We start from the raw sequence: 57671 nt of genomic DNA on the forward strand, positions 1-57671 counted from the left end.
AAATGCACTACCCACGCATGCACACCCGCCCTGCCCGCACCGTTCCCATACGCATCCCGCAACACCGACGCTTCGCGACCTGAAATCGGGAATCCCGTCCCCCGCAGCTCCGGCCCCTGCATCAAAGGCATCGCCAAAACCGCCCCGAACGGCACCCCCTCAACCATCAAATCAGCCGGGCTCACCGAGCCCGGGAACCCGATCCGATCCGCCGGATCCAGCGTCACCGGCCGGAAGAACTCGTTGTCGACCGCGAGCTCGCCGGCCGACGACGACATGACCTCCCTTGGTGCGGCGTGGACCGGCCCCGGTCGCAGCAACCGTTCCCAGGTCAGCTTGAACATGTACGCCGACGACCTGCCGGTGCGCGGGTCCGGGGCGTCGCCGAAGCAATGGATCAGCAGATTCTGCGTCTGCGGCCCCGGAGCGGCGTCCAGGAAGATGTCGCTGAGGAACACCGCCATCGCCAACTGGCCCCCGCTCGGACGGACGACGTCGCCGAGCAGGTAGGGCACGCCGGTTTCCATGGCTGCGAAGAAGTGCCCCGGAACGCCGTGGCCGGCGAGCAGCCACGGGTCCCGGCCCCAGCTCGCCGGGACCTGCCCGAGGTGTGTGACAACCAGGTTGCCGTTCGCGTCCCGGTCGGTGACGTACCGCCCATACCGGTCCTGTGCCGAGCCGGCAAACATCCGGCCGAACTGGTAGTTCCGGATTGTCTGCAACAGGTCAACCGGGAAGATCTGACCGACGACGCGGCCCTGCCGCTCGATCGGGCAGGAGACGAGTGCGGTGGCGTCCGGGGCGGGAACCGTGTCGAATCCGGTCGCACCCAGCGCGCCGTTGGGCAGCAGCACCGTGCCGCGCGTCGCGTGGACGGTGCGGGAGTAGCCGCCGGAAGCCAGTTGCTGCGCGAAATCACCCAGCTCCTGGACCGATGTGTCCCCGCCGAGCATGAGCACGAGCAGCCCGATGTTCCCGGAACTTCCCGCCATCCGCCGCAAGTTCTTGTCCTGCCGCAGCACCCCGGCCAGCAATCCCGAAAGCGACCCGACTGCCTGGCTGTTGTCACGGCGGAGGGCGAGATAGTTCCTGCGCGGGTCCCGCCAGATCGCCAGGACAACCGGCAGCGGCCCGGCTCCGAACGGAGTCGGGGCGACCGTCCCGTCCGGCGTCGTATACCGGCGGAGCGACGCCGGTGTCACCGACGAAAACCATGCGTGGAAAATCGCTCCGGGCACCGCGGCGCCCGGGCCCGGGTCGACCAGCATCCCCTTCACCGATGGGTGTCCGCCGACCAGGTTCCCCACGGCCAGCGACCCGGACTGCATCCCCGGCAGCCGGACGAACGCCGACCCCTGCGCCAGCGACGGCACCCCACCTGCCGTCTCCCACCCGCGGTCCATCCACCACCCGCGGGTCATCGCGAACACCTCCGGGAAATGTCCGGATCGCTGCAGTTGCCCGACGAGGTCCTGTCCGAGCTGGCCCGGCTTCGGCCGCGCCGCCGCCTCGGCCGACCACAGCACCAGCGGACGCCCCAGACGGATCGCCGCCTGCACGTCCGGCGACGCCAGCAGCAGATTCGCGACCTCCGCCCCGCTCAGCTCCGCGTGCCGGCCAGCCGGGACCTGCGATCCCGGCACCAGCTCCGCCTTGGCATGGGTCGCCGCGCCGTCCAGCACCACCACGAACGGATCCGCAGCACCCGCCAAACCTGCCCGCTCGAACCCGCCCCTCCGGACCGCGTCCCCGATCGCCTGGACATCCGCCGCCGACAACGCCGTCGACACCAATCCGAACACGTCCCGCGACACGGACGCGACAACGTCCTTCGGCCGCAGCCCGATCTCCCGGAACTCCTCCGACGGAGCATGCCCGATCAGCCCGAGGTCCTCCCAGAACAACGCTGCTCCGTAGAACAGGTGCACCTGCCACCCCCCGGTCAGGGCCTCCAGCTCCGCCAGGAACTCCTCGGACCGGTCGGGCGGGTTCCCGGCGGTGGACGCCGTGCTCAGCACCACGATCAGCGGCCCCCGCACATCCGCGGCCGCCGCGCGCCGCATCACGTCGGTGTCCGCGACGCCCCGGGCCATCTCGACCGGCTCGACCGTCGCCGGCGCGCCCGCAGTCTCGTCGAATACGCTGAACGACCCGTCGTCGGCCAGGTACAGCAGCAGATGCACCGGCTGCGCCCGCTCGTCCTCCGTCCACGCCGCCCATCCCGCGGCCTCCAGGTCACGCCGGTCCAAACGGCCGACCCGCGGCGGCCCCAGCGTCAGGTCGTACCGGGCGACCAACCGCCGCGAGAACTTGACGGAATTCTCCGCCATCCTCTTTGCATTTGCGCTTACCTCCGGCGCGGCCCCCGGCGGAACGCACAGCCCGTAGTCCCGGCCGTCCGCGGTCAGTTCCTCGTAGCGCTTGCCCGCCAAGGCCGAGCCCAGCACAATGCTGCCGGGGCTGGTGGTGTCTCCGTGGGAGATCTCGCGGATCGTCCCGTCGCTCCGCACCTCGACCCACGGCGTGTCCGGGTGGGTGACCGGCCCGCGATAGCCGAGCAGCTTCACGATCGCGGGCAGCCGCCGCATCCGCCGTTTCGCGGCGGCCGTCCACAGCGGGCAGGTCAGCAGCACGAGCCCGCCTGGCCGCTGCCACGCCGGATCCGAGAACAACCCCAGCGCGACGAACAGCCGGGCCTTGTCGTACTCGCCCAGCGTCAGGACCCATCCCTTGGCCTTGACCAGGAACCCGTCCCGGGAATGCTCGAACAGGGTGTAATAGGCATCGCGCCGCGGTGGAACGAACCGCCTCATCACCGAATCCTGCGCAGCGTTCACCGGGAACGCCGTCGCATAAGGCCCAGAGGCATCGGCCAGCACGATCCGGTCCACGTCGCCGAACCGGATGCCGTCGATCAGGATGTCGGACAAGGCGATCGCACCCGGGACCGCCGGCCGGTCGGCAGGGTCGAGCTTCACCTCCGCGAACGACCCGCGCGCGGCCACTCCTCGGCGACCGAGGGACGCAAGTGTGGCCCTCGTGTCAGCTCCGTAGACCCGGCCTCTGCTGACGTGCTTCTCCCACGCCTCCAACAGGCGGTATCCGGCCGAAACGCTGCCCGGCTTGGCGGCGTTGCCGAAGCACTGGCCTAGTACGAGGCCAATCCTGGGATCTGGCTGCGCGGACAGGAACAGATCGCTGAGGAAGATCGCTTTCGCCGCCGCCGCACCGCCGTGCGGAACGTAGTCTCCGTACGTGTAAGGATCACCCGTGCGCATCGTGAAATAGAGCTCGCCGGGCCGGCCGTGCCCGTCGACCAGCCATGCGTCAGGGTCCCACGGCACAGGCACGTCGATCTCCACCGGATTCCCGGCGGCGTCGAGACGCCCCGTGGGCTGGGAGTAGTACGCGTCCCCGGATTCCAGGGCCGTCCGCACAGCCGTCGAGTCCATCGCGGCCATCAGCGGGTACTTCGGGAAGAACTGACCCCGGCTGATGCCGTTCTTGTCGACGTGCGCGTGGCTGATAAGTGCGTCGGGCAACGGCATGGCCGGGTATGCAGTCGAGAAACCCTCAGCGATCAGCAGCCCGGGCTTGCTCAAGTCGAGCCCCATCGCCGTATACACGACTCGTGCGTACCCGCCCGCCGTCAGGCCCCGAGTCACTGCGGAGGGGTCGATCGGCATCCGGCCCGGGCTGAGCACCAGCAGCGGCTTCCAGACCTCGGTTCCCGCGATCGTCCGCAGCGGGCGGTCGTCCCGGAGCACGCTCAGTACCGCTTCCAGCGGCCCCGCGACCGCCTCGCCGTCGCTGCGCATGGCGAGGAAGTTGCCGTCGGCCGCGTTCTGGAGCGCAATGATCACCGGTGTGTCGCCGAACGGAGTGTGCTCCGTGCTTCCATCCGGTCGACGGAAACGCTTCAGCGACCGGCGAGTCGCCTTGGCCATCCACTTCGTGAAAACCGCGGCGAACTGAGCGTCGCCGCTGGCACGCACCAGGAGAGCCCGCACGATCTGATTCGGGTCTTGGTGGGGAGGACCCTCCAGCTTCGAGACCGTCAGGTCGCCGGCCCGCAGGCGCGACACCTGTTCGAGTGCCGAGTCCCGTCCCAGCAGCAGCCCACGCGCGTCTGCCCGGAACCCGCCGGTCGGCGCGTAGGCGTCCGGGAAATACCCTTCCGCGTGCAACGCACCCACCAGGTCGAATGCGAAGCCGCCGAAGTCGACCCGTTCCGCGCTGCCGGGGGACAGCACGAGCAACGGCCGGTACGACCGCACTGCCGCGACCACCGCCGCGACGAAAGCCGGATCCTCCAGCATCGGCTTGATGATGTGCCGTCCGCTGAGCTCGGCGACTTGGCCGGTGCGCCGCACCTCCGCGACCGCATGCGTGCTCGAACCGTCCAGCAGCAGGACCACCGGCGAACCACCCCCCGGCAGGTCGAATTTCCCGGCCGCCGATGCCTTCGCCACCTCGTGGAACGCGGCTGGCGTAACCGATCCGCCGGCGAAGCCGAACACCAGGTCCTGTGACAGGTATTCCAAGTCGGCCAACCGGTACGGGTGCTCGACCAGCTCCGTCCCGGGTTTGACACCGAGCACTCCGTCGTGCCATCGCAGCACCGCCGGTCCGAAATAGGGGACGTACAGCCACGGGCCGGTGAGCCGGAACAGTTCGGCCAGGAAAGCCGGAGTCGGGTCGATCGCGGAACCCGGATCCATCGGTGTGGTAAGCACGACGAGCGGCCGACGCACCGGGCCGAGCAGCGCACGCCGGATCATCGCGGTCCCGGCTACCAGGCGTGCCAGCACCTTGGGTGCGACCGAGCAATAGCCAGGGCCGTACTTGTTCCCGATCACGTAACGGCCGTCGGCAGTTGCCGCCAAGAACAAGTGCAATGGGCGCGCCCGCCCGTCCTCGGTTGTGGCTGCCCAATCAGCAAAACGCCCAGCGCTGTGGTCCAGCAGGTCGGTGGGGACAGCCGGCTCGAACTCGGCGATCACGCGCTGCGAATACTGTGTAGACCGCGCCGCCGCCTTGACAGCCATTGCACGGACGGTCTTTTCGGCGACGAGGATGAGCCCGAAATCGGCACCATCGGCATCGGTCAGGTCGTCGAACTCCATGTCCTCCAGCCGAGGAACGACGACCCGCTTGAACCCGGACGGCACCCCGGGCGGTGTTTGCGGAATGCCTGTCACCGCGACTTCTTGATAGGGGCCGGCACCCCGCAGCGCGGCGATGAATTCCCCAACAGCCTCGTTGATCTCCTCAGTGATCACGGAGCCGACTACGACAAGAGCCACCGGCAGATCAGGACGCGCGGCGATCTCCGACCGATAGCTCCGCATCCGCCACACACGTTCAGCCAGATCCCTGCCATCCACGGCGAGACCGCTTGCGTCCGCTTTGACGAAGACGACGTACGGGTTCTCGATCAGACCCGGAATCAGTTTTGGCGCCATCGCCGTGCGCACCGCTCGCCAGCCGACGAAGTCCGCCAGGTCCGGAGTGACCGCTGCGCCCAGTGGACCAGGCCCGAAGTCCAGGTTCAGCACCTGGTTCTCGGCATGGGCGAAGTTTTGCGCGGCCGGGAGCGACCTCGGCGAAGGCGCCAGCATCGCGCTCGCCTGGCTGGGCGGTCCGAGCACGACACTCCCCTTCGCCGGTGTCGCCCCGTCCGGCAGATCGCGCAGGGTGCCGTCGGGAAGCAGTTCAAGCCGCGGCGATTTCGGCGGTTCGAGGAGTCGGTCGTAGCCGCGCGCACGAAGGATCGCCGGCAACCTCCACATCCGCCGCGCGGCCGCCGGGCTCCACCACGGACAGGTCAGCAGGGCGACCCCTCGTGACCGCCGCGAAGCCTGGTTCGTGAACACGCCGAGCCCAATGAACAGCTTCGCGGTCGCGAATTCGTCGAGGGCTACCACCCGGCCCTTCGCCTTTACCAGCAAGCCGTCCCGTCCGTGCTCCAGCATCAGCGAATAGGCGTCCTTGGAAAGCGGATGCGAATCGGGATCAAAGGCGGCCATCACGGACTTCGCGTAGTCGTTCAGCGGGAAAGCCATCCCGAATTCTCCGCTCGGGCGGGTCAGCGGAATCCACTCGACATCGGAAATCCGGATGTCGCCGACGAGGAGGTCGGACGGTGCCACGACGCCCGGCACGGCGACCTTGACTTCCGGTTTCAGCTGCGCCTTTTCGTACCGCCCGCCGTCCTCGACAGTGCGTTCGCCGGTGTAGGTCTGAGAGACCTCCGCGGTGGCACCGTACACATCATCCGGACGAATGCTCTGCCAAGCACCGGCGAACTGGTATGCGACCGACAGCTGACCGGGTTTGGCGACATTGGCGAAACACTGCCCCAGCAGAATTCCGACGCCAGGGCGGGGTGCCGCCCGCAGGAACGGGTCGCTCAGGAAGACGGCCTTCGCTGCCGCACCGCCCCCGTGCGGAACGTAGTCTCCGTAGACGTATCGATCGCCGGTGCGCATGGAGAAATGCAGCTCCCCCGGCAATCCGTGTCCGTCGATCTGCCACACATCAGGGTGCCAGGGGATGACAATGTCGTCCGCGGCCGGATTGCCGTCCGTGTCAAAGGCGCCATTGCTCCGGAGATAATGCCGCAACCCGGAATTCAGCGCGATCCGCACCGACAGGTAGTCCGTGACGGCCATCAGCGGATTCTGCGGGAACATCTGGCCCGCTGCCCTGCCGTTGTGCACGACGTGGGGATAGGTGACGCTCGCGTCGGGCGCCGGCATGATCCGGCTGGCCCGGTAGAACCCTTCCGCACCCAAAATGCCCGGACGCGACAGGTCGAGACCGTAGGCAGTGAACACCTGCCGTGCGTATCCGCCCGGGCTCAGCGCCCGCGCGACAGCGGCCGGGTCCAGCGGCGCGCTGTCCAGGCTCAGCACCAGCAACGGCTTGTCGACGTCGGTGCCGGCGATCCCCCGCAGCAAGCGATCGTCGCGCAAACCCTGCAGCACGTTCACCAGCGACCCGGCGAGTTCCCGTCCGTCGCTCCGCACCGCGAGACACTGGCCGTCAGCGGCGCGCCGAAGCGCGATGATCACCGGCGTCTTCCGGAACGGCGTCGTAGCCTCCCTGCCGTTGGCACGCCGGAATTTCTTCAACGACTCGGCAGTCGTCTGGGCCAGCCATGCCTCGAGCTGGCCGAAGGCGTGCCGATCGTCTTTCGACCGGATGACCCGAGCCCGTACCACCCGGTTGGCGTCGGGGTGCGGCAGCCCCTCCAGCGCCGAGAGCGTCAGGTCTCCGGCGCGCAGCACCGACACCAGCGCGAAAGCCGAACCAGGTTCGAGAACCATCCGGCCGCCGGCCATCCGGACCCCTCCGGTCGGCGCCGAGACCGGCTGGAAGAACCCAGCCGTGTGGAGAACGCCGGAGAAGTCGAATCCGAAATCGCCGATGTTCACCCGCTCAGCGGCGTTGCCGGACACGAGGAGCACCGGCCGACCCGTCTTCAGTGCGGCCACGAACGCCGGATCCTGCAGCATCGCGCGACCGGAAAGCGTGCCGCTCAGCTCCGCGACCTGATTTCGGCCCTTCACCCCGATCGACGCGTGGGTGCTCTTGCCGTCCATCACCACCACGACCGGCCGGCGAGGAGCCGCCCCGCCTACGTCGAACTGCCCGGCCGCCGTGGCGCGCTGGACGGCGGCGAAGACCTCCGGCGTGACGGATCCGCCCAGGAAGCCGAACACTGAGCCGTCGGAAACGTAGTCGAGATCGCTCAGCGCGTACGACCGCTCGGTGAAGGAACGACCGCGCTCGACAGCAAGCACGCCGTCGAACTTCCGGAGCTTCGCCGGACCGAAGTAGGGGTCGCTCTGCCACGGCCCCAGCAGCCGCGTCAGTTCTGCGACGAAGGCCGGGTTGGGATTGGCCACACGGTCCGGCTCCGAACACTTCGTGACCACCAGCAAGCGCCGGCGGACCGGGCCGCTGACTGCTCGTTGCATCATCTCGGTGCGTGCCACCAACCGCGCCATTGCCCGCGGCGGCACCGAGTAGACGCCGCGATGCTTGCTCTCGACGAGATAGTCGCCGTCCGCGTCGACTTCGAACAGCAGATGCAGCGGTCGTGCGCGGCCGTCTTCAGTGCTGTCCGCCCAGTTCGCGAAGTATCCGTCGTTCTCGGTGCCGTCATTGGGCGCGTACGGGTCGAATTCCGCAAGCACCCGCTGGGCGAACTTCGTGGATTTCACCGCGGCCCAGCGGTTCGAGTTCCGGGTTCGCTCCGCAGGAGCGAACGAAAGGCCGAAACCGCCCCCGTCGGCGTCGGTCAGATCCGCGAACTTCAGGTCCTCCAGCCTCGGCGCGGTGGCCCGGCGGAAATACTCCGCCGGGAGCGGCACGGATCCCTGACCGGTGGCGGCGGCGATCTCCTGGTGCGGCCCGGCGCCGCGGAGCGCGTCGGCGAACTCCGCGAAGGTCTCGCTCAACTGCCGGTGGTCAGGCACGGACGTCGTCGCGGCGACCACCACCACCGGCAGATTCGGACGGACCGCCACCGCTGCCCGGTAGCTCGCCATCCGCCGCACTCGCTGCGCCAGATCCGCGCCCGTCACCACGAGACCACGGTGGTCGGCCTTCACATACACCACGAACGGATCGTCGAAGACGCCCGCCACCAGGCTGGCCGGCATGGCCCGGCGAGTCGCCTGCCACACCGCGTAATCAGCCAAATCCGTGGTGACCGCCATCCCCAGGGAATCCGGCGCGAAGCTCATATTCAGCACAGTGTCCGGAGCTGCCGGGACCGGATTGGCCGCGGCCGTGCCCACTCCTGGCATCGGCTGGCCAGGCGTCCTCATCACGACCCCGCCCGGAGTGGCGGCTTCACCGTTGGCCAGCAGCCGCTTGCGGCCGTCGCGCAGCACCTCGATGCGCGGCGCAGGAGGGAACCAGACCTTGCCGCGATAGCGAAGCGACTCGATGGATCGGCGCAGCCGCCCGAGCCGGTCGAGCGCTTCGGGCGTCGCCTTCGGACAGGTCAGCCATTCGAGCGTCGCGCCCTGCCGCCACTCCATGCCGAACTTCCGGCTGGTGGCAAGGAACAACCTCAGCATCGCCGATGCGTCGAGCGGGACGGTCCGACCGTCCTTCGCCGCCACCCGGAATCCCGCAGTGCCGTGATGCGGCAGAACCGAGTGCCCGTCAGACAGCGCAGCACCGTTGCGGAACGCCTCCTCGAACACCTCGCTTTCCTCGTCCGACAGCGGGAACGCGACCGCGGCGAGCCGCCGGTTCTTGGTGAACAGCGGCTGGGCCACGATGTCGTCGATGCGGACGCCGGGCACGAGGATGTCCTGCATGTCCGGCACGTTCCCGGGCAACGACGGCTCGGCGAGCAGCGGGGCGCCGGTCATACTCCCCTTCGTGGACAGTTCCTGCAGCCGGTAGGTCGACGCACCGCCCTTCGGGAACTTGAGGAACGACCGGGCCCGCGCCGGCAGCCGAAGCAGGCCGTCGACGGCCGCGCGCACCGGGAAGTCGGTGACCGAGCTGACCTTTTCGGCCAATTCCGGCCGGGCGGCCAGGTAGGCAAGCACGGCGTCCCAGACGAGGCCCTGCGCCGGATGGGTGGCGAGCGGGTCGGCGACCTTGGTCAGCCGCAGGTCCCCTTCTCGGTTGTACAGTTCCCGCACCAGCGTGCGCACTGCGTCCTTGGCCAGTTCGAGCGTTTCTTCGGCGTTGTGAGGCCGTGCTGCCGGCGGCTCTTCGGGGTCTTCCCAAGACCCGAAGTTGCCTTCCTCGATCCCGTCCAATGTCCACTGCAGCTGCTCCGAGGGAAGCCCTGCGCGGTCGCCGCCCAGCCCCAGGTTCTTCGCCGCCGCGTCGAGCAAATCGGGCCCGGTGCGCAGGATGGTGGAGTTTCGGCGACGGAATCCGAAGTCCCGCTCGAAGTGATACCTGGCTGTCGTGTAGGTACCCCCGTAGAGCTTCGCCTGGGTCTTGCGGTATCGGTCCCTGATCGCGTCGAGGTAGGCATCCGGGTACGGATTGCCCTTGACCATCGCCATGGCCGAGTTGTTCTGATTCCACCTGGTGTCGTCCTCGCTGGAGTCACTGCCGTAGTCTTCGTCGCTGTTCTCGGCCGGCACGACGTCAGCGAATCGACGGCCCGGACGAAGACTGTCCAGCAAATGCTGAGCCGGGCGCAGAAGAACATCGGCTGCCCGTTCGGCCGGGCTGTCCTGCTTCGCCCGCCTCCGGAAGTCCTTCAACCGGACTCCGTACAAGGTGTAGCCGTGCTCGGACTGCGCGGCCCGCACCGCGCTGTCCAGCGACTTGACGGTATTGTCGCCGTCGCTGTAGACCCCGCCGAACCGGCGCATGATCTCCAGCCGCAGGATGTCGCTCGCCGACCCGTACCCGGGCCTGGACCGCTTGGCCCGCTCCATGTCCGTGAACTCCTGCAGTTTGCCGGGAGCCCCGTCGTGGAACACCTCGTCGAGGTTCACCAGCAGCACGTCGTTCTTCTGCGCCCACTCCGCCATGTCGCGGATTTCCGCCAGCTGGTCGTCTTTCAGCACGGGAGACGACGAGAGGGCCCGCTCGAACCGGCTGCGCGGGATGTCGGTCCACACCACTGCCTGGAATTTCCCGGCTTTGCCGTCCAGCTTGCCGATCCGCTCCACGTTCCGGCGGATCGCCCCGCGAAGCCCCGTTCCGGTCAGCGGCCCGCCCAGCCAGATCGAATGCACCAGTTTGGACATTTCCCCGCGTGGCCCGCGCACAACGGATTCGGCTGCCAGCGCGTCCGGGTCCAATTCCGCCGCGGCGGGCCGTGCGCCGCTCGCGAGGTTCAGTGCGCGGAAGAAGCTCGCCGCACGGTTCACCGGCAGCGCCGACGAGTCGAAGCCGCTAAGGAAGTCGGGTTCCGGCTTGGGGTTGTCGAACAGCTTCGGCCCGAGCAACGGCTCCCGCTTCAAATCCGGCTTGGCGCGGATCGTGTCGGTGTTCAAGTCCCTCAGCAGATCCTCGGACCGGGTGTAGTCGTCGAACGGCTGGGCGGGCAGGCTGCTCCTGAAGAACACGATCCCCGGGCCGTGCTCGAACTCGCCCTGGTAGGCCGACCTGTGCACCGGCAGCTGCGAATCCTCGGAGTGCCCGCCTGGCTTGATCGACCGCAAGGAACCGCGGTTCTCGAACTGGAAGCCGTCCGGGCGCAGTGCCACGCGTGAGGCCGGGCCGTGCAGCGTGCCCTGGTATCCGGCCCGGTCCAGCAACGGCCGGAGGCGCTCCAGCCGTTCGTCGCTCGTCGAGCAGCTCAGTGCGACCACGTTCGGATGCCGCAGCACCCCTTGGCCCGCGACCGCGTCCAGGCTGACCACGAGCCGCGCCCAGCCTTCGTCGTCCAACTGGACCCGCTGGTACTCCGGCTCGCCCGCCGCGTTCCGGCCGGTCTCGACCCACATCGAGAAGTCGCCGCTGTCCGCGTCGGAGTGCATCGCCACCGTGTAGGAACCAGCCGGGCGCAGGCCGGCCGCGAAGGCGTCCTGCACCTGGGCTGCCGCGCCGGAAGCCACCTCGGCCGGAGTCGGGAACAGCATCCCGCCCGGACTGTCGGAGTCCAGCAACGGGCGTTTCAGCACCCGCGACAGGTCCAGCCAGGATCCGACCAAGAGCTCGGTCCAGTGGATCGGCGGACGCTCCGCTGTCCGGCGAGCGGCCGACGGAGCGGGCAGGTCTTCGTCGCGTAGGGTGCGGTCCGCGCTCCGACTCGAAACGGGCGCGGCGTCGCTGTTCCGGGCGCTCTCTGCGCTCTGGGCTGAAGCTGGCCCGGCGATTCCTTCGCGGGGCCGGCCCAACGCGGCATTCTTCACCGCGTTGCCGAAGAGACTGTCCAGCGCTTCCTGCGCAGCATCGCGGGATTCCGGCTCAGGCACCAGCCGGGCGACCGTGTCCGGATCCGCGAAGTGTTCCGGCCCCACCAGAGCGAGCTGCGAGTCGGCACGATTGCGGTCTTCGTACGCCAGGAACGCCAACGCATCGAGATATGCGTGCCGCACCGGCCACTGCAGCTCCAGCTCGTCTCGGGTGGCGGCGGCCGGCGGTATCATCCGGGACAGCGCGCGGTGCCGATAGAACAAGACATCCTCGGCCGGCAGCGCGCGCAATGCCTGCGCGTACCACGCCACCACTGGGGCCGCGAGGAACGGGATGGCACCCGCAGCGAATGCTGCGAAGGACACGCGAGCCATCGTTTCGTCAGCGGCATCCTGACCGGACGACTGCCCAGCATCGGCAACCAGGTCCACGATCGAGGTCAGCAGCTGTGCCGACGACGCGAACGCTTGCGCGTCGTACGCCTCCAGCGGCCACCAGCGCAGCATCTCCTTCGCCCTCGGCCGCCACTGCGCGGCCGACTCCGGACGTTCCGCCAGCGACTCTGCGGCGGCAGCGAACAGCGACAGCCAACCACCGGACGGAGTCTCCGCGCGGTCGTCTCGGTACTTCGGCAGTGCAGGCGCCGCCACGCTCGTGCGGCTCGACTCGGTGTACCGCGGAAGCGCCCAGCCCTCCTCGTCGTACCGAGGGCCGTCCTCGTCGTACCGAAGGAACTCCGTCTCGGTGCCATGTTCGTACAAATGCGAGACCAGGTCCGGACCGAGCCCGGGGTACCGCGTGTACACCACTTCCCCGAAGGGTCCCAGCCGCTGGGTTTCCCCGCCTTGCCAGAGGTCGTTGACCGTCCGGTTGATCCGGCGCTCGTGGAAGTTCGCCAGGTCGGCCCGGACCGGCTCGACGCTGCGCAGCAGCGGGACGAGCGCGTGCGCCATCGAGTGCCACAGAACCCCGGCCGGGTCGCGCAGCAGGTCTTCCGGAGCGGTGCCGGGCTGCTTCCACGTCTCGTCGACTTTGCCGGTCAGCCGGGCCCGGTCCTCCCCGCCGAGGCCGAGCTGCTGCCACGCCTTGTCGAGGAGCCGGGCTTGTTCGGCGGAGGGGAGCCGCTCCATCTCGTCGCGGCCAGTGCGTGCCTTGTCGGCCCACTGCTGCGCAAACCTCCGGACCGCGTCGGCGTCGTGCAGGTCGAGGTCGCGGAACCCGGTGCCAGGGACGCTGTCCCGGCCGTTCAGCACTTCCCGCGCGCGCTCGGCGAGCTCAGCGCTCAGCCGAGCCTCGTCGTCGCGCAACCGCTGCAGCGCGATGACATCGGGCACCAGCACGTGAGCCATCTCGTCCAGCAATTCCTGCACCCGGTTGTCGGGGAGGCCGATCCACAAGTCCGTTTCGCCGCGCTGGCCGACCGCCCACACCAGCTCTCGCGTCCCACGGGGTTCCTGGGCCTTCGTCCGGACCGGCTCCAGTGCGCCGTCCGCAGTTCGCCAGGCCACTCCCGGCATCGGGTTTCCCTCGTCGTCCCAGGCGGAGTCCGGGCGGGCGAGATTCTCCAGCTCCCGTTCCTCCCTGACCAGACGCCGGGCTTCGGCGAGCACCCGGTCGCGAGTCGGGTCGTCCAAGCCGGCCAAAGCGTCCCGGCCGGGCTGCAGGAGGGGGTTCCACCGGGCGGTGAACGCGGCCAGCGTCCGGCGGAGATCGCTGCCCGCCGCGGTGAGTCCGATGCTTTCCATCCGCTGGTACCCCAGCGCGACCCACCCGTCGCCCGGGGCCGTGGGCACGGTCCCGTTCCGAGTCCACGAGCGCAGCGCTTCAGCCGCCGCTCGCAACGGCCGGGTCTCATTCCATGCCGTCGTAGCGTCGTTCGCCGAATACAGCCGGGCTGCCAGGACTGCGACCAGATCGGCGTACATCTGCCGCTGTGCTGTCTCATCGGGACCGACTCCCGGCACGACTTCCGGCATCTCGCCCAGCAGCGCTTTGGCATGGCGGCGAAGGCTGTCTGCGGCTTCGAGCCCTTCACGCGCCTCCACCTCCGGCAATGTCACGGTGGTCGCGGTGTGGATTTCGCTCCGGAAGGACTCGTAAGCACGCACCAGACGGTGGAAGGAGGTCTCGGCCTGGTGGAGCCTGATCAAACGCCGCGCCATCACCCGGGCCAGTCTCTCCGCCGGGCCGAGCTTCGTCCGCGCGGCGATCGCGTCCCGCACGACCGGCAAAACCGCCTCGAAATCGGACGTGTCGGTGAGCTCGGCCACCGCCTTCGCCGCAGCGTCGCGCAGCCCGGCCACGAATTCGCCACCATACTGCCGCTCGATCTCGGCCAGCGCCGCCGCCGTCTCGTCCGCGTCGATGCCAAGCCGCGCAACGGCTTCCGGCCCGGCGAGGGCAGCGAGCGGGCCGCCGCGGCCGATCAGCTGCGCTTGATTCCGGGCTTCCTCCTCGATCCGAACCGCGACTGCTGCTTCCGCGCGCTGCCACAGCAGCTCCTGCGCCCGCGGCGAGGCGCCTCGCTCGGCGAGAGGAGCAGGCCGGTCGTCCAAGAGCCGCCGTGCGCTCGGCAACGCGACTCCGCCGCCATCGCGCAGGTACGCGTCGCCCTCCGCCAAGTCCGTTTCGAACATCTCCTCGAAATCCTCGACCGCGGCGAGTATCTCGGCGTCCTGGGCCGGGGAGACGGCCGCGCCTTCCGTCGCGGGCGAGGCGGGGGCCGTCTCGGGAGAGGCGGGGAGGCTGACATTCTCCGGTGCGACGACCGCTGGTGCCTCGGGCTGTTCCGGCCCGGGCACAGGGAGCTCGGCAGGCGGCGTTGTCTCGGCCGGAGCCGGAGACGGCGCCGGCGCCGTCTGCACCGGCAGCGGTGCCGCAGGCGTGCCAGACCCTGCTGGCTGAGCGGGTGGCAGTGCCTGCTGCCGACGCCACTGCTGCAGCAGCTCCCGCGCGATGCCGAGCGGCGGGTCGTACCGCAACGAGCGGAGCTGGCCGACTGTCGCTCGCGCCAATCCGGCCAGATCGGAGACCCTCGTCGAGGCGAGATAGTGCAAGGCCCGGTGTCCGACCAGCATGGCCACCGTGTCCGACCGGGCTGGGCCGCCGGGATGCCGGTTCAGCAGCCGCCGCCCTTCACGGAGCCACCATCCCCGCTGCCGCTCGTTCGCCTCCGCCAACGCGGTAAGGCCGGTTTTGACCTCGTCGGCGAGGCGGATCTCCTGCTCGGGTTTGTTCCCTTCCGCCTTGTGCCCGACAACGTTGAGCAGCCATTCCGCCGCCGCCTGATCGTCCAGCCGCAAGCCCAGCCACCGCAGCCACGGAGTCGCCAATGCCGCCCAGCCGTCGGAGCCGAGGAGCCGCATGCCTTCCGCCCGCCACTGCGCCAACTGCGCTTCCGGTGCCAGTTCCAGCCGTTCTCGCACCGCCTTCACCAGCGCCTCGTGCCCGCCGGACGGGTGCTCGCCAGCGACCGCCACGAACCAGCTCGCCACCGCCGGATCGTCCCGCAGGGCGGTCAGCAGGGGCTCCCGCTGCGCGGCATCCCACCGCTGCATTCCCTTGCCGCCGAGCATCCAGCCGGCCACGGTTTTGGCGCGAAGCTCCAGCCACTCCGGATCTGCCTGCCCGCGTTCTCCTGCCGCTGCCCAGGCTCCGGCGGCAGCCGCGGCCCGTGCCCGCACAGTCGCCACTGCGGCGTCCTGCCGGGCGACCGCGATCGCCAGGTCGTCGAGGTGCGCGCGCTCGGCGCGACTGCGCTGCTTGCGGCTGTTGTTGACCCCCACCAGGTTCCGCCCCCGCTTGAGCCACCGCGCCCGCACGTCCTCGGCAGTGGGGCCGGCCCCCCGCCCCGGCGGCTCGCGATGGAACGTGTTCCGGAAGCCGGTGGCGAAAACGGCCCGGAAGTCCGCCACCCGCTGGTCGGCTTCCGTCTCAAAAGCGCCCGCCTTCCGCAAATCCCGGAAGGCCGTCCGAACATCCCGCAGCCATTCCTCCGGCACCGCCTCCGCGTTCCATCCCGGCGTGCTGTCCAGCTCCCAGGACACGAAGGCGATCGCATCCACCAGCTCGTCGTACAGCGCCCGGGCTCGCTCGGCGGGCGCGTCCTCCGAATCGGACCGGAGCAGGCCGAGGAGCGGGCCCAGCAGCCTCGCGGAATCCGAGCGCCACTGCGCAGCGCTTGCCGCCAGCTGTGCTTCGGCACCGGCGATCGCAGCCCCCCAAAGGCGGCCCTGGCGGTTAAGCCGGAGCGCCAGCTCGGACGCGGGCAGCTTCGGGGCCAGGACCTCGCCTGCCAGCGACCGCAGTTCCCGCAGCAGCGGATCGCTCCACACATCGCGCAGCCACGCATCGGTTCGCGCGCCGGTCGTTTCGGCCGTCATCGCCGCAACGTGCGCCAAGAGCACGTCTTCCGCCAGGTCCCGCGCCGGTCCTCGCAGCCCCTCGATGGACCCGGACACCCGCTGGCCTAACTCGAACTGAGCGGCGGAGGCTGCCGGGATCGCCGAACCCACCGCCTTCCACAACTGGTCCAGCCGGTCCCGATGCTGGTCCCGGAACCGGTCGATCCGGGTGATCTCGCCCGACGACAAGGGCGCCTGTGCCGTCAACTGCGGCATGACCGGTTCCGCGGCCAGCTCGGCATCCCCGATCGACGACCACTCTCCGGAGGCCAACGCCTGCATGCGAGCCGCGCGCGCGGCCTCCTCGACCCGCGCCATCGCAACCGGAACCGGAGGATTGCCGGTGCGACGCAGCTCCGCGAAATCATCGGCGAGCGCCTCGGCAAGGTTTTCGAGAGCCCGGGCCTGCGTTCCCTGGCTCCGGGCGATTTCCAATAGGCTTGCCATGTCGTCCACGTGTTGTGCCTCGGCCGGGGTAAGCATCCCCGGAGCCACACGCGCCAGCTCGTCGTCCAACAGCTCCCGCATCTGGGGCCAGTCCGATGCGACAAGCGTCTCCAAGCCGAGCAGCGCCACCGCCCGGGCCGGCTCGGCGCCGGCCTCCCACGCCTCCCATCCGGCCAGCCAGGCGTCTAGAGCCCCGCCCGTCTCCAGAGCAAGCTCCACCAGCAGGCTTTCGCCTTCCAGGCGCGCGGCTTCCCGGTCGAGGGCGTCGATCCGGTCCTCCTCAAACGCGACCCGATCGGCCTGCCCGAGGCCGTTAACGTGGTCCAGGCGCGCCAGGTGGTAAGCCATCCGTTCGATCAAGGATCGGTACAGGCGCATCCGCAGCCGCGCCGCGTTCCCCGTCAGTTTCGCTCCGGGCGGCTGGTCGAAGCCGAGCCGCTCGGCGGCCAAGGCCCGCCAGCGGCTGGCGGCTCCGTCTGTCCCCGGTACGGTTTCCGCCGCGGATTCGAGCACACGAGAAGTCCAGCTCGCCGAACGGTCGCGGAACACCGACACCGTGAAGTCGTCCGCCTCGGCTGCCCGCCCGGCGCGGACCGCTCGCATCTCCTCCATCACCGGCACGGCCCACAACGCTTCGAAGGTCTCCGCACGGTAAGGGGAATCCCCCTCTTCAACCGCCCAGCCGTGCGCCACCGCGGCGTGGACGTCGAAGATCGCCCTCGCCGACACGGACTCGCCGGGTTCGCCCAGCACCGCCTCTGCCATTTGCTCAGCGGCGTTCCAGTCATGCACGTTCGCCTTCAGGCTGGCGACGCCGTCCTCGGTCCGCTCGATCAAGTCCGACCATCGCTCCAGGAGCGCCCGGTCCAGCGCGACACTCGCGGGGATGTCGACCTCGCGGCTCAACGCCGCGAACTCCGACCACAACTGGCCGGCGAGAACGCGCACCGGTGCCGGATCGCGGCGCCAATCCGGGTGCCGGGTCGCCATCAGTTTGAGGAGGTCCAGCAACAATTCCAGCTCAGCGGCCGAGAGCTCGAACGGCGCCGGCACACCGGGGGGCAGCACCATAGCCGCCATAACTGCCAGGTCCGATTCGTCCAGCGCGGCTTCCGGCTCAGCTGCCGCTCGGAGTTCCTGCCGCCACTTCGACCAATCCCGCATCGCGCCAATCGCCTCGTCGGAGACGGTCGCCCACTCTCCCGGAGCACGGCCCCGCGCCGCGTCCACCGCTTGCTGCAGCTGAGCCCGCAGCCGGACAAGCCGCGGGTCACGCCACCGCCGTTCGAACTCCGCCTGGAGATCCGCCGACCCGTAACCTCTGCGCATCCAGTCGTCCAGTTGCCGCTGGTGCGCGGACAGCACCCGCTTCACCAGTTCCGGCTGCACCCCGCTGCTCCACTCAGCAGGATTCCCGAACAGGCCCCAGACCGGCAGCGCGGCCCCGTCCGCGAGGACCAATCCCGGGCCTTCCTCGAGCGTGGCGGATTCGGCACTGTTCGGCGGCCGGCCCGCCGACTCGAGGGTCTTGCGGTCCTGGCTCATCTTCCGCAACGAACCGCCCGGCTCGAACAGCACCCGTCCGGACGGCTCGATCTTCACCGGGGTATCCGGACCCACCACATGCTGCCCGCGCCCCGCCCGGTCGGCCAGCACCTGCAACTGCCGCAGCAGACCGCCGGACGCCGGTGCCACGCCGCACGAGAACGCGATCAACCACGACCGCGCGGCCGCCTCCGGACCGGCCACTGCCGACAACACCGCGAACCACCCGCCCGGACTCAGCAGAATCCGGCGATACTGCCCGGGCGAACCCGGCTTCTCCTGCCAGATCGAAAACCCGGTCACCCGTCCGCCGGCGTCCTTGACCGCATGCATCGCCATCGAATACGAGCCCGCCGGCGCCGCTCCTGCTTCCAACCCGGCGACCGCTTCGTCAGCCCGCTCCGACAGCACGTCCTCCGGCGACGGGAACAAGGTCCCCACCCGCGTACCGTCGTCGGACACACACGGCCGCATCAGCACACCGGTCAGATCCACCTTCCCGCCCACGATCAACGTCGACTGCGCCACTACTTCGGGCTGGGGCAAGCCTGCCGCGCTGCCGGGCGCGACCATCCGCGCCGGGCTCGACCACTCGCCCAGGAACCACCTCGGCGAGCCCGGCACGAACGCCAACATCGCCCGCACCGCATCCGGAATCGGGAACGCACGGATCGCACCGTTCTCATACCGATGATCAGTCACGAACTTCACCAACGACGCCAACCCCGGCCTCGCCGCGATAAACCGCACCGCCGCAGTCAAAACCAGCTCCGGAACCTCGTGCTTGGCGATCGCCCGCTCGACCGCGAACAGATCCAACTCCCCCTCCCGGTTGTGCAACTGCCACACCAGCGTGTGCACCACCTTCGCGGTCAACGCGACCGTTCCATCCTGATCGTCGAGGCCGATCAGGACATCGGGCTGCGCCGGCGGCCCTGCCGGAACCCAGCTCTCCGCGTTGCCGGTCCGCATCCCGCCGAATCCGGGAAGCTTCTGATACCCGGTATACCTGGCGAACCCGACCGGAGTAACCCGCGGAATCGTGGAATTGCGCCGGTTCCGCCCCATCGGCGAATCAAGACTGGCTTCGACGACATCCACGAGGCCAGGATAACTGTCAAACAGCCGTCGCCTGGTTTTGCGGTAGTTCTCCGACATTCCGTACAGCAAGGCAGCACCGATCGGATGCCCCTTGGTCATCACGATCCCGGAATTATTTGGCTCCCGCCGCTCCCCGGCCGCTTCCCTGATAATCTGTTCAAGAACGCCGAACCCGTGCTCATTCACGACCGACCGCACGCCGGAAAGATGCTCGAGGACATTGTCGCCGTCCATATAGAAGCCGCCGAATAGATGCAAGAGCTGAATCCGAAGGATGTCGCTCGACGGCGCGTACCCGAGCCCGGACTCTTTGCTCCGCTCGGTGACGACGAACGGATGCGACGGCATCGGCATTTCGGAATGCGATATCTCGTCGATATTGACCAATTTGACATTGTGCGTGTTCGCATGCGAGACCATCTCGCGCACGCCCGCCAACTCGTCCGATTCATCCCCTGCCAGGACCGCGTCGATCTGCCAGCGGGGAATGTCGGTGAACAACACGAACGGAACCCGGTCGAACCGATCGGCCGCAGCACCGAAATTGTCCCAGAACTCCCCCGCACGCAGCGAACCGCCCAGCCAGATCCCGAATGCCACCATAGGCAGCTCCCAGAACGCCGGCAGCGAGCCGACCGGAACGCCCAGCACGGTCGCCCAATGCTGCCGTACCGCAGGCGGCCACTCCGCTCGGAGCACCTCCACCCCGGCACCCGCGCGATCCAGGGCCTCCGGCGTCGTCTCCTGCGGCGTCGGAGCCGCACCCCGCAACATGTCCATCGTCGACAGAAGACCGGCCCCCTGCTGGGCACTCAATCCCGGCACGTTCAGCCCGTGCAGCGCCGGCATCGGCGGCTTCCGCTTCCGCAACTGCAGCACATCCGGCCCGAGCAACTCCTGCCCCGGCACCAGCGTCGCGTGCTCGTCGGCCATCCGGTCAAGCGCCGCCACCGTCGGCTGCACAGCCGGATGTTCCAAAACCAGACCAGGACCCTCGAGAAGCGAATCCGACACCGCCGAATTCGGCAACCGCACCGCCGACGGCACCGTCGAGCCGTCGGTGCCAACCTCCCGCAGCGAACCGCCCGGATCGAACACCACCCGTCCGGACGGCTCGATCTTCACCCGGGTATCCGGACCCAACACCCGCTGCCCGCGCCCCACCCGATCGGCCAGCTCCTGCAACTCCTGCAGCAACCCGCCGGACTCCGGGGCCACACCGCACGAGAATGCGATCAGCCGCTGCCGCGCCGCCGCCTCCGGACCCGCCACCGCCAACAGCAGATAGAACCATGCCGCCGGACTCAACAGCACCTGCCGATACTGCCCGGGCGACCCCGACTTCTCCTGCCAGATCGAGAACCCGGTCACCCGGCCGGCCGCGTCCTTCACCGAGTGCATCGCCATCGAGTACGAATCGGCTGGCACCGCTCCCGCCTTGAATCCGGCCACCGCCTTGTCGGCCCGCTCGGACCGCACGTCCTCCGGCGACGGGAACAACGTCCCCACCCGGCTGCCGTCACCAAGCACACACGGCCGCATCAGCACGCCGGTCAGATCCAGCTTCCCGTCCTTCACCAGCGCCGACCCCAGCACGACTTCCGGCTGGGGCGCGCCGGACGGGTCCGCCGGGCCGACCGGCGGGACCATCCGCACCGGACTCGACCACTCGCCGAGGAACCACCTCGGCGAGCCGGGCACGTACTCCAGCAGCGCACTCACTCCGTCCGGAATCGGGAACGCCCGGACCCCGCCGTCCTCATAGCGATGATCGGTCACGAACTTCACCAACGACGCCAGCCGCGGCCTCGCCGCGATGAACCGCACCGCCGCGGTCAGGACAACCTCCGGAACCTCGTGCTTGACGGCCGCCCGCTCAGCCGCGAAAAGATCCAGCTCCCCCTCCATGTTGTGCAACTGCCGCACCAGCGTGTGCACGATCTTCGCGGTCAACGCGACCGTTCCCTCATGATCGTCGACGCCGATCACCACGTCCGGCCGCGCCGGCGGCCCGGCCGGCACCCAGCTCTGCGCGTAGCCGGTCGTGATCCCCTCGAACCCGGGGGTCTTCTGATAACCCGTAAACCTCTCCGATCCAGCAGGAGCAGTCCGCAGAATAGTGGAATTACGACGATTCCGCCCCATTCCGGAGTCAAGATTCGTTTCCACGAGGTTCATCATCGGGGCAGGAGTTCGGGAAAACAGTTCCCTTCTGGTCATGCGATAGCTCTCGGCAAAATGGGAAAGCCAGCCAAGACCAATCGGATGACCTTTTGTCATCACAAGGGCGGAATTGTTCCGCATACGGCGCTCTTCCGCCCCGTTCCAGACAACTTGCTCTAGACCGGCAAATCCGTCCTGAGTCACGACGTCCCACGCTTGAGCAAGATCCTCTACGACATTGTCGCCATCGGTGTAGACCCCGCCGAAAAGATGCAAAAACTGAACCCGGAGGATGTCTGCCGACGGCGCATACCCCAGCCCGGACTCCTTGGCCCTCTCGGTGGCCACCAACGGATGCGCTGGCAGCGGCATTTCGTCATGCGAAAGCTCGTCAATATTGACCAGCTTCACATTGTGCGCCCTCGCGCGCGCGACCATCTCGCGCACACTCGCCAGCGCATCCGTTTCGTCTCCGGCCAGGACCGCCTCGATCTGCCGCCGGGGCACGTCGGTGAACAACACGAACGGAATCCGGTCGAATCGCTCGGCCGCACCGCCGAAATTGTCCCAGAACTCCGCACCCGGAGGACCGCCCAGCCAGATCCCGTACACCGTCTTCGGCAGCTCCCAGAACGCCGGCAGGACGCCGACCGGAACACCCAGCACGGTCGCCCAATGCTGCCGCACCGCGGGCGGGCACTCCGCCCGCAGCACCTCAACCCCGGCACCCGCGCGATCCAGGGCCTCCCGCGTCGTCTCCCCCGGTGTCGGAGCCGCACCCCGCAACATGTCCATCGTCGACAGAAGACCGGCCCCCTGCCGGGCGCTCAACCGCGGCACGTTCAGCCCGCGCAACGCCGGCATCGGCGGCTTCCGCTTCCGCAACTGCAGCACATCCGGCCCAAGCAACTCCTGCCCCGGCACCGACATCGCGTGCTCGTCGGCCATCCGGTCAAGCGCAGCCGCCGTCGACCGAACAACCGGATGCTCCAAAACCAGACCAGGACCCTCGTCCAACGAATCCGACACCGCCGAATCCGGCAACCGCACCGCCGACGCAACCGTCGAGCCGTCGGCGCCCACCTCCCGCAACGAACCACCCGGATCGAACACCACCCGCCCGCCCGGCTCGATCTTCACCCGGGTATCCGGACCCAACACCCGCTGCCCACGCCCCGCCCCGTCAACCAGCGCCTGCAACTGCCGCAGCAGACCTCCAGACTCCGGCGCCACACCGCACGACAACGCCACCAGCAACGCGCGCTGCGCGTTCTCCGGGCCAGCCACCGCCGACAACAACCGCAGCCATCCGGACGGGCCGACCTGCACCCGGCGATACTGCCCGGGCAGTCCGGGTTTCTCCTGCCACAGCGTGAACCCAGCGGCACGCCCGGCTGCGTCCTTCACCGAGTGCATCAGCATCGAGTACGAATCGGCTGGCGCCGCTCCCGCCGCGAACCCGGCCACCGCCTTGTCGGCCCGCTCGGACCGCACGTCCTCCGGCGACGGGAACAACGTCCCCACCCGGCTGCCGTCGCCGGTCACGCACGGTCGCATCAGCACTCCGGTCAGATCCAGCTCGCCATCGACCAGCAACGCCGAGTAGGACACCACGTCCGGCGACTCCGGAGTGCCAGCCGGCTCGTCGAACAGGTCGGCCGGTGCGGTGAGCTTCTCCCGCGCAGCCCACGTCGCGAACTCGGCCGGAGTCTGCGTTTTCGACGTCGCCTTGATCGGGTCGTTGACAACGAACGCGGGCTCCCCGCCGACCCTGGTCGCCTGGACGTGCACGGTGTGGATCGGCGGCGCGAGCACTCGGCCTGACCCCGCGGCCAGCCGGGTCCATAACGCCATCGCTGCTGACCGGGTACTGATTCGCGGAGCGACCGGCACCCACGAACTGTCGCTCAGCGCCGGCTCGGCACCGAGAAGGTGCCCTTGGGGTTCGTTCGCCAGTTGCCGCTCCAGAAGGCTCAGGTAGTTCTCGGAATCGATCGACGACAGCCGACGAGCCGGCCGGTCCACCAGTTTCGCCGTGGCCAGCGCGATGCTGACCCGCCAATGACCTCGCACGGTCATCGGCGACAGCACCGGCACTCGCTCCTGGCGAGGGTCGGCGGCTCCGAGTTTCTGCATGGTTCGCGCCCAGCGGTCGGTGAGGCCGTGCCACGCGTCAGCGTCGCGCGAGTTGGCACTGGCCAGCTCCGCTGCTCGTTGCTCCAGGTCCTCGAATTCCGCGCGAGCCGCCGCCACACGTCGGCCGGCCAGCTCGTAAACTGTCCGGCCCAACGGCCGGTCACGCCGGGCACGCGCTTCGGATTCCAGCATTTCCGTCGCCTTCTCGACCTCGTCGGCGACCGCGCGGCCAACCAGGAGAAGAGACGCCAGCGTCGGCACTCGCCTACGCAATTCGGTGTTGATCGACGCCGGAACGCAGGTCCCCAGGAAGTGCTGTTCCTCGTGCCCGGCCCCGGCGAACAACGATTCGGCCAGTGCCGCCGGGTTGGCCAGCAGAGTGCGGAACAGCGCGCTGGAACTCAGCCCGGCACGAGCTTCGCCGCTCAGATTGACGGTTCCGAGAACGGCCAGCCGGACCGGGAGCGGCCGCCCGGGGGTCCAGTCGACGCCGTGGACCATCGACGTCTCGCGGTCGAACGGGTTTCGCCCGGCCTGCAGGTCGGCACGGATGTCGTCGAGCAGCTGGGTAAGCCGGTCGGGGGCGATCGGCCGGATGGACTGCCTGCCAGTGCCGGGGCCGGCTGCGTCCACTCGGCCCGGCGCCAGCATCGCGGCAAGGACCGCGTCGTTTACCAGCCCGCGAATCCGCTCGCGCGCCGCTGGATCGTGCACCGCGCTCAGGTTGTCGTCGATGACCTGGAGCCGCTCGCGACTGCCTGCCGGCAACATATGCCGCTCTGCCTCGCCAGGCTGGCCGAGAGCGACCGCATCGGCGATCCACCCGCGCACCTCCGGTTCCGGCAGCGCGAGACGGTTCAGTCCGGCGCTGGCCTGGCGATAGTCCTCGAAGATGGCCGCCGCTTCGCTTTCGAACCGGGCCGGATCGCGCGAGGTCGTGGCCAGCGATTGCACGGCACTCGATCGGCGCCTGAAGAACGAACGCGAGGTGCTCGGACGAGGAAGGTTCTCGGACGAGGCCGAGGTGACCGAGGCAGTCGGCGAGGCCCCGCCGACCAGCGCCGGATCAAGAGGCGGGTGCTGGTCGAGCGGGCGCGCACCGGTGTGTTCCAGCGCGGCGAACCCGGACGGCCCTTCGACCGGCGTGCCGTCGTCCGCCCGGCCGAGCCGGATCTCCAGGTCCGCCATCGTCTCCCGGAGAGCGTCGAGATAGTTGACCTTGCCGGCGAGGTCTTTGTGCACCAGCAGGAAGTTGCCGTCCAGGAACACCACGCCCTGAGCGCCTTCCGGCTGCGCCTGCATGTGGGCGGTGATCTCGGGCAGCGACGCTGCGACGAACTCCGCACCCAGCTCCGCCTGCGCCTCGCCCACCGTCACCGGGCCGCCCGGCTCGGCCGGGACTGTACGACCGTCGATGATCGACCTTGACAACGCGATCACCGACGCCAGCGCATTCCGGACATGACTCCGCTTGCCTCCGTCCAGGCCCGGACGGTTCACACCCACCCCGAACCGGTACTCCGGATGCGCCACAAACGCCGCCCGCGCCGCTCGGTGCGCCTGCTGCAACGTGACCGCGTCCGCCCACGTCTCCAGCGCAATCAACGCCTGCCGCTTGAACTCCGGGTAGACCGTGTCCTCCTGCGGTTCCCTCTGCGGAACGCCATTCTTGTCCGGTGAATACGCAACCCACGCGCCGCCCCGATGGACCGGGACGTCCCCGACGTTCTGGCCCTGGAAGGCAATCGATACCTTGTTGTCTCCGAAATAGCCTCGATTCCGATAGCCCCGCTGAGTGAGCGCCTCCACCAGCCCGACGCCCAGGCCGGACGCCCCGGCGTGGCACACCACCCATCGAATAGCCCCATCCGGCCTGACCGCATAGGCGGAGCGGAAGGACTCCGAGTTGTCCAGCACGGCCGCGAATTCGGGGGCGCGCAGACGTACTTTCAGCCTGTTCCGGATCGTGCGGCCGTTGGTCAGACGCGTTCCCGGCGGAAGCCAGACCGAGACCTGTCCTGCCCTACCGGCATGCGCGCTAACCTCGATCGGCCCTGCCGAATGCCGTGTGTAATCCTCGGCTCCGGGTGCCTCCACCCGCCCGTTGTACCCAAGCTCCCGGCGGCTCTCCGCCGAGCGCGCCGACGGCAATTCCTCCTGGCTGTCGCGCGCCAACCAGGTGTACCGGACGTGTCCGTCCGCACCCCGAGCCCACTCCTTATCCTCTTTGAAGAATTCGAAATCGAAGGTGACGCCGACCGGCACTCCCTTGCACATGAGCGCGCCGCTCCACACATCCTTGGCATGAAACCCAATGCCTTGCCGGTCGTCTTTTCGGTCGTCCTTCCTCTTGTGGAACATCTTCTTCGCATAGGAGACGAATTTGTTTTCGAAGGCCGCGGCCAAATCGCTTTCAAAGACCTCCGCGGTGACGATCGGCCCTCTCCCGGCTTCGGCCTGCCACCGCCGCAGCACCGGATGGTTCGCCAGCTGCGCCGCCGGATCCCCCCTCCCCGCGACCAGGTTCTTGTCGAGCACGCGCGACTTCAGCTCCGTCGCCGGCGTCCACGGCAGCGGAACAAAACCCACCACCGGCGCTCGCGGCGTGGTCCGGCCCATGGTTTGCGCCTGCACGTCCAGCAACGTGATCAGGCCGCCCTCCTCGACCGGTGCCTTCCGCACCAGCAAGTAATGCCCGTCCCGGCGCCCGCCCCCGACATAGACCAGCCCTTGCGCACCGCCTTCCTGTGCGCGCATATGCCGGAAAATCTGCTCGAACGTCGCCCGCCGCATCAGCGCGTTCGCCAGCTCGTTCGCTTGTCCGACCGTCGTCGGCCGGCCCGGCCCGGCCCGGTACGACTGCTTCTCCTTCATCGCGAACGACCCCTGCACACACATCTCCAGACAGCGGTCGACCGCCCCGTCCGCATTCACCCCCACCAACCACGGGGCATGCACCGCGAAGAACTGCTCCGACTCGGCATCCGAGCGGAACACATCCCCAGTCACCACCGAGCCCGGAGGCAGCCGAAGCGCGTCATCCACGCTGAGCGAACCCGCTGCCGGACGCGAAACCGACGCTCCCCCGCCGACCAGCGCCGGATCGAGCGGCGGATGCGTCTCGACCGGCCCGGCGCCCTGCGGCGAAAGCAGCCGCGCCGGTTCGGAATCGGCCCCAGGACGCACCAGGACCGGCGGCCGTCCCGGCTGGAACCGGAGGACCGGCTCGGCAGCCTTGTGCCGGGCCACGATCACGTCGTCCGCGCTCAGCCCGCCCGGACCCGGGGTCTCCTCGCCGAAGCCGGCCGGACGCCCGATCCCGGTCCTGCGCCGGATCAGCCGTCGGAACAGCTCGTCCTGCTCCGGCGCGAGCGGTTCGCCGTCCGCGGTCACCAGCCGGAACGGATCGCCGGCCCCGGCGACCTTCGCGAACCCGCCGTCCTCGGTGCGCCATTCGACCAGTCCGCCGGCGAGCCGGATCTTCCCCTGATCCGCCAGTTCGCCCATGCTGTCCGCGAGATCGCGCTGTTCCTGTGCGCGCTGCCGGTATCGGGCCCGCACCGCCTCCCACCGGTCCGCCGGCACCGACTCCCGAGCCGGCCGCACCGGCGCGAAAAACCCGACCAGACCTTGATAGTCGGCGGGGACGCCCAGGTACGAGTCGAGCTCGTCGATCGTCGACGCCCGGAGCTCCGGCGGCTTCCGGACCGCGCCCCGCCGGCTCCACCGCACCGCCGCCCACTCGCTCGGACGCACCTCCAGCCGGAACCCGAACCGGTCCAGCGCCGATTGGAGAAGACGCTGGTCCTCCTTCGGAATGCGATACACCGACTCCGCTTCGTCCGAGGTCACCGGTGTGGCGCGGGTCGTGTCGCCGGTGCGCCACAGCCCCGGGTCCGGTCGCAGGCGCCGGTCGAGATCGTCGAACAGGTCCTCTACGAATGTCGTGCCCTCCGACGGGATTTCCGGAAGGCTGGTCCGGTTCTCTCCCGACCCGGAACGGCCAGCGGCACCGACCGGCAACTGGCGGACTTCGCCGCCCATTCGGACCCGGCCGGATTCGTCCACCGCGGCCGCCGCGGCGATCTCGATCGCAGGGAACGCCTGGCCATTGCGCAATTGCTCGCCCAGGCTCCGAATGTCGGTGTCGAACACCGCCGCGGGCACGGATCGGTCGGGGACGATCTTGACGGTTGCGTCGGGATGCCCGGCCACGTGCTGCTGATACCCGGCGCTGGCGAGAAGGTGGTTTCCGTAGTCCGCCCAGTCGAGGGCTTCCCCCCCGAGGACCGGGCGGCCGTCGTCGGAGAGCGTGACGAACACGACGAACGGCTGCGGCCGTCCGTCGTCGGCGCTAGGCGACAGCGCCGAATAAATCACGCTCTGATCCGCGAGCGCGCGCGATTCTCTCGAGAAGGTCACCCCGCCGGATGCACCGCCGACCGGGGGGAAGGTGATCGAGCTGGTGTCGGACCGATTCGTCGCGATGCTCGCCGAGTCCCCGCGTCGCCTCGTCTCGCTCGCGCCAGACCGGGCGCGCGTCCGGGTGCCGGCTGGAACGGGTCGGCTGCCGCCGCCGGCCTCCTCCCTCAGCAGCGCCGCCAGGTTTCGGGCGTGCGACAGCCGACCGGCACGATCCGGCCCATCGCTCAGGAGCCGGCCGGCTACCAGGTCGACCATCGCCTGCCGCTGAATGTCGCGCCGAGCCTGCGCGACCGGCGACGTCACCGGCGGGCGCGTTTGCAGTACGTCGTCAACCATTTCCGCGGCCAGCCGCCGCGCATCGCGCACGCGCCCGGCGGGTGCCTTCGGACGCGACAACGAGCGCCGCGCCTCCTCGAGTTCTGCCGCTCGGCCCGGAAGCGGGTCGACCGGATCGATCAATTCGGCCCACACGTCGCGAGCCAACTGCTCGGCAAACGGCCGCCGCCGCGGATGGTCGTCGTCCGTGCGGAGCTGAGCAGCTACCAAGTCACGGATCGCCTGGATCTGTGCCGCACGTTCGGGGTCCGGGGAAGACAACAGTCCGCCCGGAACGTCCCGGCCGACGATCCGCGTTGCCTGCCGGTAAAGCAGCTGTCGTTCCTCCCGGGCAAGTGCCTGGAGGACTGCCCGAGCGCTCCGCAGCTCCCTTCGCCGTTCAGGCAGCGGGTCGCCAGTCGAACCCGGCCGCACCTCTTGGCTCGCCCGGGCTGCGTCAGGCAGGGGCGCGCCTTGCGCCAGGACATCGGCGGCCGTCCCATCGGACCGAGCGCCGGCAGTCCCGGTCGGCTCGAGAGCGGTACTGCCCGAAGCGAAACGGGGCGTGGGGTCCTCATGGCGGAGCCTGACAGCCTGGCCGCTCGCGCCCGGAACCCGGTGCCTGGACTGACCTTCCGCCGCAGGTGCCGTTTCCTCGACCGCGGCCTGGGCCGAACGCGCGCTGGCGAGCGCCCGGTCGTAGTTGTCCTTCGCCGCCCACCATGCGGCGGCCGCGGCGGCAGTGGCGGCCGGGGCCGCGAGCAGCGCTTGATGTCCGGCCTCGGTCAAGGGCGACGTCTGATGTTGCAGGCCGGCTTCCGCCTTGACCGCAGCGGTCCAGGCTTTCGCGGCTTCCTCGCGCTGCGTCGCGGCGTCGACCAGCGTTTGCGGAAGCGGGCGCGCGGCGGCCGGACGGTGCCGGATCCCGTATGCCTCGCGCACGACCCGGTTGACGATGCCGGTCTTCGCCCAGACGCCGACTTTTCGCAGCAACGCCCGTTTCGGCCTGGCGACGAAGCGGAACTCGACGTCGTGCAAGTCGACCTGAGTGATCTTGTCTTTGGTGACGGTGGCCTTCTCCGGACTGGGTTCGGGCCGGCGCATGCCTCCCGGCAGGAGCCCCGGCTCGCCGGAGCGCTTGGACTCGGACTTCGATTCGGGGTCCACCCCCGCGCTGACATACGCCAGCCGTCCGGTGTCCGGCACCCGGGCGTGCACCTCGAGCTCCACATCCGCCATCGGGATCACGAAGGTGCCGCGCATCATCGACTGCAGCATTTTCACCGACGGCAAGGTCAGCGTCTGCCGCAGATCGAGCAGCACTGCCGAGTCCACGTCGGCACCGGCCTCGCGGATCGCTCGTGCCGCGCTTTCCCGCAAGTCCCGCAGGGCGCCGAAGTAGTCCTCGGCCTGGAACGCACCTTCCTCGTAGGTCGGGTCGGCGGCAGCCGGGTCGGGTGCGGTTCCTCGCGGCGAAACCTTCAGGTACCCGGGCTGTTCGCGCCAGGCAGCCGACTCCGCGGCATCGGCTCGGCGGTGCGCCGGGGTGTTCCAGCGCACCAGGCGCTGCCCGGACCGCCCGGCTGTGGGAAGCGGCGGCCGGGTCGACAACGTTTCCGGTTCGGCTTCGCCCAGCCGGGCTCGTCCGTCCGCCGGCGCGGGGTAGGACGCCTCGCTCAGCCGCAGGAGGCGGATGTCGCGCCAGGGCATCGAATCGCTCGCGGCGACCGTTCCGGCCACCTCGCCGCCGTGCTGGCCCAGTCCGAGATCCCGCTCGATCTTGAGATGGAAGCCGACCCGGCCGTCGTAGGCGGCCACCGGCCCGGTGACCGACGCCGACTGGTTGTACTTCTGTTTGATGGCACCGGTGCTCTTCACGTCTCGCTCGCCGAGCTTGGCCATGTTGACCGACAAGGTCGGCAGCCCAGGCGTGTTGATGCCGCCGGTCTTCGGCGCGAGGCTGTGCGGCACATTGCCGCCGATCTGGCCAAAGCGCCAGACCGCGCTCAGCGAGGCGCTGAGCGCGGCACGTGTGCGCCCTGAGGTCTTGGTGTTCGCGCCCTTGGCATCCATCTTCTGGCCGACCGACAACTTGTCGACGTGTTCGACACCGGCGAACGCCAGCTCGCCCACGAGGGCCGCGTCGAGCGTGAGGTGATAGGTCTCGCCGACGAAGCCCTCCAGCCGCAGCGTGATGGCCTGCCCGCCGTTCAGCGCACCGCTCGCCGCGGTGCTGACGTCGCGAAGGAACTCGTCCACCCGCCGGAAGTTGTCGTGCAGCTGGCCGGAAGGCGACGTCGGCAACAGCCGAAGCGCTTTTTGTTCGCCCAGGCTGTCGATCAGCTGGCGGCGCAGGTCGGGAATCCGGTCGCGGAGATCGATCCTGGTGGTGATCGCGCTGAGCCCCAGGGACGTCCCCGTCGACTGGGTCAGCGCTGCGGGCGCGGGTACCGTCCGCGCGTGCGGTGCCTGCGATTCCGGCGCGGTGGCGTGCGCACCAGCCGCCGAGGCCGGCACCGCGGCCGACGTCGCCAGCGCAACCCCGATCTCGTCCGCGCCTGGAACAGCCGGCGGCTTGGCGGACTCTGGCCCCGCTGTCGAAGCGCCCTGGCCGCCGGCTGCCGGGCCCATCGCGGCCAGCTGCTCGTCGGTGGCCCACATCAGCCAGAAGCGCGGCACGTCGAAGCTGACTCCGGCCCGGCGGGGAGCCGGGCGGCGGAAGATGCCGAACCGGTCGATATTGCCGACGGTCGATGCTTCGGTGACGACCTCGGCGGCCGCATCGACCCAGACCAGCGTCTCCTTGACCGGGACCGCGTCCTTGACGGTTCCTTCTTCTGCCAAGTTGAGCTCTGTTTCGGACTTCGTGCCCTGGCGCCGGGAAAGCAGTTCGGTCGAGGCCATGGCGGTGATCCGCTGGCGGACCAGCGGACCGGGGCCAGGCCCTGGGGCGAACACGTAGAACAGCGGATTTACTTCCAGCGCCGATGCCGAAGCCGCGCCGGCCGACCGGCCGATCCCGGTCAGGGCCGAGAACGACTTTTCGATCTGCTGGAACTCCTCGGCTGACGCAGGCACCGGGTTGCGCGGGGTCAGCCGAACGACGGCGTTGTCGTTCAAGTCTCGCAGGTTCCGTCCCCACCGCCGGTTGATCCGGATCGGCTCGAACGGCGTGGGATTGCGGCGGAGGGCGTCCGGGGTCAGCTGGAGCTCGTCTTGGCTCGCGCTCGCGTGCGGGAACACCGCCCTGCCATGCTCGTCCACCGCGTCGACTGGGTCGCCGGACGCGACGCAGAAGAACGTGTCCACCGCGTCGCGCAGCTGATCGCTGCCGCGAACCGCGACAACCTCCACCTCGTCCAGCTCTGCGGGCACGCTCCGGGACACTTCGTTGATGCCGGGCACGTCCCGCATGACCCGCACGTTCTGCCGGGCTGCCGAGGGCAGCCGCTCCGGCTGAACCGTCGAAGTCAGCGGCTCGGGCACGCTGAACCGGATCGGCACCGTGAGCGGCCGCAGCCGGTGCCGGCCGATCCTGGTCAGTTTGGGCGCGGTGCGGCCCGGCGAGCCGGGCACACTGCGGCGGACGCCGGCAGCGAGGCGGTGGTATGCGGTCACCCTGCTGGCGATCGTGAGGCCGGCCGAGAACGACTGCATGCCCTGCGAGCCGATCTTGCCCGCATTAGTCAGGCTGTCGCCGTGCGTCCGGGTCGTGGAATTCTCCGTCTCGGTGCGCACCGCGGTGGACCGGCTCCACGACCATCCCCCGGTGATCTTCGACTCCCAGCCCGGCAGGAGCGCCCCGATGATTTTCACCATGAAGGCCGAGACATTCGGCCCGGCCTTCGCATCCCATTTCTTCGCCGAGCTCAAGCCGACGAGTTCGGCCGACTCCGTCTTCCTGCTGAACGTGGTGCCGTCCGGGGTCGCCGGCAGGTCACGCAGATCGTCCATCGTGGCTTTCAGCGTCACGGTGGCCGTGTAGTCCCGGAAAGTCCCTGCCTTGACCAGCTGGAACGACAGTCCGCGGTCGGTGAGCATCGTGTCGACCAACCGGCTCAGCTGCTCTTCCGACAGGTGCGTCTTCGCGGCGTCGCGACGTTTGAGCAGCGCCTCGACCGCCGGCTTCAATCCTCCGCTGAGCTTCGGATCGTCGAACTCGACGACAAAACCGCCGCGCGTCAGGTGGTGCCACCTCCGACCGGGAACGCGCCGCAGTACCTCGGCGATTCGGTTGTAGAGCGCGTCGCCGAGCCCGAGATCTTCGACGAAGGCGCCTCCGATGGAAGTGAGCTCCTCGATGTGGCGCGGCGCGTAGACCTGGCGCGGGGCAGCGTTTTCCGTCGCTTCGCCGTCCTCGTCCCGCAGTGCGCCGGTGCCGGTGCCGGTGCCGGTGCCGGTCGAAACGCTCGCAGAGTCGAGGAACGCCGACTCGTTCCCGGAACTCTCGCTGGACGAGTCCAGGAAGGTCGGCCCATCCCCGGAACTCTCACTCGCCGAGTCCAGGAAAGTCGGCTCATCCACGGAACTCTCACTGGACGAATCCAGGAAGGTTCCCCTGGGCTCGCCCCCGCGGCCGGATTGCGCGTCGCCCGCCGCGAGCGAATCAGTCCTGCTCTGAAGGCCGGCACGCTCGACCCTGTCCGAGGGCGCCGTTTGGAATGCCTCGATCCAGCCGTCCAGCGGGAACCCCTCGCCCCCGAGCTGCCGGACTTCCAAGCGGTGCACTGTCTTGAAGCGAATGACCTGTCCAGTCGTCACAACCGAGTCGGCGAGCGACATCTTGCGCCGGTTCTCCTGCCCGTGCCCAGCGGCGAAGGACACCCCGACGCCCGGACCGAGGCCGAGGGCTACCCCGGCCAGCCCGGTGGCCGGGGTAGCCGCGATGAGGGCCGAACCGCCCAGCGGCCGTTTCGTCGAGGTCTGCTTCGTCACTGTGTCTTCGACGGTATTTTTCGTGGTGCTCTCCGCGTCCGCGAGCGATTCGACGACCTGCACGGTCTGTGCGACAGCGCGCATCTCGAAGATGGTCGGCCGGCCGAACCAGCGCTTGCTGTACGGGCCCTTCGCGACGTCGTCCGAGCGGACCCACCCCAGGTTGGCGGAGTCGGGGTCGCCCGGGTCGACGAACACCGCCATCTCCTGCCACCGCGCTTTGAGGTTCGCGTCGCTGAAAAAGTTCTGCAGGGTCTCCCGGCCCGCCGCGCCGATCTCGGTCAACGCCCTGGGCAAGCCCTCCGCGACCTGGTCGTAGAAACTGCCGTCCGGAGTGCGGGAGTACACCGCTTCCGGCGGCGCGTCCTTCGGCAACGGCCGCATGACCGGAACCGGCGGATCGGCCTCGTCGTCGGGCTCGCGGAACTCGGTCGGCACCTTGACCGGCACCTGTCCGGTCACCGACATCTCTTCCCCGGACCGGCCGGCCGGTCCGATCGTCCGGCCTCTGGAGTCGGTCAACGCATAGGTGATCTTGACCGGCACCTCCACCTTGCGCAGCGACTTGGTCTCGACGGTGTTCTCGACCTCCACGTCGCGCTCCGTACCTCCCTCGGCGGCGCTGTTCGGCCCGATCGGCAGCTGTGCCGTAACGAACACCGACACCGGCGGCGCAACCGGAATGCTCCCGATGGCGGCCGAGAGGTCGAGATGCTGTTCACGCGAACTGCTCTGCTCGTCCGTCACCGAGCTCTTCGTCTTGCCCTTCGCCTTCGCGGCGGTCGGATCGGCTTCGGCGTCCGGCATCGTCGCGTCGTCCCACTGGAACTCCGCTTTGATTGTCAGCTCGTAGTTCTCGTTGCCAGCCCTGATCCGGTACGGAGCCGCGGCGTTCTTGCCGATGAGCTCCGTGACATTGTTGATGATGTCCTCCTGCGCGCCCAGCACGACCTCGTTGCCGCGCAATTCGGGCACCAGCGAGTACAGGCCGGCCGGGCCGCCCAACAGGTCGGCTCCGACCACCGGTCCGTCCTGTTTGGACGGACCGGCAGTCAGGTTGTCGCGCAGGTAGGACGGGAGCTGCGAGACCCATTCGGGCGGCTCGGCGGTCCCTTCCGAACCGGGTGCCGCGAGGGGGTCCGGCGAAACGGTGTTGTCCGGTCGCTGCGGGAAGTGCGTCAGTTCGATCGCCTCCGGCACCGGGCCCAGGGGCGGAATCTGCTCGCTGGGCCGACGGCGCGGAACCGTTGGCAGTCTCGAACCGTCGGCTGGCGAGCTCTCCCGCCGGGCCTCGGGCCGCTTCCCGGCGCCCGACCGCGACGAACCGACACCGGCGGCGGGCCTGGCCGGCGAGTCGGCGCCGGTTGCTGTCCAGTGCGGCCCGGTCCGCAGGGAGTCGCCGCCGAGCGCGAGATTGCCCGGGGCGGGCTGCGCGCCCGGGGCCAGCCCGGTGAATACACCGGCCCGCGAGACCTGCGTGCCAGGCGTCGACGGGACGTTCACCGTGACGCCGTCGGCGGCGAACAGCTTGACCAGCGCCTGAACCCGCGCTTCGCCACTCGACGGACGGCACATAAGCCAGCACACCGGCCACCGCTTCGCCAGCACCCCGGCCGGCACGGCCGACAATGCCAAATGCTTCGCCGCCGCCGGCGTCAGCAGGAACTCCCGGCTCCCGTCCTTCGACCACGCACGCAACCCGCCATCGTCATGATGCTGCACCACCCACAACCCCGATACCTGCCCCGTCGCCGCCCGCCGCTCCAGCGCCTCCTCCAGCACCGACCGCTCGTCCAGCGGGCCCGGCGCCGGGAACCCCACCGCGTACTGCCCCTCCCCGCTGTGCAACGCCACCACGCTGATGTCTGCCGGATTTACCAGGCCCCCCAGCAGATCCTCCAACCTCACCGGCACCGGGGCTCCGACCGGACGCGTCAGCACCGGTGGCTCCGCCCCGCCCGCCCACGCCACGAACGTCCCCGCCCGCGCATCCCCCGCTCGCACTGCGACCGGCTCCATGTCCAACCGCGCCATCACATCCGCGAGCACCCCCGACACCACGTCCTCCCCCATCCCCGCCAACCGCTCCCGCACCCCCCGCATCAGCGCCGCCGTCACCGACGCCTCATATGCGCGACCGTCACTGCTCTTCATCTCCGGACCGAAATACCCCCGCACCTGCAGCCCAGCCGCCGTTCCCCCGCTCGCCACCGCAACCGCGAAATCCCCCGCCAGCTCCGCCAGCACCCGCGCCCGGCCCTCCGATACCGCCGCCGCCGGATCCATCAACCCCGACACCACCCGCCCCACACCGGCCACACCGCCCCGCGCCCGCTTCGCGCCGCCCTCTACGCCCTCCAACCGGCGCTTGCCGCCCGCGCCCGGCTTCAGCCGCGCATGCCCCGCCGTCTTGATCCCGAACGTTTTCGCCTTCTGGCCGGAGGCGATCGTCTTCGGTTCCCCCTCCTCCACCTCAGAGACACGCTGCGTCACCGAGCGCACCGACGTTTCATCGAATTCGGTATGCCTGCCGATCTCCGCGATAGTGAAAAACTTCCCCAGGTTTTCCTCAGCCTCGAGAAACTCCACTACCTCCCTGCGGACATCTCCCTTCTTGGCCTTCTTGGCCTTCTCGGCCTCCGGCCTCAGCTCCTCCGGGACAAGCCAGTACTGGACTGTCCCGTCCTCGACCCGCCTGGACGCGACGCCCGTCTCGACAAGTTTCTCCAGCGCCTTGCGAACCGAGTCCCGGCGATAAACTTTGAACGCGTCCGCCATCTCGGTGAGGGTGTGCCCACGGCCGGGGTGGGCCTCAAGGTGCGCACGCACCTTCGGCAAAACGCCGGCCGGAGACACGTCGCGCCAGACGACACCGCCCGGCGGCGGCACGCGGGCTGTGTAGATCACAGGTTTCTTGCCGTCTTGTGTCTTCTCGACCAGGTGGTAGTCGTTGTCCAGCCGATTGTCCAGCACAGACCTGGTCTTGTTGATGGCAGCCGTGTCCGTCTCTCCCAGTACGGCTGACGCGATGTCACGCCGGGTGGCTGTCCCGTGGTCCAGCACGTGATCCAGCATCTGCTGGTCCTTGTCCTCCAGCTGCGTTTCCGTCTGGTTGCCGTCGGCGTCGACGTTCATGATCGTCACGACTGCCCGTTCGCGCTCCTCCGGCGTCAGCGGGCGATGGCCCAGCAACGCGAGCGCCTGCACCACTCGCTCGTCCGCACCGCCGGCCGGCAGCCGGCCCTGTACCCACCGCCGGAACAACAGCTCGCCGCCCAGATCCACGTCCGGGCCCGTGGCACCGACGGCCACGTAGCGCTCAGCCGCACTCTTCAGCACCGCCGCCTGCCCCGGATCCCCTTCAACAGCCGCCAGAGCCGCCACCCGCTGCGCGAACTTCGCCACCGCCTCCCGCACTGACCACTCGTTCACCCCCGCGCCCAAACCCGCGTGCAGCCCCGCCACCGACCCCGCCCCCGAAACCAGCAACGCCCACGCCAACTGCTGAACCGGCCCGAACCCGTCCGGCGGCACCTCCAGCGCCGGGATCTCCTCGGCCGTGCCCGATCCCGCCCGGCCCTCGCCCGGATCCGCAGCCTGGCCAGTTCCAGACGCCGAGCCGGACGCAGCGGGTTCGCTCGTCCTGGCAGGCATCAGATTCCTCGGCCGCTGCCCGGATTGCGCGTCGTCGCCGAGCGCGAACGTGCCCGGGGCGGGCTCCGCGCCCGGGGCCAGCCCGGTGAACACGCCGGTCCGCGAAACTTGCACACCGCGCGAAGAAGGAACATTCAGCTCGAAACCCTCGGCAGCGAACAGGTTGTGCAGCGCCTGTACCCGCGCATCGCCGCCCTCCGGACGGCACATCAGCCAGCACACCGGCCACCCCTGCGCCAGCACCCCCGCCGGCACGGCCGACAACGCCAAATGCTTCGCCGCCGCCGGCGTCAGCCGGAACTCCCGGCTCCCGTCCTTCGACCACCCACGCAACCCATCCGCCCCGTGATGCTGCACCACCCACAGCCCGGCCGCCTGGCCCCGCTCCGCCCGCCGCTCGAACGCCTCCTCCAGCACCGACCGCTCGTCCACCGGACCCGGCGCCGGGAACCCCACCGCGTACTGTCCCTCCCCGCTGTGCAACGCCACCACATTGATTTCCGCCGGATTCACCCGCTCCCGCACCAGATCGTCCAAGCTCACCACGACCGGGGCCCCGTCCGGAGGCATCGTCACCGGCGGCTCCTCCCCACCGGCCCACGCCACAAACGTCCCAGCCCGCGCGTCCCCCGCACTCACCGCGACCGGCTCCATGTCCAACCCCGCCAACACATCCGCCACCGCCGCCGACAGCGCATCCGTGTCCATCCCCGCAGCCGCCAGCCGGTCCTTCACCCCCCGCGTCAACGCCGCAACCACCGACGCCTCATACGCACCGGCACCGCTGTTCATTTCCCGCGGACCGAAATACCCCCGCACCCGCAACGTCGGCAACGCCCCAGCCGCCGAGCCCCTCGCCGCGACGAATTCCCCCGCCAGCTCCGCCAGCGCCCGCGCCCGGCCCTCCGACACCGCGGCCGCCGGATCCATCAACCCCGACACCACCCGCCCCACACCGGTCACACCACCCCGCATCCGCTTCGCACCGCCCGCATCCTCCGAGTCCTCCGCCCGGCGCTTGTCGCCCACGCCCGGCCGCACCTGCACCTGCCCCACCGCACTCGACCGGAACGTCTTTGTGGGGCGCCCGACCGTGCGCTCCCCGACCTCCACATTGACAAGCTGTGACATGGCCTCGCGTACCGGCGTAAGCGATTTGCCGGTGCCCTTGCTGATCTCCGATACGGTGAACCACTTCCCCAGGTTCTCCCCGGCCTCGAGAAACGCCACGATCGCCCGAAGGACATCGCCCTTCCCTGCCCTCTTCGCCTCCGGCCTGGACTCCTTCGGGACAAGCTGATACCGGACACGCCCGTCCTCGCCGACTTGCCTGGATGCCCACCCCTTCCGGGCCAGCGCCTCCAACGCGTTACGAACCCGATCCGTCGCGTTCCCCGTACCCGCGACCTCGGCGACGGTGTGCCACTGGCCGGGTTCGGCCTCAAGGTGCTCGAGCACCGTCGACGCAACGGAATTCCAAGACTTCCCGCCCGAGACCACACCGCCCAGCGGCGGCACGAGGGCTGTGTAGAGGACAGGTTTCTTGCCAGGCGGGGAAGACCTCACGACCAGGTCGTAGCCGGCCAGCCGAGAGCCCAGCGCAAACCTGGCTTTGTCCATCGCCGAGGAGTCCGTGGATCCCAGCACGGCTGCGCTGATGTCGCGCATGGCGGCCGTCCCGTGTTCCAGCAGATAATCCAGCATCTGCTGCTGTGTCTCCGGCAGCGGCGTTTCCGTCAGATTGCCCTCGCCGTCGGCGGTGGCGATCTTCACCGCCGCCTGTTCGCGCTCGCCCTGGGTGAGCGGCCGATGCCCGAGCAATGCCAGCGCCTGCCCCACCCGCTCCTCCGCGCCATCAGCCGGCAACTGGCCCTGGATCCACCTCCGGATCACCAATTCGCCGCCGAGATCGGCGGCCGGATCGGTGGCCCCGGCTTCCGAATAACGCTCCACCGCGTTCTCCAGCACCGCCCGGTGCCCCACATCCCCCGCCAGCCCCGCCACTCGCTGCGCGAACTCCGCCACCACCGTCCGCGCCTGCCGCTCGTCCAGCCCCGAACCCCCCGCCCCCAGACGCTCGCGCAACTCCGCCACCGACCGCACTCCTGCTTGCACCAGTTCGGCCCACGCCGACTGCTGCACCGGCCCGAATCCGTCCGGCGGCACCTGCAGCGCCGGAATCCCCTCGGCCCGGCCCGGCACCGCCGCACCCTCGCCCGGATCCGCCGGACCGATCCTGGGCGCTGAGACGAAAGCACGGGGCTCGCGTCTCTCGGAACGCGGCTCCGTCGGGTTCCCGGCCGGTTCCCGGCGCGCCTCGCCGTGGCCCGCCGCTGGTGCTTGCGGTTCGCGCGCTCCCGGCCGCAGCGGCTTCGTGACCGGCTGCCTCCGCAACGCCGCGTCCTGCGCGGCGAACGGGTCCGTGACCTGCTGGTACCCGTACCGGGCCAGTGCTTCGGCGAGGTCGGCCAGACCGGTTGGCTGCCCGACGACGCCGCCGTTCGCGTCCACGGCGCGTGGCTCGGTGACAGCCGGGTATCTCAGCCAGCCCTCCGGGTCCGGCTCGATCACCGGGGACCCGGCAGGGCCCTGGACGACCCGGCCGGCCAGCACCCGCCCGCCCGGCAGCAGGAACCACTCGCTCCGCGTCGCGAACACCGGGAACATGTTGTTCTTCAGCAGGCCGTGCAGCCACAGCGCGCCGGCACCCCGTGCGGCCAGCACCGCCGTCACCGCGCGTTCGGTTACGACGCGGTCGCGGAGCAGCTGGTAGATCTCGGCGTCTGTCAGCACTCCTCCGTCGGCCAACTCGAACCCTCCGGCTTCGCGCGACACCCGCCCGGCCACCAGGTCCACGCCGGACCCGTCCGGGTGCTGGAAGGCCGGCAGCGCACGAACCTGCGATACCGCCGCCCTGATCGACTCCCCTGGCCGCGGGAAGTACACGCCTCCGAAGGGCAGGCCGAGCGTCGTCAGCCGCCGGTCGGGGTCGTTGTCCCCGGTGTCCTCCCACGGCCTGGTCCACATGAACAGCTGCGTGATCTGCTCCTGCGCCTGCTCGCTGACCGGCAGCAACTCCAGCAGCATCAGCAGCTCCCGCAAGCCCGCGGCGCCCCGCCCGACCAGAAGCGGATCAGCCATCATCCGGTCGAGCGCCCCGTCGATCGACGAGTCTCTCGCCGCCAGTTCCAGCAGAGCGCAGCCCTCGGCATGCGCCTGCAACTCGGCGGGATAGAGGACCCCGGCCGGCGCCCGGTATTCGCGATACGAGCGCTGTTCCTGAACGTCGTCGTGGCGCGATTCCGGATTGCCGAAGTTGAGCGCGTCGTACTTGTTCCGGTTGAGCAGTCGCCAGACATCCTGGGCGGCATCCACCATCGACGGGTCCACAGGAACCGGGTTCGGCCCCACGTTGTGCATGCTGCGCTGCACCGAGCCGTCAGGATGGTTGAACAGGTGGTACAACACCGACTCGAATGCCTTGTTCAGCCGGGCCAGCCGCACTTTTTCCGCCACCGACAACGGCCGGCCCTCGTGGCTCACGTTCACATGCCCGCCACATTGGACGCTGGCCACCACTTCCCCGGCGTCGCCCGCGCTGTCTCGGAGAATCTGCAAGACCTCCTCGATCTGCCGCCAGATCCCGACGTCCCGACCCGGGCGCAGGATCGCTGAGGTCAGCTCGACGCCGTACGGGCACGAGGCCTCCCGCACCGCCACCCACTTGCCCTCGGCGTGCGCTTCGGCGATCAATGCCTCGTCGTCGTCGAAGGCGCTGCCCGGCTCGAGAAGTCCGTCCTGCCGGGCCGAGACATGCCCGGCGTCACGCAATTCGCCCAGCAGCGATTCCACCCATTCGTCGGCCTGCTCTCCGAGGCGGACCTCGACGTCGGTGCCGGACCCGTCGCTCCAGACGGACTCGTCGTCGCCGAGCATCTCCGGCGTCTCGAATTCGGCCTCGACCTCGAATCCGAACTGGACGGCCGGATCCGAACTGGCTCCGCCGACGATCCCGTCCGGGTGAAACACCACCGGGGACTCCGCGTTCAGCGCGGCCTGCCGCGCTGTCGCCGCGATGGCGGCGATCCGCGCGCGCCGGTCCGCCCGTACCGTCGTCAGCAGCGCATCGACACGGCGGTACCGCGCGTCCAGCCACCCCAGGCTCTTCCCTCGGTACCCTTCGCCTTCCCCCAACGCCGCCAGCTCCGCCGACCGCTGCGCGAACTCCGCGCGCTCCGCCGCGCCGCCGCCGTCCGGCGCCGCGGCGAGGTGCCGCCCCAACAACGCCACCGACGCCGGGTACCGGGTCGCCAGCGCCGCGTTCTCCGCCTCTCGCCCCGCGCGCTTGCTACGGGAAAACATCGGGACGTCCCCGATGTTTTGCTCCAAGAAGTCCAGATCCCGCGTGGCGACCCGCAGCCCGCTCGGCTTCACCCCGTCCGCGTCGGCCTCCACGTCCGGTCCCATCAACGTCCCCGCGACCTTGCTGTGCGGCAACCCCAGCATGTGCCCCAGCTCGTGCACCTTCACCCACCCCGCCCCCAGCGGCCACACCGTCTGCGACGCCACCTGCACGTCCCTCCACCGCACCTCGTGATGCGCACGCCGCACCACTCGGCCGCCTCTTCCGCCGCCGCCTTCCACCTCCACCGCTCCCACCACCTGGCCCGCCTCCACCAGGGACACCACCCGTACCGGCCGCACCACCAGCACATCCCCGTTGGACAGCAACAACCCCTGCCGGTTGACCAGCCAATCCACCCGCCGCACCAGATCCGCCCACTCCGCGGCCCGCTCCGCGGCCCCGTCCCCCGACACCGGCCCGATGTCCAACCGCAGCGTCACATGCGTCAACCCCATCCCCTCCGCCGCCAACACCCGCCGCACCTCGAATGCCGACCGCAGTACCGGCACATCCGGCTGCACCGACCGATCGCCGCGCCGCCCACGGGTGTTCAGCCATCCGGGGGCAGCAGCCGCGGCAGCAGCCGCGTCGGCCGGGTTGTCGTCCCGCCCCCGCTCATACCCCGGAGCCTCGTCCACCAGCCGCTGCGTCGCCGCTGACAGCCCTTCCCACGCAAAGTCCTCCGGCACCGCCACATGCCCCATCCACCCCAGCCCGCCCGGCGGAACCATGTCCTGCCCCGAGACCGACTGGGACGAAGCACCGCCCGGGCCGCCCGACTGGCCCTTGGCCTTTCCCTGCCCGGACACCGCCCTGCCGGGAGCCGGTTCCTCGCCCCCAGCCGCTGGCCGGCGCGTCCTGTCCTGCAGAGTCTGCAACCGATCGGACGCCGGCCCCCCGGCCGTCTGCCGCGGTGCCGCGTCCAACCAGTCATCTGTCCACTGATCCGTCACGAACCCCGGCTGGTGCGCCATGCCCGACCGCGCGTTCGACGAAGGCCCCTCACCGGCCCCCTCGTCGAACGCATCGCCGAACGCATCGCCGAATCTCTGCGCCGCCGCGTCGATCGCCGCCTGCGCGTCGTCGTCAGGCAGAGCCTCCCGCAGGACGCCGCCCCCCTGCCGGGCGTCGCCCCGCCGCACCGACCGCCTGCCCGGCCGCGCTTCTCCGTCCTCGCCGAGCAGGCCGGCGATCCGCGACTCTGTCCCGGCGAGGAACGCCTCCACCGCCTCCGCCGTCGCCCCCGCTCCCTCCGGTTGCGCGAACTGCACTCGCGCCGGCAACGAATCGTTGTTTTGGCTCCCCAGCCCTTTCTTGATGCGGTTGTCGACAACCGCCACCTCGGGCAGCGCTTCTTCCGGCGACGGGAGGGCCTCAGCCGGCCACCCGCGCTCCCTCGCCACCGCCAGCGCCAGCGCCGCACCCCACAGCAACTCCTCCCGCACCTGCTTCATCACGGTTGTCCTCGTCGCCTCCACGAGCGGAGTGATCCGGTCGACGGTCACCGTCACTGGACCGCGCACCGCCCCGGCCCCGCCGCCCAGCCACGATGCCGCGACCACCCCCGCCGCACCCCACCCCACCCGCCGCAGCGACGATCCGGTAAACCGCGCCTGGCTGTCCTTCATGATGGTCAGCTCCGCAGACGACGCCGCCCGCAACCGCGACAGCCGCTCCCGCGGCCGCTGGTCCACCATCAACTCCGCCCATCCGCCTGCGAGGTTCTTGTCCGCCACGCTCGCCAGTCCGACGGTCAGCCCCACCCCCGACACCCGCAACGGCGACCCTGCCGCGGCCAGCGCCGCGTCGATCTTTCGCTCGACCAGCACCCGCCAGCTGTCATGGACTTGTCCGACAGGCTTCTGGCCCGTGTGGAACACGAGGGCCACCGCTGGCAGCTCGGTCTTCAGGTCCCCGGACACGTCGTGGCGCGCCATCACGATCCCGGCTACCTCAGCCGCCCCCTTGTCCAATTCCGCCAGTGCCTCCGCCGGCGCCGGGAACACCGCCGCCACGTCATCGCTCGGCCCGGTCCCCGCAGCGGCCGGCCCGGCGGTGCTCGGCGCCGCGGGCCGCTTCCGCCGTTTCACCTGCCTCTCGGCCATCGCCTCCGCTCCGGCCTCGGTCACCGCCGCCTGCGGTTTCCGCGGTTTCGTCTCAGGCTGCGCCTGCCCCGCGGCCATCGCGTCCGCCCCGGCCTTGGTCGGCGCTGCGGCGGCCGTCCACATTGCCCGCGGCCCCCGCGCCGCCACGTACCCGCCCTTCGCCAGGTCATTCACCGTCAGCCCCGCGAACAACTCCTCCGCCCCGTTCGCCGGCCGCACCGGCACCGGCCGGGCCGCACCGGCCTCCGCCGCTGCCCGCAGCTCCTCCGCGCCAGGGTCGCCGAACACCACCGCCACCGTGTTCTTGGGTCCGTATGCCGCCTTGACAGCGATCTCGGGCAGGATCTGCTCCGCGGTCGGCAAGTCCGCGGCCGCGATCGCCGCGCCCGGCTCGCGCCTTTCCGCCCGCACCCGCGCCGCCGCCAGCGCCCGCTCCGCCCCCTCCAGCAACAACGCCCGCACCTGCCCCCGGACCGCAGCCTCCTGTGCCGGGGAAAGCGCCGTTTGCCGCCTCACGACCACCTCCACCGGCCCCGGCTTCGCCAAGCCGCGAACCAATGCGTCGGCTATGGCGCCTTCCCCCGCCCGCACCACCCGCATCGACGACGACTTCACCAGCTGATACGTCTGGGCGCGCGCCGCCAGCTCCACCGGCACCCTCCGCGCCGCACGCAATTCCGCCACCCGCGGCCGCGGACCTTCGTCGAGCTCCAACCGCAACTGAGGCAGATCGTCGTTGCCGAACGCCTTGTCGTCCCGCTCGATCTGCAGGTCCACCGCCAGCAGCAGATCGGCCGCTGCCAGCCCCGATCCCGCTTCCGCCAGTTCCTGGTCGATCCACCGCTCGAACGCCACCCCCCAGTCGTTGACGACGCCGTGGGACAAAGCCCTATTCGAGCCGCGGAACACTCCGCGCACCGGAGCCACCTCCCTCTCGGCGTCCTTCCCGGCCTCGTCTCTGGTGCGGTAGTTCTCGAGCGCCTTCTTCGCCACGTTCTTGATCACACCCGCGAAACCGTTCTTGTCCTTCCTGTCGTTCATGTAAAGAGAGAAGTCCACTGCGTTGGGCGAGGCAGTGCCCCTCCACAGCACGCCCGCTGCAGCCTTGGGCACCTCCGCCTGATGCCGACTGCCGTTGCCGGAGCGCTTCCGTTTACTGCCGGCGCCGCTCCGCGCCCCACCTTCGCCGGCCTCCTCATCCCTGCCCGGCTCTGCTTCCGCCGGCGGCGAGTCCCAAGTCTCCGCGGGCAACCGCGCCGGCAAGCCTGCCAGCGGGTCGTCCTCCGGCAGGCCCCAGTTCCCCACCTCGAACGGCGGGTCCTCCGCATCGGACCCGCTCTCCTCGCCCGGCTCCGCGACCGCCTTGCCCTTGGGCTGTGTCCGCCGGCTGCCTGCCGCTCCGCCCCCGTCCGCGTCCGCCGCGGCGCTTTCCTCCGGCGGGCCGCCCCAGACCACCCCGGCCCCCGTCCCCACCGGCCCGGAACGCGACCCCGGCCACGCCAGCCCCGACCGCACCGGCACCCCGTCCCGACCCACCTCCCGCAACGACCCCCCCTCCTCCACCAACCACTCGCCCGCCTCCGACGCCACCAGCGCATCCGGACCCGCCACCCGAATCGCCCCACCCGCCCCATCCGCCGCCTCCTGCAACTCCTCCAACACCCCGCCCGAACTCACCGAACACGTCGCCGCCACCAGCCACGACACCCCCACCGACCCCGCCTCGGCCCGCACCGCCTCCTGCAACCGCCACCACCCCTGCCCGTCCCACCGCACCTCCCGGAACCCCCCTCGCGCCGACGCGTCCAGCCGCCACGACGAGAACCGCGACACCCCGCCCTCCGTGGACTGGTGCATCCCCATCGAGAACACCCACCCCGGCAACGGACGCCCCGCCGCGAACCCCGCCACCGCCGCCCGCGCCGCCGCCGCCTCCCCCGGCCGCGGGAACAACGCACCCCGCACCGCACCCGCACCGTCCACCACGTCCACCCGCAACAACCCCGAAACGTCCAACACCCCGTCGCCCCGCACCAACCCCTCCCACGACTCCACCGCCGACCCCACCCCCGCTGCACTCGACCCCAGCCCAGCCGACCCAGCCGCACTCGACCCCGCCCCGCGCCCGGACCCGCCCACCCCGCCAGTCCGCACGGCCTCCGAACCACCACCCGGCACCGCATCCAGCCCGGACTCATTCGCCGCCTTCAACCGCTCCTTCGCAGCCGTCAACCGCCGCCCGACCCGGGCGGTACCGGTGTGGAGCTGTTCCCGTATGTGGTCCCGGCTGGGCAGTTTCCCGTGTCTCCTGTAATAGGCCCAGATCCAGTCGTCAACGTCGGGGTCGGTGTAGGTCAGGCCGCCAGTCTGCTGCCGGCGCACCTGCAGCTCCGCCGCCACCGCGTTCAACCGGCTGATGGCCCGTTCATTGCTGACATGCACCCCGCGCGTAACGGCCGCAACGGCGGGCAGCCCCCCTGACGGAGTGCGATTGTCCTTGATCCATCGGTCGATCGCCGCGTCCGGGACTTCCCGATCGGCATCCATCCGCAGCCGCCAGCCCTCCTCGGGCGTATCCAGTTCGTCCGCCAGGGCAGCCCGCAGGTCGCGGGCCTGGAGTCGGCTGGCCCCGGTCGCTTTGCTGATCGCTGACTGGCTGGGCAGCGGCTCGCCCGGCACGTGGTTGCGCCGGATCCAGTCGCGCACCGTCTCGTCCGGCGGGAGCACCCGTCGCCCCGCCGTGTCCACCGCCACCGCACCGCCCGAGTCGCTGCCCGAATCGCCCTCCGAATCACTACCGGAATCGCTGCCCGAAACACCCTCCGAATCACTACCGGAATCGCTGCCCGAAACACCCTCCGAATCACTCTCCACTTCGGATCCGGGCCCGACCCAGTCCCCAGACTCCGGACCGGCCAGCGCACCGCCAGACGCCCCCGTCTCCTCCGGCGACTCGACCGCCTTGCCCTTCCCCTTGTCCAGCCGCGGGCCCTCGTCCGCCACGATCGCACTGCCCGCCTCCGACACCGCGTCGTCACTGCCCGGCGCCGCCACTGGCAACACCTCCGGCAACGCCCCGCTCCCGCCCGAACCCGACACCGCACCCACAGCACCCGCGACACCGCCCGGCGAACCGGCCGCAACGCCCTTCTTCCTCCCCGGACGCCTGCCGCGCACCGGCAGCACCACCTTCAGCCGGACCCCTGCCTCTATCAACAGTTTCCTGATCCTGCGGGTGTCCATGTGCAGCTCGGGCTGGGCTTCGCGCTCGCTGGGGAGGCGCCCGTTGTCGCGGTAAAAGGCGTCGATCCACGCGACCGCTTCCTCGACCGGCATCGCCTTCTGCGGTGCGACTCGGGCCACCCCCAGCTCCGGCGCGAGAACATTCAAGCGCTTCCCGGCCTTTCCCACGTCCATGTGCAGCGCGTCCTGGACCTCGCGCCCCGTGGGCAGCTTCCGGTTATTCCGGTAATAGGTTCTGATCCACTCGTCCACCTCCTCAATCGCCACCGGCTCGTGCCGTCTGCGCCGGACCACCCCCAATTCCTCCGCGATAACATCCAAGCGCTCCCCCACCTTGTTCTTGTCGATGTGCAGGGTTTCCCGGACCTTGCTTATCGTGGGCAGCTTCTCGTTATTCCGGTAATAGGTTCTGATCCACTCGTCCACGTCCGCAGCCGGCACCGGCTTGTACCGTCTGCGCCGGGCCGCCCCCAACTCCTCCACGGCCTCGTTCAATCGTTCGACGGCTCTCGACCTGCGGATACCCTGCGCGGCTGCCACCGCCGCACTGGTGGGCAGCCTCCCGTCCGGGCCCCGGTGCGTCCTGATCCAGTCGTCCACGTCCGCGTCCGAGACTTTCTTCCGGCGCTTCCCGCCGCGGCCGGACGCCGGGCCGGCCTGTCCCGGCCCGGCGTCCGTGCCATTCCCGGTGTCCCGCCCGGCCGAATCACCCGCCCGCCCCGCACCGCCCGGCTCGCCGCGGCCGCCCTCGCCCTCCGATTCGCTGTTGTTCCCGAACTCCGCGTCGCTGCCCTCGCCGCTGTCCGGCCCGGCCATCGGCGGCGCGTCCGGCAGCGACCCCAGGCTGTTGTTCTCGGACTCCGCGTCGCTGCCGTCGCTGCTGTCCGGGCCTGCGATCGGCGACGCGTCTGGCAGCAACCCCAGTTCCGTACCCTCGTCCGGCTCGGACTTCACCATCGGGTGCTCCGGCGCCTCGGGCATCGGGAAATCCTCCCCGTACTCCGCCCACACAATCCCGAACGGATTCAGCTCCGGATCGAACGCGCTGTCCAACGCCACCAGCGCCGCCACCGTCTCCTGCCGCATCCCCCCGGTCGCCACGTCCGGCATGTCCACCACACACGTCAGCCACACCGCATTGATCTCCGACCAATCCTGCTTGCCCGTCTCCCGCACATACACCGTGTTCGCGAACCCGACCGAACTCGCCGCCCCCTCCGCCCGGAACGTGTACGACGGCCCGCCGCGCGCCGACACGTCCATCCGGTACGAGCGCGACCCCGGATAGCGCGCCGCGAACCGCGCCGCCTCCTGCGGAGTCCTCACCACCGAACCCCGGTAGACCCCCAGAATCCGCCCGTTCGTCAACCCGTACCGGCGCGAACGCCCCCCGCCCGCCGGCCGCGCCAGGAACAACCCCAGCTCCTTCTCCAGCCCACCCTCGTGCTCGCGCAGGTGCTTCGCCTCCAACGGCCCCACCTCCACCCGCGCCTGCGCCGCCGGCACGCCCAGCGTCGTCCGCCGCACCTCCGCCGCCACATCCCGCCCGATCGCCTTCAACCACTCGTCGATCCGCTTGTCCTTCACGTTCGGCAGCCGACCGTCGTCGGCTTTCACGATCCCCTTCACCGCCGAACGCCCCCCTGCCACCCGCGCCTTGATCTCCCCCGCCCGCTCCCGCACCAGCGGATGCAGCTTCCCGTCCGGCCCCGCATACGGCGCATACGGCCGGTCCGGATCATCCGGATCGCAGAACAGGAACTTGTCGTCCATCCCCGGCTCCGGCCTCAACCGGTGCACGGTCATCTCCATCCCCTCGTCCGGGAACGTCGTCCGCACCCGCCCCTGGTCCAACCGCTCCACCACCGGCCGCGCACCCGACGACCCGCCCTGCCCCGGCTCTCCCGCACCGCCCCCCGACGACGACGCTGCCGGTGCCGACGGCCCCGCATCCGCCGCCCGGACCGAACCCCGCTTCACCGCACGCGGCGACACCGGAAGCTCCGCCTCCCCCGCAGGTCGCTTCCCCCGCACCGGCAAACCGGTCCCTCCGCTAGGCCCCGCAACCGCCTTGCCCTTGCCCTTGCGCTTGCCCTGCGGTCGTCCGGCACCAGCGCCCTCCGATGGTCCGGCAGGATCTGCCCCGGGTGCGCCTGCTGCCGTCCCCGGCCGCACCGCCGGAGCTGTCCCTGTGCCGGATGCGGCCGGGAGCGGGCCGACCTGGCTGTTGCCGTCGCTGCTGGTGTAGTCGTTGTCGCTGCCGTCGTTGTCGTGGAACACGATCCCGGGGCCGGCGTCGAACGGGCCGGTATAGTTCGACCAGGCGTAACGCACCTTCGAGGCCGTGATCTCGCCGTCGGCCGATATCGCACGCATCGAGCCGTCGCCCTCCAGCTGGAGCCCGTCCGGCCGGGTCGCTGCCCGCGATGTCGGCGCGTGCAGCAGTGCGTGCAGTCCTGCCTGGCTCGACGCCGACCGCAGCTCCTCCAACTGGTCGTCGCTCGTCAAACAGGTCAGCGCCACGATGTTCGGTGCTTCCCCGAAGCGCGCGGCGTTCGCCTTCAACGCAAGCACGACATGCGCCCATCCGCGCGCGTCCAGTGCGATCCGCCGGTGGCCTTGGCCGCCGTCGGCATCCCGGCCAGCGCGGACCCATAGCGAGAACCCGCCGGTCTCCTCGTCCCGGGGCATCGCGACGGTGTAGGACTTCGCCGGGAAAAGGCCGCCCGCGAACCCTCCCACCGCCTGCTGTTGCTGTCTGGTCGTGTTCTCCGGCGAAAAGAACACCGTCGCGACCTGCCGGCCCGTTTGAGACCGCACCGACTGATGCAGCACCCGAGACAGGTCGAATTTCCCGTCCCGCATCATGTACTGCCACGGAATCGCGCGCGCCGCGCCGACGGCCGCAGTGGGCCCAGCAGCAGGCGTTGCCGCTGCGTTCGCGGCCGCCGCGGCAAAAAGCTGATCGAGTGCCCGCTGGGCGCTGTCGCGATGCTCCTGCGCAGTCGGGGGCACCACTGCCGACACCGCGGCCGCGTCGACGATCCGGGTCCGCGCGAACGGAGCCAGCGGCGCGTCCTCGCGGTCCCGCCGCTCGTAGGCGATGAACGCGAGCGCGTCTAGATACACCTGATGCGCTGGCCCCAGCTCCAGCAGCTGTTCGCGGGACAGGCCCGGCACACCCGCTCCAGCCCCGGCCCCCGGCGCGACCCAGGGAAGGGCCCGGCGCCGGTACAACAACGCGTCTTCGGCCGGGATCTCCCGCAGCCTCTCCGCCAGCCACCCCAGCACCGGGGCCGGCAGGAACGGCACCGCCCCTGCCTCCGCCGCCGCCACCGCCGACCGCGCCATCGTCTCCATCGCCGCCGCGTCTCCTCCTGACCGCCCGGCCTCTGCGACGAGGTCCACCAACCCGTCCGGCAGCCCGGTCCCCGACGACCCGGCCGCGGTCTGCGCAGGCCACGACCGCAGCAGCTCCCGCGCCCGCGCCCGCCAGTGGCCGCCCTGCCCCGCGTCCAGATCCAACGCCGTCGTCGCGGCAGCCGACGACGGCAACCACACCGTGCTCGCCACTGCCGCATGTTCGCTGTACGCCACCGCACCGTATTCGCTGTATGTCGGCAGCTGTCGCTCGTCATAGGAGGACGCTTCTCGTTGTTCTCCCTGCGCGAGCCGATGCCGCGTTCCCTGCCCGGCCAAACGTGTGTGCACGTCCTCGACTGTCGGGTCCCACCAGCCCTCTCGATAGGCGGCGCGCACCGGCCCGTTGCGGGTCATCGTCCGCAGTTCCTCGGCCTTGGCTCGCATCGTCTGGGTGTCCAGCCACGCCTGCCAAACGGGCTTCCCGGCCGCCCTGCTCGCCGCCAGCACTTCGACCAGGTCGTCGTACAACCGTTGCTGCGCCACCCAGTCGACACCCACGCCCGGGACCGCTTCCGGCACCGGACCCAGCATCGCCCGGGCCTCGTCTCTCAGCTCCTCCACCCACTCCGACTGCCCTCTTGCCGATGCGTTAGTCAGGTGGAACGTGGCGTTGCTGACGCTGGTACGGAACCGCAGCTCGTACTGCAGCAACTTGCCGTCGAGAGCAGCCGCGGCATCCGCCTCGGAGACCGCGGCCCGCTCGCCGGCCGCCTCGGCGAACCGCCGCGCCATCACCCCGGCCAGCCGCTCCGCGCCGCCGAGATCCATCCGCGCCGCGACCGCCGACGCCAGCGCCTCCCATGCCCGCGGAGTCAACGCCCGCGCCTTCTCCGAATCCCCGATCTCCTCCCGCAGCACCTCCCCCGCCAACGCACGCAGCCCCTCCGCGAACGCAGACCCGCGCCGCCGGCCGATCTCCTGCAACGCCCCCTCCGCCGCCCCAGCGCCCAGCCCCAGCCGATCCAGCACTTCCGACGCGTCGACCTCTCGCGACAACCCCAACCGACGCAACGCTCCGGACAACGACCCCGGCAACGACCCCGGCAAGCCCAGCTCCCGGATCTGCCTGCGGGCTGCTCCCGCGGCCCGGACCGCCACCGCACCTTCCACCCGCTTCCACAGCTCCTGTTCCGGCCGCGACGCGTCCCTCTGCTCCGGCAACAGCAACTGCGCGACCGCCAGCCCAGCTCCGCCGCCCTCCGCATATGCCGCACCCGCAGCCAGATCCATCCCGAACGCCTCCGCGAACCGGTCGAGACCCGTTTCCCCGGACCGCCTCGCGAGCCCCGGCCCAGCCGACACCCGGCCCGGTGCAGCTGGCACCTCTGCCTCTCCCGCGGGGCCAGCTGCGGGGGCGCCCTGGTTCGCGTTGTCCTGTGGGCCAAGGGCGAAGGCCCCGGGCGCGACCGCCTCGCCCTCGCCCAGCTGCAGGATCGCGCCGGCGCGCTGCACCTGAGTCCGGGCCCAGGGCAGAAAACCCACCCCGGCACCATGCAAAGCGAACGCCTGCGCCAACTCGTTCCGCGTATCCGGCGAGCCCGCCGGCCAGCACGACAACCACACCCACGGCCCCGGCATCTCCCCCAGATTCCGCACCGCGTCCAACCACACCAGATACGCCGCCGCCGACGGCGTCAGCCAGAACTCCCGCGACAGATCCGGCGACCACGCACGCAACCCCCGCTCACCGTGATGCATCACCACCGCAAACCGGCCGCTCAACGGCCCGAGCTCCCCCTCCGCCGCCCCGTATTCGAACGCCTCCTCCAGCGCCGACCGCTCGTCCCGCACCCCCGACCCCTCCGCAGCCGGGCCCGGGAACGCCGTCCCCGCATACCGGCCGTCCCCCCGATACAGCGACACCATCCCGATCTCGTCCGTCCGCACCCGCCCCACCAGCAGATCGTCCGAACTCACCACCAGAGCCGGAGCCACCACACCCAGCGCCGGCGGCTCCGCCCCGCCCAGCCACGCCACGAACGACCTCGCCCGCGGATCCCCCTGCGCCACCGCCACCGGCTGATACTCCACCCGGTCCTGCATCAGCCCACGCACCATCTCCTCCGCCGGCCCGGCCTCCACCCCGACCTCCAGCAGCCAGCCCTGCATGCCCCGCCGCAACGCCTCGACCACCGACTCCTCGAACTCGCCGTTGCCCTCCTCCCCCACCGCGAAATACCCCCGCACCCGCAACCCCCGTCCCCCCGCTGCCGGAACCGCCCCGCCCTCCTCCAACACCTCCGCCAGCGCCTCCCCCGCCAACTCCGCGCCCAACCCCGCCAACGCCGCCGCCCGCCCCGCCGACACCCCGCTCTCCACACTCAGCAACCCCGACACCACCCGCCCCGCCGAGCCCGGCACCGGGGCTGCCGCCTGCCCGCCAGCGGAACCCCGCCCGGCAGCCGGCGACGCCGGCGCCGTCAGACGCCGCCGCTTGGGCGCATCGCCCTCGCTTTGCTGCTGGCGTTTGCCCCGCCCTGCCCCTTCTTCCCCCGCCCCGGGCCGGTCTTCCTCCGGGGCCAGCCGGTACCGCGCACCGTCCAGCTTCAGTACGCCGCCGTCGACAAACGCGGTCAAGGCACGGCCAAGCGTGGCCGCGATGATTCCCGGCAATGCGTCCCTGACCTCGTCGCGGGTGAATTCACGGCGCGGATTGTCGGAGAACAGCGCCAGTATCCGTTCCCGTGCCGACGCCCCCTCGGCATGGACCAGTCCGTCCACCGGCGGCGGCACGGCCTCGTAGACGAACCGGCCGAGGCTGGGCTCGCTCCTGCGGACCAGGCCGTACATCGCCAGCCGGGTCAGCGGCCCGGTCCACCTCACCGCTCCCTTCACCGCGGCGACAATGCCGCCGTGGGTGGCGGGGCCGCCGTGCTCCAGCAGATGGTCCAGCACCTTCTGCTCGCCCTCCGGCAGATTTGCCACTACGCCGTCCGTGGACACCCGGATCACCGGATTCTCGCTGCCAGCCCAGCTGTATCCCATCAGCGCCAGCGCCTGCCCCACACGCGCTCCTACCGCACCGCCCCGCCGCAACCTGCCTGCCATCCACCGCCGGAACACCGGCTCCCCCGCCAGATCCCGGCCACCGCCGGACTCCGCGCCGGCCCCGAAACCCGCGTGCCACCCAGCCCCGGCAGCCGGATCCGAACCGCCCAACTCCTCGTACCGGGCCGCCGCCGCCGCCAGCACCTCCCGCTGCACCGCATCCCCCGTCAACGCCGCCACCCGCCGCGCGAACTCCGCCACCACCCGCCGTCCCTGACCCGTCCCCAGCACACCCCCGCCCGCCGCCACGCTCCCCGCCAGCGCCCCCGCCGACCACACCCCCGCAGCCCCAGCCAGCACATCCCACGCCCGCGCCTGAATCGCGTCAAACCCGTCCGGCACCACCCCCAACGCCACCGGAACCGGCTTCGCGACCGGCTCGCCCACCATGAACAGCGCCACCCCCGCGGCGTTCGTGTCCTTATTCACGTCCACTCGGTGCTTCAAAACCGGGACTACGTCGCCCGGTCTGATACCAATCCGCTCGGCGATCTCGCGGGCAGTCCACCACCGTCCGCGAAGGCCCGGCTCCCCGAGAAGCTTCACCGCCCGCTCCCCCTTTGTGCCCTGCACGGCTGGAGCCGCCGCCCCGGCCGTCCCCTCCGGCTCCGGAGCGAACTGATAGGTCGCCACGCCCGACGCGGTCTTCCCGTGCGTCGTGGACAGCGCCAGCAGCACGCCGCGCACCTCGTTCGCGGTGAGCGAAGTCGCGTCTTTGATCTGGGGTGCGGTATACGCCTGGTTCCGGTTGTCGGACAGGAGCTTGCGCACCACTTCCTTCGGCGGGGTCGGGTCCACCACGACCAGCCCACCCTTCGGCGGCACCGCAGCCTGGTAACGGTAGCGAGGCTTCGCCGAAAGGCCGCGATCGTCCACATAGACCAGCTTGTATTTGACCAGCAGGTCCCGCGCATGCTCGGCGTTGCCGCGGACCGTGTTCTTGTTCTTCGGTCCGGAGCTGTCCGCGGGGGTGATCGCCGCGATGATGTCGCTGACCGATCCCTGGCCGTAGTCCAGCAGACGGTTCAGCGCCTTCTGCGCGTTCTCCGGCAGATCTGCCACCACGCCGTCCGTAGACACCCGAATCACCGGGTTCTCGCTGCCGTGCCAGCGATGCCCCAGCAACGCCAGCGCCTGCCGCACCCGCGGCTCCCCCGCCTCGCCCCACCCCGGGGCCGCACTCCCCAACCTGCCCGCCGCCCATCGCCGGAACACCGGCTCCGCCCCCAAGTCCCGGACCTCCCCTTCAGCCGCACCGTCCCCCGCGACCTCCTCGTACCGCCCCGCCGCCGCCGCCAGCACCTCCCGCGCCGGTTCGGCCGCCCACCCGGCCGTCCACCGCGCATACCCCACCACCACCTCCCTCACCTGCTCTGGCCGCAACACCAGCCCCACCCCGGCCAGCCGATCCGCCAACTCCCCCGCCGACCGCACACCCGAATCCGCTATGAGCACCTCCCACGCCTGCCGCTGCCCCGCGTCCTCCCACACCGGAACCACCCCCAGCACAGGAACCGCCGCCCCCTCCGCAACCGCCACGGGGGCTTCCGACGACGGCCCCGGCCGCAACGCCAATGCGGCACCGTCGTCGGCCCCGCCGCGCAAGGTCGGGTCGAGCCGCTGGTTTCCCAGCGGTAGAGCGCCGGAGCCCGGCAATGGCATGAACCCCGACGGGCCGTGGACCGGGTTCCCCTGCTCGTCGCGGCCCAGGCCGGTGCGCCGGTCGGCGAACTGCCCGCGGTGGCCGTCGACGAAATGGACCTTGCCGTCGCTTGTCTTGTGCGCGACCAGCCACTGCCCGTCGAAGAGCACCGCGCCCTGCGCCCCTGCCGGCTGCTCCGGCCGGCTCAGATGCCGCTCGATCTCCTCGAGCGGAGCGCTGATCAGCTCGCCGCCCAGCACCTTCTCCGCTTGCCCGACCGATACCGGGCCGCCCGGCAGCGCCGGCACCGTCACGCCGTCCTTGATCGACTGCGCCGCGGCCAGCATCGCGTTGAACCCGTTCCGCACATGCCCCCGCGCGCCCTGGTCCAGCAGGTCCCGGTTGACCCCCGCCGCGTGCCGCAACTCCGGATGCTCGATCAGCTCCCGCCGCAAATCTTCTTGCCGCCCCAGATAGCCGTCCCGCGCCTGAAGGCTCAGCAGCGCGTGCCGGGCGAACTCCGGATACGCGGTGTCCTCCACGATCCGGCTCTCCGGAAAACCCTTCGCCCCCCTGGACACCGTCCTCCACCAGCCCTCGCCCCCGGGAAAGTGGTCGCCGACCGCCGACGAGGACTCCAACCGCTCCTCGGCCTCGAACGCGCTGCTGTCCACCGTGAAATGAGCGTCGTTGACGTAGCCGAGCTTCCGGTAGAGCGTCCGCATCAACGCGTTCCCGGCTCCGGACGAGCCCGCGAAACACACGGTCGCCACCAGCGACGAGTCCGGCCGGGTCCGGAACGCCGTCCGGAACGACTCGGACTGGTCCAGCACATGGGCGAACCCGCTCGCCGAGACCGCGACCTCGGTGTCCTTCGCCAGCCGGCGCCCGCCGACCAGCTGTGTCCCGGCCGGCAGAGTCACCGAGAGATGCGCCTCCTTCGACCCGTGCGTGAAGAAGTGGATCGGCCCCAGCGGATGCCGCTCGTAGTCCCCCGAGCCGGGAGCCTGCACCCGGCCCGGCAACCCCGCCCTGCTCCGCGGCAAGGCACGATCGAACGTCTCCGGCCGGTCGTCCTTGTCGAGCGCCCGCCAGGTGTACCGGGACCCGTCGTGCTCCGGGCTGCTCCAAGCGCCTTGAACCCGCGCACCGCCGCCCCGGTTGCTGAACAGCACGCCGGCCGGAAGCCCGTTGCGGTTGCGCACCACCTGGCTCCACACGTCCTTCGCGCGGAACCTGATCGCCTCCGGCGGAGTCTTCGACATTCCCCACCACGATTTCTGAGGGGGGATCGTGCCGGCGATCACCGGACCGTCGCCGGTCTCGTTCTTCCAGCGGTTCAGCACCGGGTGCAGCGCCAGCCGATCGGCCACCGGGACCTCGCCGCCCACCAGCGTCGGGTCCAGCCGCTGCGGCGCGGGCAGCTCGGTCGTTCCGGTCCAGGTAAGGGGAATGAACCCGACCACGCTCTTCCCGGCAAGCCGGGGCAAGGTCGCGGCCTGCCCGTCCAAATACTCCACAACACCGCGTTCGTCCTTGCGCACCAGCACGTAATGCCCGTCCCGACGATCCCCGCCCAGGAACACCAGGCCCGCCGCGCCGGTCTCCTGCCCCCGCATGTGCTCCTCGATCCGCGCCGGCGACACGTCCGCCGACTTCGCGGATGCCAGCTGCTCGACCTCCCGCACTTCCAGGTTCTTGCCCGACCCGCCAGCAACGAACGCGGTCCCTTCCAGCAACGAGAACGACAGCTGTACCGACGCCTCCAGGCAGTTCTCGGTGTGTCCGTCCCGGTTCACTCGCTCCATGCCCGGGTGGCGGACCGCGAAATACCGCGGGGCATCCGCCGGATCCGCAAAGCTGTCCGCACTCACCACCGACCCGGCGGGCAACGCCAGCGCCGCGGCCAGGCTCAACCCCGCCCGAGACGCCGCCCGGTCCCGGACCGGTTGCGGCGGGACGGCCGTGCCCGGCTCACGGTGGTAGCGGTAGCGGTGGGCCACCGCCTTCCGGCTGGGGAATTCGCTGCGAGCGCGCGCTTCCTGCCGCGAACGATCGATCGCCGCGTCGAGCAGCCGCCGCGCGTCGCCTTCGCCGATCCCGAACTCGGCCGCCACCGCACCCGGTGTCCCGGCGAACGGAACGTCCTCGGCCCGCAGCCGATCAAGGACATCCCCGAGCCGGGACAAGTCCCGAGACGACAACTCACCGCGCCGCGACCAGTCCGCCGTGCCGCCCGGCCGCGCCGGCACCGCGGCGGACGGAATCTCCACCAGCACGCGGCGCCGCTGGTCCTCCGCCGGAATTCCGGGCCGTACCAGGTTCTCTGGCAACTGGCTCCCGCCCGAGCGGATCCGCGCGGCCGCGCGGACGTCGGCCGGCGTGATCGCTTCGCCGCCCGGCCGGGTGCCCAGCAGCGCCTCGGCCTGCCGCGCGAATTCGGCGGCTACGGCTTCCGCCCGCTGCTTCCCGGTGTCGCGTGCCCGGCCTTCACCGCGCAGCGACCCGCCGTTGCCCCAGCCGGTGACCTGGTACGGCGGGAGCTTCTCGTTCGCGTTCCGCGCGGCGACCGCCGCGTCGACCCATGCGCGCACCGGGCCTGCGAGCTGCGCGGGCTGGTCTTTCCCGACAGTCCTCGAACCGCCCGAGAACCAGACCTCCGCCGGAGCGATCGCGGTCATCGGCGCGGCAAGGCCGCCAGTACGCACCGGTCCGCTCGCCGCATCCGGCGGAAGGGGGTGCGCCGCAGGAGAATCCTGGTGATCCGCGGCGGTGCCCGGCGAGCTGCCGGGTACCGGGTCCGGGTGGTCCGCAGGAGTGCC

The 57671-nt window shown here is 70.3% G+C and carries 1 protein-coding gene (running past both ends of the window); it reads right to left on the reverse strand.

The whole window is internal to a WXG100-like domain-containing protein gene (locus ABD156_RS26120) on the reverse strand: the coding sequence, 90228 nt in all, runs 25990 nt past the left edge and 6567 nt past the right edge, and what appears here is coding positions 6568–64238, spanning codon 2190 (complete) through codon 21413 (partial); the first complete codon in reading order (the gene reads right to left) occupies window positions 57669–57671. The start codon and the stop codon both lie outside this window.

Source organism: Amycolatopsis albidoflavus, from assembly GCF_039525725.1.
Taxonomy (GTDB): domain Bacteria; phylum Actinomycetota; class Actinomycetes; order Mycobacteriales; family Pseudonocardiaceae; genus Amycolatopsis; species Amycolatopsis albidoflava.